Consider the following 57,179-nt stretch of genomic DNA (forward strand, 5'->3'; position numbering starts at 1 on the left):
CCACTACTCCAGGAGCGATAGCTAATGTGTTAGAGCCATCATTCCATTGTTCACGAGGAGCAGCAATCGCATCTCCGCCACCGCATGGAATCAATGTTAGTTTTGGTACATCAAGAGCTTCTCGCAAGATTTCTTGCAGATCTGAACGCTGGGTCATCTTCACTGTTCCAGGTTCTCCCCCTTTTTCTAAAATATACGTGTCTACTTCACCATTATTTTTTTGGATGCCAGGATGAATGGTAAATTTATCATAGTCAACCATTGTAAACACTGTATCCAAATGCATCATTGCACGGACATTAGGAATTTTTATTGCCAATACTTTTTCAAAATTAGAGTTGCGTTCAAACAATTCGATTGCTAGTTGTTCAATAGCTTTAGCTGAAGTTCGTTGAGAGATACCAATAGCTAGTACTTTATCATTTAAGACCAGTTCATCCCCGCCTTCAATTCGAGACGTATGATTACGATCTCGCCATACTTCGACACCTTGATCAGCAAATCTTGGGTGATAGTTCATGATCGCTTCAATAAACAGCGATTCTCTATTACGAGCTTCAAAAGCCATATGATTGATCGTTAGTCCTTTTCCAATTGCCGCAGCTGGATCTCGAGTAAAATAAAGATTTGGCATTGGATCCATAAAGAATGGGTAAACTTCTTCACTTGACACGTCTGCTAAATGATGGCTTTCAATACTGACATCTTTCTTCCGAATACCTGCCATGATAGCATCAACCATTTCTTGTGTATCAAAACTGAGCAGGTATTTCTTTAGCCCTTCTCTAACACCATCTGTTTCAATATTTGATTCATCTAAAATCCGGTCAACAAATTTTTCTTTTACTTTACCAGCATCGATTGCTTCTGCTGCTAGTTTTTCCAAATACAGCACTTCAACTCCGCGATCAATTAATGCTTGGGCAAAGGCATCGTGCTCTTTTTGAATAACCGGTAAATGAGGAATATCGTCAAATAACAAGCGCTCCATAATTTCAGGGGTCAAATTCTCTACTTCTTTTCCTGGCCTTTTCAATAATACCGTCTTCAATTTTCCAATCTCAGACATTACATGAATGGGTGTTGTCATTGTATTTAACCTTCCTTTCTTAATGCTTCTTATTGATTACACATCTATAATACCGTTTACATTTTTTATATGAAAGTTTAAAGTTCGCACTTAAAATGTCGATTTCATCACATTATTTTTTTCCTTTTTCATATATATTCTTTTTATAGAATATTCACTATATAACGAATCTTTATACTGTATAAGAGTGTTCTTTATACATTTTTTATTAACTAATTTTATTTTAGAAAGGAGAGAAAACATGAAGAAAAAAGATCGGATATTTACGATAAAAAAACTCATTCTCGATCACAGTATTGCTACACAACAAGAATTAATGGACTACCTGAAAAAAGAAAATATTCAAACTACACAAGCAACTCTTTCTAGAGATATAAAAGAATTAAACTTAATCAAAGTAACACAATTAGATCGAACAACAAAATATACTTTTTTCCACGACACTTTTATCGAAAAAAGTCTATACTACAGACTAGAAAAAGCGTTACATAACTATGCAGTAAGCATATCGTGTGTTCATTTTTTTGTTACACTTTTTGTTAAACCAACTCATCCAAGAATTATTGCTTCTTTAATGGACGAATTAAAAATACCGGCAATTGCTGGTACAATTGCTAGCTTCGATACTTGTTTGATTATCTTAAATACGGAACAGGAAGCCCAACTATTATGTGCTTGTTTATCTGATATCATTCTTGAAAAATCTAATGATGATTTAGAAAAAAAATTAGCCCCTTTATTTCAAAAAAGTTTTACATAAAAACAAAAAAACTAACCTGAACAAAAGAGGTTTTTACACCTTACTTTTTCAGATTAGTTTTTTTTGCTAAGTTCTTATTTGTATTCTACTGCTTTTACTTCAACATCGATATTATTTTGAACAGCTTTAGAATATGGACAGAATGCATGTGCTTTTTCTGCTAATTCTTGGGTTGTTTCAAGGTCTTGTCCTTCAATAGCAACAGTAAGTACGACAGATAGTTTGAAGCCTTTATCTGTTGGGTCTGAATTTAAAGAAACTTCTGCTGTAACTTCAGATTTAGCTTGAATTTTAGCTTGTTGGAGCATAATTTCTAGTGCTGAATTGAAACATGCACTGTAGCCTAGAGCAAATAATTGTTCTGGGTTACTCCCTTGACCAGGTCCGCCCATTTGTTTTGGTGTAGATACTTTTACAGAAAATGAACCATCAGGCAGATGACTTTCGCCGTTACGCCCGCCTGTATTGATTGCAGTTGTTTGGTACATTAATTTTGATTCAGTCATGATTAATTCCTCCTAAAATTTTTGTTAGTTCATTTATTTTTCCTAAAATATCAAAATATTCTTTTTCATCCAAATTTAACAGGGCCAGACAGGCAGAAACCTTCTCAAGCAACTCATCCTTTAAATCATCAGCTTTTGAAGTAGTGGCAATGATTACTTTTCTTTCATCTTCCGGATGACGATTTCGAGTAATAAATCCATTTGCCTCCATACGCTTCAGCATCGGTGTTAATGTTCCACTATCCAGTCCAAGTTTTATTCCTAATGATTGAACACTCAGATCGGATTCTTCCCATAGTACAAGCAATGTTACATATTGGGTATACGTAAGAGAATAGGGTTCTAATACCGGACGATAAAGCTTCGTAAACTGTTTTGACAAAGCATAAGTTGAAAAACATAACTGTTCTTCTAATAAAAAGTTGTTTCCTTCCATTCTTGTTCCTCCTAAATAAGTTGTGCACAATCATATTGTACACCATTTAATTTTAAACTACAATACTTTTAGCTATTCTACTAAATACTATTTAGTTATTCTATCCTTCAATGATTTTCACCATAAAATTTCGTTCTCTAGGTCCGTCAAATTCACAAAAATAAAGACTTTGCCAGGTCCCTAAAACCAAACGTCCCTTAGAAATTATTAAGGTTTCACTTGCTCCTAGAACGGACGATTTCATATGCCCATCTGAGTTTCCTTCCATATGTATATACTCTTCTTTATTGGGATACGTCTGATTTAATCCTAAACCAAATCCGTTTTGACATCTGGATCTGCATTTTCATTAATGGTTATCGCTGCTGTAGTATGTGGGCAAAACACTAACATTAGTCCATTCTTTATCCCACTTCTAGATAAAGCTTGTTGCAAATACTCATCAATGTTTATAAACGATTGTTTTTCTTCTGTTGAAAGCTCAAACGTATAAAGGTTATTGGTCATGTTATTCAGCTCCATTTCCTCTTTGCCTCCATCATACAGTATTCTAAAGTAATCCTAAACATATACGCTAGAAACTGCTATACTAAGAGAATAAAAATAAGTAGAAAGTCGGTGAACTCTTGCAGATTTATATCGATGCAGATGCCTGTCCAGTAAAAAATATCATTATTGAAGAAGCTTTAACAAAGAATATACTTGTCACACTTGTAACCAGTATCTCGCACTTCTCGACCAAAGAACAGCCTGCGGGAGTAAATACCGTTTATGTTGATACCGGAGCTGAAGCTGCAGATTATCGGATCATAAAATTAATCGAAAAAGACGATATCCTTATCACACAAGATTACGGATTAGCTTCGTTAGGATTGGGAAAAGGGTGCATTGTTCTTCACCATACAGGATATATGTACACATCAGAAAATATCGACCAATTGCTGCAATCCCGTTATTTGAGTGCTATGGTTCGAAAAAGCGGCAAACGAACAAAGGGTCCAAAACCATTTACAGATGAGAACCGCAGAGAATTTAGACAGCGATTCAAAGAACTTCTTTCTACTCTATAAAAAAACATTCCTATTTTGATGGTCTCTTCATCAGAATAAGAATGTTTTTTTATCGTTTATTTTTGCGTTTGCCTGAAGGTTCCCATTCATCCATGAAATGCCTTTTCATGGATGAGTGGAACCTAAAAGTAGCTTTACTCGTCTATTAAACGACTCTTTACGGATGAGTGACGCCTTAAATGTGCTTCACTTCGCCCTGAAACTAACTTTCATGGCGAAGTGAAGCACTAAAAAGATTTCACTCTTCCATGGAAAAGTGAGATCTTAAGTTGGTATAAAACCAAGTTTTTTCAACTTAATTTCTAACCTTTTTATAGTTTGAAATGACTAACCATTTCAGTTAGGTTTTCAGCTAGGTTGGCAAGTTGTTCTGAGCTTCCTGCAACTTCCTCCATATAATAAAAAAAGAACCTCTTTTGATTTTTAATCAAAAGAGGTTCTTTATAATTCAATTTGTAAAAAATTACGCTATCTTTTTAAGGCATTTCATTTCCAGCTGCTCGATAGATTTCATACCATTCATCATGAGTCATCCGCACTTCGGAAGCTTTGCTGTAATCTGTTAATCTATCGGGAGTCATCGTGCCTACAATGGCCTGCATGTTAGCTGGGTGACGCAAGATCCAAGCAATAGCAGTTGCTGAATTAGATAAGCCATAGCGTTCTCCAATTTCTTTCAATTTAGCATTTACTTCCGGATAATTTTTGTTGTCCACAAAAATATCTCCACCACTCTTAATCGGTGACCAAGCTTGTATAGTCATAGCTTCCAAACGGCTATAATCCAGCACTCCACCGTCTCGATTGATGCCACTATCGAACTTCGTATTGACATTTATTCCCGCATCGACCATTCCGGTATGCATCACACTAAATTGCAATTGATTTGCAACAAGTGGTTGTTGAACATAATTTTTCAATAACTCAATTTGATAAGAATTGTGATTGCTGACTCCAAAGTTGCGGACTTTGCCGCTTTTTTCTAATTCGTCAAAAACTTCTGCTACGATTTCAGGTTCTACTAATGTATCTGGACGATGTAACAACAAAACATCCAAGTAATCTGTTTGCAACCGTTTAAGAACACCGTCTACACTTTCAATCAAATGCTCTTTTGAAAAATCATAGCTGCCTTTTCGAATCCCTACTTTAGATTGTATTAACATTTTTTCTCGTATAGAGGGATCCATTTCGATTACTTTACCAAATATTTCTTCAGCTTTTCCTCCACCATAGATATCTGCTAAATCAAAAAAATCAATTTCAAGGTCTAATGCATTATTGATGACTTTACTAGCTTCGTCAGGTGATAGTTTACCCATCGACATGCATCCTAATGCAATATTTGGTACCATTAACTCACTTTTCCCTAAAAACATTCTTTTCATATCCATCAACCCTCTTTCTTCTCTATAAGAAATCGTTTTCAGTATACCACTTCTACACTTTTTTTACTAAAATAAAAATGTTCCTCGATCAAATCATAATACCGGCTTCTGAATACTCTTTCTTCCATATAAATGTCATTTAATAGCTAAGTGAGTGTAGTTTTATGATTCACTCTTCCATGAAAGACCTTTTAATGGATAAATGAAGACCATTTCTTGCTTCAGTTGTCCGTTAAATGCAGTTTCATGGACAACTGAAGCTTCTTTTCCTTGTCACTGTTCCATGAGGACTCAATTTGCAAAAAATACCTTACATAAAAAATGATTCTCGCTAATTTTTTCTTATATTAAGAGAGAACGATTAAATTTAAGGAGCGCACGAAAATCATGATACTAAAAGAACGAACAAAGTCGCTTACTCATCGTGTATTGGAATCTTTAAATTTTCGCATGAACTTACCTGTTGAAGAACAACTAAAATATGAGAATCAAGTGAAAGGTTGGGCTGGTGAAAAACAATTTGATTTCTATATGGGTCAATTTAACCAATCAGGCTATGTACTAAATGATCTTGTTCTACATTATAAAGACACCGTTTTTCAAATTGATTCTCTCTTTATTGCAAATGATTCTATTTATTTATATGAAGTAAAAAATTATACCGGTTCCTACTTTTATAAAGAAAATTTTTTTTCACAGAATCAGGCTATCAAATTCTTAACCCATTAAGGCAAATCGATAGAAGCGTGACCTATTTACAAAACGTGCTGCTTCGCCTAGGATACCGATTTCCCATACACCCAATGGTTGTTTTTATTAATCTGGAATTCACTCTCTACTCTATCCTGCCAAATAAACATTTCTTGTTTTCCTATCAATTGCCTAAACATCTTAGTACTCTATCCAATCAAATCTTATCGATAAAACAGGAACAGTTGGATTTAGCGCATAAACTTAAAGAGTTACATAATGAAGATTATCGCCCCGATAATCTACCTACCTATCAATTGGGGCAACTGAAGAAAGGGATTTTGTGCCCTACTTGCTTTTCGCTTAGTCATACAACTACTAGACAAAATTACCTTTGTACTGCATGCGGACACAAAAAAACCATTACAACCGAAATTGAGCGAAGTACAAAAGAACTCAAACTACTCTTTCCTGATAATTTAATGACAACAAACCAGATTTACGATTGGTGTGGAAAAAACTATTCCAAAGAACGTATTCGTATTATCTTAAAAAAAAATTACCAGAGTCATTTATCACGTAAAATGACTTATTATAGTAAAAAATAGCGTTCATTCAAGGAAAGAACTAGAATCCCTACAACAAAAAAACTGTTCATCACCTTATAACCTAGAGTGATGAACAGTTTCTTTTTTATTAAACTTCCTGAGGTTCCATTGTTGGTGTTTCTTTTAAAATAATATTTAATACTAGTGTAACGATTGTTCCAGCTGAAATTCCTGATGAGAACAATCCATTAAGAATTCCAGGCAGTCCAGCAACGACTTCAGGACGGAAAGCTACACCAAGTCCAACGCCTAAACCTGCAGCTACTATAACTAAATTACGGTTGTCAAAATTCACACGTGACAGTGACTTAACACCAGATGCGGCTACATTTCCGAACATCAAGACTCCTGCTCCACCTAATACCGCCATTGGCATAATAGAAACCAATGTAGCAAATTTTGGCAGGAAACTCATTGCCATTAAAAGAACACCCGCAGTAATTGCAACGGAACGAGAAGCATTACGAGTCAAAGGAATCAATCCAGCATTTTGACTAAAAGTAGCTACTGGGCCTGATCCCATTGCAGGTCCAATAAATGAACCGACACCATCAGCACGGACACCATTTGCAATGTCTTCATCGGTTAGTTTTGTTTCTGTGACTGCTCCAATTGTTTGCATCACACCTACAGTTTCGATAACGGTTACTAAGTAACCAGAAATAAATGGAATGGCAAATTTCAAATCAAAATTAACACCATACTTAAATAATTGTGGCATAGCGAACCAATTGGCTTGAGCAACTTGGTTAAAATCCACCAATCCAAGTGGGATACACATAATATAACCAGCTACAATACCAATCAGTACAGCAGCAGGGCCAATTTTGACGCTGCCATAGTGATTCAATACAACAATCAATAAAAATACAATAGTAGCAATTGCTAGATTAAGAGGCGAACCGTAGTTGGCTGCACCAACTCCACCAGCCACCCAATCAAAGGCTACAGGCATCAACGTTAATCCCATCAGTGAAATAACGGTACCTGTAACAACAGGAGGGAAAAATTTCATTAGCGGTTTAATAAAATAACTCAAGATAATTTCTAAAACGGCGCCCATCATAGTCCCACCGAAATAACCAGCAATACCTCCACCCATCGTGTTGATGACCGCATTAGCAGGACCAACAAATCCAAAATCGGTTCCCATAATTGTTGGAAGTCCAGCTCCTACACGAAACCATTTTGGTCCAAATCCTTTAGATTGAATGATTGAAACAACGCCTGAGCCCAGCAAAGCAGCACTGATCATATAAGAAGTATCGGCGATCCCAAAACCTGCCATACCAGAAATAACTAAAGGAACCGCAACAATTCCACCAAAAGCAGTTAATATATTTTGAAAACCTAAAAGTGTCATCAAGATAATTCCTGGTTTATCGTCTACTTGATAAATAAGATTCGATTCAGGTTTTGGCGTAACCTTTGCTTTACTTCCTCCTCTTTTCGGTAACACACTTGTTCCTGCTGGCTGTTTCATTCTTTCTTCCAAAATAACCCTCCTATTAAATACGAACATTTATTTTTTAAAGTTAATCATACTTCGCTTATTGATGATTCATTTGTAGTATAACCTCAAATTCATGTGATGTAAAGACTTAAAAACGAATCATTTCATGTTTTTTCACTTTCTAATGTTCGTATTTTAGAAAAAAAAGGCTTTCACTTTAAAGTGAAAAGCCTTTTTGATGATTGTTTGGAATTCTTAATCCACAATTGGAAACCAACCTGGTCTACTTTCTATATACTCCCACATTGCATCTGGCAAAGTGAGATCTTCACGGTATTCTGGTTTGATTTTTTTACGGATAGCTGTTTCATTTCCTAACTTCACTTTTTGAATCCAATCTGGTTCCACAACTAATTCTCTTCCAATCGCTACAAGTGGTATGCCTAATGCCATTGTTTCCACAGCATCATCTGGCGTTATAATTGAGCCGACTCCAATAATCGGAAAATCTTTCCCAACATGTTCTTGGATCCGTTGGACTACGGGTGTCGTTTCATATAAATCACGAACCGAACCTTGTGTCCATTTGTTTGTTGAAACATGAATGTAATCCAATCCTTGTTCTTTTAACTTAGCTACTAAATGTAAGGTATCTTCTATCGTAATCCCAGGTTCTTTTATTTCTTCAGGGGAAATACGGTAGCCAAAAATAAAAGGCTTCTCCGCATAGGTTTGAATCGCTTCTTTTGCAGCTTGAACAACAGCTAATGGGAAGTTCATTCGTTTTTCAAGCGATCCGCCCCAATGATCTTCTCTTTGATTGGAATGTGGAGAGAAAAATTGTTGAATCAAATAATTATTTGCTCCATGCAATTCGATTCCATCAAACCCCGCTTGAATGGCTCTTCTAGTCGCTTGTCCAAAAGCATCCACTAATTCACGTACTTCTTTATCTGTTAACGCTCTAGGTACTTCGGCTCCTTCAAAATCAATCGGGACAGCACTTGCACTAACCGGCTGCTCACCTCGTAACGTTCTTTTTGAGCCAAGTCTTCCTACATGGAAAATTTGTAAAATAGCTTTGGGACCTTCATTTTGAATCGTTTTTGCTAACCCCGCAAGACTGTCGATTCGGTCGTCAGATGCTGCACTTAATGATCCAGCAAAGCGTCCGTTTTCCATGACTTGAGCACACGAAGTCACCACAGCGCCTAGTCCAGCAACACGTCTTTTATAATAATCTTTTTCATCAGTCGTGACCATGCCATTCTCAAATGAAGAGTTTGTCGTCATTGGTGCCATAAACAGGCGGTTATCAATTTTAACTCCTGATGCAAATGTAAAAGGTTCAAACAGTGAATCGTATTTTGGTTTCATAAATTTTCTCCTACTTCTTCATTCATTTATTTTTTTAAGCAACTAACATTATTCTTCTAATGGTAAAAGAACGGCCATCTTTTTTCAATTGTTTTTACTTACAATTTGTAAAAAGCTACGTCTGTCTATGTAAAAAAAGAGTATCGAGAAACTTCCTCTCAACTACTCTTAATAATATTGTATTTATTGGATTTCAATTTGTTTAGGAGTTGTTTCGTCTGAATCCTTTTTAGGTAAAGTAACCGTTAAAACTCCATTTTCAAAAGATGCATTAATCTCTTCTTCTTTGACATTTTTCAAAAGAAATTGACGGCTGTAAGATTTAGTTGAACGTTCTCTACGAATGTAATTGCCTTTATCGTCTTTTTCATCTTTGCTTTCTTCTTGAGTTGCGCCAATGGACAATACATTGTCTTCATACTTTAATTGAATAGAATCTTTAGACATGCCTGGCAACTCGGCTTCTACAACATAAGCTTGTTCTTCCTCGCGAATATCTACATTAAAGTTCGATGTACTTTCTAACAAGTGATCAAAAGGGTCTTCGAAAAAGTTTCTGCCAAAATTCATGAAATCACGTCCTACTGGAAATAAATTACTCACAAATTTCTCCTTCTTTCTTTTTTTAGACTTTTGAACAAGTTTTATGCTCGCTCATATTTAGTATAGTCAAATCAACTAGCCTCGTCAAAGAAGTGCTATTATTTTTGTCTTATTATTTTCTCTTAGTTCATTTTGTTTTATTGCCATTGCATTCGTATTATTATTTCCCTTCACCTTTTTTTGTTATACTAACTAGACAAATACAGTAACGGAGGTATGTGCTATGTTTAATCTTTTAGGAAAAATTTTATTAATCGTTGGTATCATTATCATTATTTTTGGTTATTTTGGACCTGTTAAGTCTGGCGATCCAATTATTGGAACCCTATTTATTCTAGTTGGTATAGTCGTTGCAGCTTTAGCTTTTGTCTTTGGCAGAAATTTACCACCTAGAGTATAACCTTTTTCCATCAAAAGAATGACATTGAAAAAATGTCTCTATATCTATTTGAATAAGCAAGATGGATTAATCTATTGAAGATTGATCCATCTTTTTTTACAGTCAGTTTCATTTGGTATTTTAATCTATTACCAGTCAAAATTTATTGTTAGCGGTTATTTTCTATAAAATACGGTCCTAGTCCATAGTCTTGTTCATGAGTAGTAATAAAACACCATTCTCCATAATGATCCATTACATAACAATCACTTACTTCCCAGCTATCAAAATACTGCACTGTTTCATTTAATTTTGCACTGTTAAAATTTACTTCGTTTTCGACTACAAAAACAGTATTAGAAAATTGGAAAAATAATGAAATTTTCTTCTTTTTTATTTTTTCAAAACGCTCCACTGCAGTATTTCCACTTAAACAGTCAACTTTTTGATAACTGCATAAATGCCAAAGCATATAATCTAAATAAATATCCTCTTGCTCTTTTTTTGATAGTCCACCAGCAAATATTTTTTTTAATTGTGATCGAAAATACGAACCATAACCATCTACTTGTTTGATTGTCATATTTTAATCTCCTTAATCTATTGATTACCCTCTTTAAAAACACCTTTATCTTACTATAATACTTGGTAACCTTCAAAATAAATAAAGCCACCAACTAACTTGCTTTACAAACTAGCATATATTTGGTATAACTAACTTGTAAAACATACTAGAGGAGGAATTCCGTGGACAGCAAAGTAAACTCCCAGATGCTGAAAGGTATTTTATCAGGCAGCATTCTACTCTTACTTTCTCAAGAAGAACTATATGGTTACAAATTGAGTGAAAAACTCACAGACTTTGGCTTTAGCGATATACCTAAAGGGACGATTTACCCTCTTCTGCTCTCGCTTGAGAAAAAGAAGCTGATTAAAGGAACAATGAAGCCGTCTGATACAGGTCCTCAACGAAAATATTATTCTCTTACTCGTACAGGATTAGCAGAAAAAAATGAATTTATTACACAATGGCATAATCTTAAGAACAGTGTTGATAATTTGATTGAAGGACGTGAATGAAATGAAAACAAGTGATCTAATAAAAGAAAACGCTACTTTACAAGAAACCTTAACAAAAGAAAACAATGAATACTACGGAAACTTAGTTATTTACGTTAGAGTGATGTCATTATTTAGGGATGAAAAAAAAAGTGAAGAGTTGTTATTAGAAGTCTTACACGATATTTTAGATGCACAAAATCAAGGTATTTCTGCAGAACAATATTTTGGTAAAAATCCTAAAAATTTTGCTGATGAAATTATTAAACAATTGCCTATTAACTTACTTGATACCTTAAAAATCTTTCTAAGTTCACTAGGTGTTTACAGTATCATTTGTATTTTGCTAGCGCTTATTCTTCCAGAAGAAGGATTAGATATAGGTCGATTTATAATGATTGGAATCTACTGGATGCTTTTTTCTTTCTTTGGATTATGGATTTTAGGACTTAACTTATATTGTTATAAAAACAAATTATTCAAATCATTTTTTCTGTTATTACTTGGTCTAGGCGTCATACTTGGTTTTACACTGGGTTCTTATGTTTCTACGACATTAAAATTAAATCTTAATGGCAATCTAGGAATTTTCATAATCATTTTTATCTCTGTCATTTTACTCTATCTATTTTATAAAGAAACGGATAAAAAATTATGGTCATTTTTCATCCCAGTTTTATCAACTTCTGCTATCTTAGGAATTCTAATCAGGCTAGATACTTTTTCAGATTTATTAAATACAACAGAAGGAAAAACAGGAACAATGACTGTTCTCGTCATCATACTTTTTCTTCAATACTTATTAATTTTCTTAAATAATAAAAAATTAAGGTAATCAACAAATTAGGGGCTGGGACAAAAATCCCAGCCTCTTCTCTATTTACGACTATTCACTCTAAAACGTGCTCCAAAAAGTAAACCCGACGTCCACTTCACGAATAATGCTCGATGGTCGATGACCATACTGCGCTTATTCGTTCCAGTGATTCGGGTCTAAACACTTTTTGTCCCACTCTCTTTCATTAATTTATCAACTTCTATCTAGGCATAACAAAAGTTATAATGTACGCTTACAACATAATAAAGAATACAAATAAAAATTTTAACGGAAGAAAGGATTTTGACAATGCATTCTATTTATAACTTATATTGGTCTTCATTTCAAAATATTTTTGTGTTTTTAAGCATTACCTTAACCGTGTTGTTGGTGGTCTCCTTCTTGATGAACAAAAGAAAGAAAACTTCAATAAAGAATTTACTATTGTTATGGATTCCTTCATTAACTACCTTTACAACAGTCATTTTCGCTTCTTTTTTCTCTGGTATTTTGTATGATGAGTTAAATATCCCCACAGATAATTTCATTCTTTTTTTAATGGGGTATTCGACAATCGTCTTTTTCTTTCATACAGGAACCGTTATCTTAAACATCTTTCGTTCTAAAAAAATAGTAAACGTATCAAGCCATTAATTTAGTTAAGAGATCAGCTTTCTATAAGCTGTCTCTTTTTTTATTTGCCCGTTTCGTTCTAATTACTTTACCTGTCGTAGTAAAAGGAGTATACTTACATTACTACGATAGATGAAGTAAAAAACGGGGTGATGATGTGATATCAAGTGATGTCATGCGAGGATTTAATAGTTTAATTCTATTGTCTATTTTGATGAAAGAAGACTCTTATGGCTATCAAATTTCAAATACAATTAAAGAAATAACAGACGGAAAATATATTATGAAAGAAACCACTCTCTATTCTGCATTTAATCGATTAGAAAAAAGTGCTCTCATTCAATCTTATTCTAGTACCGAAACCAATGGCAAGCCTCGAACCTATTACCGAATTACGGAGTTAGGTAAGAAAACGTATGGCGATAAAGTAAGAGAATGGCTGGATACAAAAAATGTGATGGATAGATTTATTGAGGAGGAATCATAAAAATGGATACAATTAAAAGTTATGTCGAGTCAGTTTTTGTTCAATTGCCACGCACTCCCGAGATGTACCAACTTAAAGAAGATATGCTTACCAATATGGAAGATAAGTACCTTCAGTTAAAATCAGAAGGTCAAAGTGAGAATGAAGCGATTGGAACTGTCCTCTCCGAATTTGGCAATATCGATGAAATTATTGAAGAGTACAATTTAGAGAAGGAATCGGAAGAAGTTGACAAGGACTCTGTCTTTTTATCAGAGGCAGAAGTTGAGGACTTTATGCAGCATCGGACAAAATTTGGACTAGGAATTGCAACAGGAGTTGTTCTTTGTATTCTCGCTCCAGCTGTGATGCTCTCATTCAATGAACTTGCAAATTTGTTTTCATTTAATTCTCCAGCAAATATGGAAGGCATAAATCTCTTATCGATTATTCCGCTTTTTATTTTAATCGCTATTGCTGTTGGGATTTTTATTATCTTTGGTTTAAAAGAAGAGCAATACAACCTTGATAAAAAAGTAGTTATTCTTGATCCTACTACACGTGTCCACTTGGATCGCGAAATGCAAGAATTCAAGCCTAGTTTTGCAAAAGCAATTGCAGCTGGAGTTATTCTATGTATCTTAGCCCCTATTTCTTTATTGCTCGCAATTGTTCTCCTGGGAGACGATAACGCGTGGTCTGTTATTTTTCTGCTTGGTTTTGTATCCGTTGGTGTTTTCTTGTTTGTCTTCTATGGCATTTTGTACTCCACTTATGAAAAACTCCTTTCGCTAGGAGACTATCAACCTGAAAAAATTATTGCCAGTAAACTGACGGATACCATTGCAGGGGTCATATTCCCATTAGCTACGGCTGTTTACCTGCTTTTAGGTTTTATCTATAATGCTTGGGGAACAGCTTGGATCATTTTTCCAATAACCGGTATTCTATTTGCCGCATTTTCTTCACTATACCAAAGTCTTATTAAGACAAAACGAAGAAAATAAGGCTCTATACTTTTTAGTGTAGCTAATTGATTACACGATATTTCTGGAGGAATAGGTTTGCTTGTAGTCATGCATTGGATTCAATGCGAAGGACAAAACGTTAGCGCTTCAGACGTTCCCATGGATCTCCACAAGCAAACCCGTCTATTCCAGAAGAAATTTTATTTTGTTTTCTCAACACCATTTGACAAAGAGCTGAAACTGATCTTCTAAGACCTCTACTCTAATCCGGGTAGCGGTCTTTTTTTCTAGCTATATTGATTCTAACTGCTTCATGACTATTCTTACAAAAATAAGTCTTCTTCTAAGAAACTATTGTGAAGCAGATTCTCAAATTGTATACTTAAGTTTATCGATAGTTCATAAAAAGACTGGAGTTCAAACTTATGTATAACACTAAAAAAAATACCACCAAATGGCCAATGGTTTTAATTTCTATTTCTTTCATCTTAACAATCGTCTCTATTTTTATTCAAAATCAATTTTCATTGTTTAGTTTTCCAATTTTTCTTGGTGTGCTGATTGTCGCAGTTTTATTAAACACACTATCATTGGTATTAGCAACAAAATCTAGAAACCAAGCTTACACCATTCTGTTATTTATCCTTAATGTGTTGATCATTGTTTTTATAGCTTTTACAATTTACACGCTTTTAATGGCTTAAATCAATTGAAGCAATAGTCCTAAAATCTTCACATTTTCTTTCATTCGTCATCATAAAATGAGGCGAAAAAAGCATTATTTTTTCACATCCACTAGTTATACTAAAGACATACCAAACCTTAAACCTTTTCTTTTCTTTTCTATTTATTTACCCCCATAAATAAATAGTTATATCCCTTTTCAAGCCTTTGCCTTAAGAGCAAAGGCTTTTTTTTGGTCTGGTTTGTCTTTGAATGGACCAGTGCGCTTTTTTTTGGTGTCACTCTTTCATGAAGCGCTGTTCCATATAAGAGTGACACCTGTTTTCTGCTCAACTCTTTTGTGAACGGTCATTCCTCGAAAGAGTGGCACGAAACTGCAAGCAAATAAAAAATTCATTCTAAATCCTGATGAAAAATCATCAAAATCAAGAATGAATTTTAGGCTAAATATTTTGCCACTAGCTATCTTTAAATGGTTATTTCTTTACTTAAGGTAATAATCGTATTCACGGATTCATCTAAATACTGAATCGTATCTGATAAAGGTTTATCAGTAGTGATGTCTACACCTGCCATTTTAGCAGCTGGCGCTGGACGATACTGATCTCCAAGAGCTAAAAATTCTAACCATTCTTTTACAGCTGGCTGTCCTTCTTCTTTAATCCGTAAGAAGGCTTGAGTTGCAATCGTTAACCCTGCAGAATACGTGTATGAATACAATCCCATATAGTAATGACTTTGGCGCATCCAAGTTAATTCTGCCCCCGGATTGATCTCAACGGCATCTCCCCAGAATTGGTTCAATACAGAGCGTTTAATGTCGCTTAATTTGGCAGCATCAAAACTTTTGCCTTCATCGATCAATTGGTAAACTTCACGTTGATAAGCAGCTTCCAATAAATGAGTGATAAAGTTATGGAAGTACGTGTTCGAGATCATGTTTGATAAAGCATAGCGTTTTTCACGTGGATCTTCGCTTTTGCGTTGCAACGATTCAGTCAACAACAATTCATTAAATGTTGATGGTGCTTCTATTAAATAAAGAGACGGTTCTGCTCCCAAGATGCTGTTGTTTTCAGCAGAAAGGATTCCTTGTCCAGCGTGTCCTATTTCATGAATGAATGTGTACACATCAGATAGTTGATTATTCCATGACATCAAGATATAAGGGTGTTTGCCGTATGGTGAAGTACAGAATCCACCGGTTGATTTCCCTTTATTTTGGACAAAGTCTACCCATCGTTCTGGATAAGCTTTCATAACAAGGTCAACATACTCTTGTCCTAAAACACTCAGTGCATCTGCTACAACTTCTTTTGAATCTTCTACTGTAATCGTTGACGAATAATCAGCATCTAAGTCAATTTTCAAGTCGGCGTAAGTCATCTTGTCCAGCCCATTGACCTCTTTAACGTGGGTAATGTATTTTTGCATAACCGGAGCTAAATCATTCATAATGCGATCGATCTGGCGATTGTATAAATCACGGTCGACTTCTTGATCATATAAAAGATAATCAATAACAGAATCGAACCCACGCATTGTCGCAATCGTTTTTTCTTTTTGTACTTGCGTGTAATAAGCAGCTGCCACAACATTTTGATAATCGCTCAGAACTGCCGAAAATTTGTCAAATGCCGCACGTCGAATAGCTGTATCCGCATGGTACATGTAGTGATCTTCGTATAACACAAAACTTAATGGGTATTCTTTTCCTGCTACACTAAACGTTCCAAAATCCATGTCGGCCAAACGAGCTTGTTCATAAATGGCTTCAGGCGCTCCAAGAACAGGCGAAAGTTGAGCTAGTGCTTTTTCGACTTTAGGGTCCAGCTGAATCGATTTATCTTCTTTAATGTGACGAATAAAAGAAGCAAATTGCGGCTCTTCTGTTTCGACTTGGTCTAAAACAGCTGTATCTGCTGCTTTTAATTCTGAATCAAAAAACGATAACTGTGCGCCTACTTCTGCTAAAACATTGTCCATTGAACGAGACAATTCAGTATTTGCCGGATTTGTTAAATCAGTCGTGGCTGGCAAAAAGGCATAATGATTTGTCCAGTCAGCCGTCTGCATGATCGCTTCGTATTCTTTTAAAGCTGCACGAATGGTTTGGGCATTTGTTAATTTGCCTTCATAAGTTGTACTGAACTGTGCAACAGCCTTTTTCAGCTCTGCAACTGCTGTTTCGTATGCTTCTTTCGTTGGGTATAAACCTGTAAGATCCCAAGTCAATGCTTCAGAGACATCTGCTCTATTTTTCAATTCTTCTTGTGCCATTTTATCGCGCTCCTTCATCCAGTACTTTATTTACTTCGTTTAATAGAATTACCCATCTAGTATAACACTACTCATTTATCGGTTGCCAAATTTATTTACTTTAAACAAAAAAAGACCCAGTACTACCGAGTCTTATTTTGTGTAATCTCTACTTTTCTGCATTCATCCGAGCGATCTCAATAACAACTTGAGCGGCTTGCTCCATGCCTTCTAACGAAACAAATTCATACTTGCCGTGCAAATTCTCAGCACCGGTAAAGATATTTGGAGTAGGCAATCCTTTATAGGTAATGATACTGCCATCTGTCCCGCCTCTAAAAGCTTTTACATCTGGTTCAATACCCAATGATTTATAGGCATCTAAGGCTAACTCTACTATAGATAAGTCATTTTCAATGATATCACGCATATTGTAATACTGATCGTATAACTTCAAGCCAATACGTGGCTGATCAAAGGTTTTATTGAACTGATCAACCAATGCCGCGAAGTACTGTTTCCGGTTTTCAAAAGTTTCTTTATCATGATCCCGAATAATGTAGGTTGCTTTGACTTCATCAATCGTTCCCACTTGACTAGAAAGCATGTAAAATCCTTGATAGCCTTCTGTTTTTTCGGGAACTTCTTCTTGCGGCAATGCTGTGGCAAATTGAGCAGCAACTAACAACGCATTGACCATACTGTCTTTAGCTGTTCCAGGATGCACACTAGTTCCTTTAATTGTCAGTTCTGCTTGAGCTGCATTAAATGTTTCGTATTCGAATTTCCCAACTACTCCGCTGTCTAATGTGTACGCAAAATCAGCTTGAAAATGGTCGACATCAAATAGCAATGCACCTCGGCCAATTTCTTCATCTGGTCCAAAAGCAACCCGTATTTTTCCATGCGGAAGTTCTGGATGCTGGATAAATTCTTCCATCGCCGTAACGATAGAAGCCATTCCTGCTTTATCATCTGCTCCCAATAAAGTTGTCCCATCGGTTGTGATCACCGTTTTCCCCACATAATTCGCTAGTTGTGGGAATTCCGTTGTTGATATGACGATTCCTAATTTTTCATTCAGTAAAATATCTTTGCCATCATAATTTGTGTGGACTTGTGGTTGAATATTTTCTGCATTAAAATCGGCCGTATCGATATGAGCAATAAATCCAATAGTCGGAACTTTATGCTGCAAATTGCTCGGCAATGTGGCTGTTACAAATCCATTCGATTCGTTGTATTCAACTTCTTCTAACCCTATTTCTTTCAATTCTTCAGCTAGTTTTAAAGCAAATTCAACTTGTGAATAAGTGGTTGGAACGGTCTGACTATTCATATCAGACCGTGTATTGACTTTAGCATACTTGACGAATCGTTCGAGTAAGCGTTCATTCATTTTTTATTCTCCTATTCTTCAACATAAGCATTGCGGTAATCGTAACGAGAACTTACGGAATGAACTTCAACACCCTTTAATTTTGGATTGCGTAAATGCACTTCTGCTGTATGGTACAAAGGAATGAACCCTTTTTCATCTAACATAATACCTTGAGCATCCAACATATTTTGCCAACGGGTTTCTACATCATTCGCATTGACTGTTTCTGCATCATTTAACAATTGATCGACTTCTTCATTTTTATATGGTCCATTGTTGAAAGTCGTTTCGCTGTTCATGATATCCAACAAGTTGATAGCATCAGGTAATATTGCACCCCAACCGCCTAAAATCATATCAAAATCACCAGATTGACCTTTTTCAATTCGGTTATTCTTCGGTACATTTGTCAAATTAATGGTTAACCCTTCAAAGTTGTTTTGTAATTCTCCCTGAACGTATTGTCCTACAAGCTTGCTTGTTTCATCATCATCTGCAACCAACGCTATCTCAATCGTATCTGTTCCTAACTCTTCTTTTGCTTCTTCATAAAGTTGTATGGCTTTTTCTTTATCATAAGTCAACAAATCTCCTGCATCGTCTGCAAAATCATTTCCAGTAACAGGGTTTGTGACAAAATCATGTGGAACAAGTGCCTTTGCTGGAAGCGAACCATTTCCTAAGATCGTATTTGCTAATTCTTCACGGTTTAATACCAAAGAGAAAGCTTCTCTCAATTTTGCATTAGAAAGCATTGGTACATCAGTATAATTAAATTGCAGAAAATTTGTACGAGCTTCTGGTTCAACTACATAAGCTTCATGATCTACAAATTGTTTAGCAATTTCACCTGAAAGAATGGCGTCATCTATCCCACCTGACTCAAATAGATTCAGCGCTGTTGAAACCTCTTTAATCACTTGAACATTAATGCTCTCTAAAGTGACTTTTTCCGCATCCCAATAGTCTTCATTTTTTTCATAACTCCAGGCTTGGTTTGTTCCATCCCAACCGGTTAAAATAAATGGTCCATTTGAAAGTGTTGTATCGCTGCTTGTCCCATAATCTGAACCCATTTCTTCTACAAATGTTTGATTTTGAGGGAAGAAAGGCATAAAGGCCATTTCGCCTAAGAAGTAAGAGACTGGCACGTTTAATTGAACCTTAAATTCATAGTCTCCGACTGCCTCTACACCTAGTTCATCTGGTGGCATTTCGCCATTAATAATTTCTTCTGCATTTACCACTGAAGTAAACATATAGGAATATGGGGCAGCCTTTTCAGGATTGACAACTTGTCTCCAAGCATACACAAAATCATGTGCCGTGACTGGATCTCCATTTGACCACATGGCATCTTCTTTAAGTTTAAAGGTATAGGTCAAACCATCTTCCGATACGATTGTTTCTTCGGCAAGAGCTGGAATCGGCTGATTATTTTCATCCAATCGATAGAGACCTTCTAAGTATTGATTCATTGCCGTATTCGTTCCAATATCCGATACCAGCAAGGTGTCCCCCGTTGATAATTCATTTAATACTCCAACAGAAATACTTTAATCTGCTGCAAGATTTTCCCCATTGCTTGATTCACCTGAACTTGTTGACTTTGTATCGCCGTTAGCTCCTCCACAAGCTGCAGTTAGTGCAGCGGTTAGTGTAAGTGCTATAGACAACACGCCTATTTTGTTTCTTTGCATAAATATACCCCCAAAAATTTAAAGTATGTTTACCTTAACACATTACACATTTAATTTTAACCTTTTTATCATTTTTTATTCATAAATAATGATTAGTGAGCTAATTAAAATTCCAATTAAAGTAATCCCTATAGAGCTATATAGTCCTGCACCAATAAAGTTTTTATTTATTAGATACTCAATTAAAATATCAAAAAAACTAGTAAATACCTTTAACAATATGACATAGGCATATTGTGGTTTTCTGTAAAAAATTTATATTTATTAAACATCATCTCGCCTCTAACATAAATAGTTACTTTGGTTTGTGTTTAGTTACAACCGTTGTTACTTTGAATCCATTGTTATGCACTGCTGTTTTTGGCTAATTTACTGATGTAGTCCGTTCTCATGCTGTCAATAAGGCTCATACTGCATTTTCCAATAATCTAATTAATAGCTAAGTCGTAATTTTTTTCTATGTAGCTAGAAAAAAAGAACCATTTGCATAGGGAATAAATGCAAAGAGTAGAATCACTTCTGTTTTTACTTTTAAGAGAATTAAGATTACAATGATAGAAATAAAGATGTCTATCATTCCGCTTAAGGTTGCTAAACGTTTAAATTTAGTCTGTTTTCCTTTAGTTAGTTCGTTGATTTGATAGGAGATAATAATCTAGAATAATTAAAAAATAGAATGGATTGAAGGATAAAGGAATGACAATGAAAATGAAAAAAACTAAATTAATTCGATTAAAAGAAGGTTTTTTATATGCTTTACTTTTTATAGGATTCAATGCAATAAAAAATCTTATTTATGATTATGGAGAAATGAGTCAGCTTTTTCGTGAATTAAGTCATGCACCAAGGAATGTAATTGGAGTATTGACCCTTACTATCTTAGGATTATGGCTGTTTATTGGCTTGCTGATTGGAGGAGTATTAATTATTTCAGATGTCTCTAGAAGATAATGTTTTTCATTTACGAAGTAAGCAAAAAATCAAACTACTAACAGCGATTTCAGTATTACTATATGACCGAAAAAACTTTAGAAGTTTTCACTAAAAAATAGTTGTACTCATTTTTCAAGCAGTATAACAATAAAAATGGATTATTTCATGTATAGAAGGAGAGACGTAATGAAAATAAACAAAAAAATATTTTGGATTGTAGCAATTTCATATGCAACTGTAACGTTTCTTTTGAATAATGTACTTCATACAATTATAGGTAGATTTTTAATGCAATTAAGCTACTTAGCTTTAGCCTTCGGATTAATTTTATTTATATATAAAATACTTACAATCTCAATCAAACAATTCGTTTACAATCGAAAAAAATAGCACAGTATTATTTTTTTTAACCTTAGTCATGTACAAGAAACCTTTATAAATTAGAAACCTAATCTGAAGTTAAGTAAGGTTTCTCTGATTTCATCTTCATTGATATCGATATAACGTTTTCTTATTTTTTCGCCGCTGTGACTGAAGATTTCCATCATAATAGCCACGTCTTTAGTTTTCTTGTAATAGTGATAGCCTAATGTCTTACGTAATGTGTGCGAGCCAATATCGTTTCTTCCTAAAAGCTTAGCGACCTTCTAAAACATTGGATAGACTGTATTCACTTCTACATGTTCACCCTTGGTACTAGAAAACAAATAATTCTCTGGTTCTAGGTTTTTTGTATAGTTTTGAATCAAGTCCTGCAGACTATTCAAATATAAAATACGGGTTTTGCCTGTTTTTCATCAACGATTCGGGGATTTTTTGAGGAAATCAGACATGCATAAACTGCTATTAATGCCGATCAAAAAGAGAAAAACATCTCGATCCGCATTTTTATTGCGCCTTAAACAGAATAAAAAGTCGTTTATCTTTTGCTGAGTCCGTAATGGTAGGACATTTCATGTATCTCATATTATGTTACCCAACGTATGCTGAGAGTGTAAAATATTTTGTGTAAATGAATAAAAACCATACAAAAAAGGAAGTCCCTTCTGTAGAATAAAGTTAACGACAACCAATTCACAGAAAAGAGGACTTCCCTATGAATGATTTTACTACAGAAATTGTACAAACACTAGTCACTAAAGGCGATTTAAATGGATTATTCCGTTCCCACTTAGAAAGAGCGATAAACACCCTCCTACGGACAGAATTAACAGCTTTCTTGGATTATGAAAAATATGACCGCACTGGTTTTAATTCAGGTAATTCGAGGAACGGATCTTATTTCCGATCAATCAAAACCGAATATGGTGAATTAACATTGGAGATACCTAGAGATCGAAATGGCGAGTTTAAACAACAAACTTTACCAGCATACAAAAGAACAAATGACACATTGGAAACTACCATTATCCATTTGTTCATAAAAGGCGTTACGATGTCTGAAATCGCTGATTTAATTGAAAAAATGTATGGACATCACTATACTCCACAAACCATGTCAAACATGACTAAAGTGCTGACTGAAGAAGTAAATGCATTTAAAGCAAGAGCCTTAAATGATAAGTATGTCTCTATTTTTATGGACGCTACTTATATTCCATTAAAACGTCAAACCGTGTCCAAAGAAGCCATTTACATTGCCATTGGAATACGAGAAGATGGCACTAAAGAAGTACTAAGTTATGCAATTGCTCCGACTGAGTCAACACACGTTTGGAATGAGCTACTACAAGATATTAACTCCAGAGGGGTTCAAGATGTCTTGCTCTTTATTACAGATGGCTTAAAAGGTATGAAAGACACCATTCATAAAATTTATCCAAAAGCAAAATACCAACATTGTTGTATCCATGTGTCTCGTAATATTGCTCATAAAGTACGTGTCAAAGACCGAAAAGAAATCTGTGATGACTTTAAGACTGTTTATCAAGCCAATTCAAAGGAAGAAGCGAATACTTTCTTGTCCTGTATGGTTGAGAAGTGGCAGAAAACTTATCCTAAAGTGACGCAGTCACTCATAGAAAACCAAGATTTATTGACTTTCTATGAGTTTCCGCCTAGTATTCGCAGAACCATTTACTCAACCAATCTGATCGAGTCTTTCAATAAGCAAATCAAGAAATACAGCCGCAGAAAAGAACAGTTTCAAAATGAAGAATCATTAGAACGTTTCTTAGTATCCATCTTTGATACATACAATCAAAAATTTCTAAACAGAAGCCATAAAGGTTTCCAACAAGTAACCGATACATTAGCTTCAATGTTTACTAAGTAACAGATTATTTTGCAGAAGGGCGATTTATTTACACAAAATTATTGACGCTCTCAAACGTAAATTTTATATCTAAAAAAGAATATTTAATTTACTAAGTAAATTAATCATGCAAATACAAAGTTACCGTTACTATCTCTCCACCGCCTTTCCCTATAGCGTCTCTAATTTCCTTATTAATTGAAATGATTTTATCTTCATCTTTCCTTGGAGCCAAATAAATGTTTTTGACTTTAAAATCGTCAATTGTACCAGATACTTTTAAATGTCCCCATTTTCCTTTAATGTCAGCTGTTCCTGGAAGTCTAAGGTGATAGGTCCATGATCCAAATCCCTCTTTGTAATGTAATTCGAGTTTCTGATTGTCAATTATTTTTATCATTTAAATAGCCCCATTTCTCATTAACTTTATCTATAATTATGATACATGAAACTATAACACATACTAGAATGGAGATTGTTATGAAAAAAAAGAATATAGCTTTATGGACTATTTTTTCAGGTATAGTTATTTCACTAATTCTTATTTTTGGTTCATTTAAAAAAGATGTATGGGATATAAATGCTAATAAATTAGAAGATTTAACTAATGATTTGAGCAATCCTATGGTTATTAATGACTTTTCAAAATGGACTCCTTTTGAATGGGACACGCTTTATAGCTTTACACCATATACTACAAAAGAAACTATCTATGAAGTTGTTGGATATAAATGGGATAATATAAGTGAAACTGCCAATGACAATATGAATCAAATTGTATTTGTTAAAGACAAAAAAGTTATCTGTTATCTTTATGGATATCCTGAAAACACTAATTCTAGCTATCATTTTGGCGAATATGAAGGTGAATACGTAACATTCAGTTCACAACAAAAATTATCCTTTGATACTGAAATTGGTGCAGATGGTATTAGATATTTTAATTCTATTAATCATTAATTAAATCCGATTCTCGACACAACGTTTCAAGCAAATTCATGTATTCATACCATTTTTTGACGTGCTTAAATAGGGAAGTTACATAGTAAGAAACTAAAAGGAGGAATAAATTGTGTCAATCGTAAACCCTAGCCAAGCTAGAGAAGCCTTTTACCAACTACTGAAAGACGTCAACAAAACCACTGAACCCGTCTATATCTCCGGTAAAAATGAAGCGGTTATGATCAGTAAAAAAGACTGGTATGCGATTCAAGAAACCTTATACATTCAGTCTTATGGCGTAGCGGGTGTGATCCATCAGCGTGAACAAGCAAATGAATTTGTTGCAGTGGAGGATATCGATTGGGATACTCTATAAAGTTAGCAAAATCAATGATGAAAGACCTTGAAAATTTAAAATCGGCTCCTTTAGAGCAAAAGTTTAAAGGCATAATAGAAGTTTTAAAAGAGAATCCATTTCAAAATCCACCGCCTTATGTGAAGTTAGTCCGAAATTTAAAAGATAAATATTCACGACGATTAAATATCCAACACCGAGTGGTTTGCTCGGTTGATAATGACGCAAAAGAAGTCATTATTTGGTCGGCTTGGACGCACTACGAAAGATAGAAAATCACTTTTTCCAAAGTGATTTTCTATCTTTTTTTACTTAATAAGCTTATTTCTTCCGGATAAACTATCGAAAAAGACAACGTGCAGTTAGCTAATAAACTCTTATTTATTTTAAAAAAACTAAAGAGAACTTTTTTAAATCAAGGTTCTCTTTCATTGATTCTATTTAATTTTATGTATCTTTTATACGTTTTCATTTTTTATCCTTACTTAATTTATTAAATAGTCTCCAATAGAGATACCAATTAAAACAAATAGAAAAAAATAATAAAACACCTGGGACCCATAATAAGCTACCATCACGTTTGACGTATGCAACATATACAAATCCAAGTAAAATTAAACTCCCAATTGCAATCAAATGAACGATTATTTTCATTATTTTCATATCAATTTTCTCCTATCCTTATTTAAAATAATTTTAAAAGGTACTTAATCAAGAAGGCAAAGGTAGCTCCATAAATGAGCCATTTTCTATTAATCCAATTTTTTTAATTCTTTCTAACAGTTTAGTTAACATTGAATTGTCCCCTAACGAGTTGTTATCAAATATTATAGCATTTCTCATTATATTTTATATCAACATATCAGTTTAATTTACATAAAATGAAAATACAAAGAGTCCATTTTTCAAATGTTCTATATGCACTATTTTAAGCAATTTCATGTATTGAAGTAGACATACTTGCGAGTGTATTTTTGATTTTAATTTGAAGATTCAATATTCTATAGTGACTTTTTGGTATTGCAGCCAAATAAGTTATATGAGTATAACAGGTGACCATAACAGTTTCTTTTGTGCACGTGGCTTTGTATTTTATGTAAGTCACACAAATTCGATTGAATCAATATGAATCGATAGGTAAACTAAGTTAAGGAATAAGAAGAGGAGGCCTAACGTGAAATTAATTTTACAAGAAGACAAGAGTTTAAAAGAGACGATTATTGATATTACGTATAGCGTATTAGATTGGCGTGTTCAAAAAGTTATTGAAATAGCGGAAATGGGTACGGTTCAATTGGAAGGAGCAAAAGAGGAGCATATTTATCTATTAGATAGTTCCGAAATTTTCTATATTGAAAGTGTCGATAACACTTCATTTTTATATACAGAATCAGAAGTGTTTGAAAACAAAGAAAAACTTTATGCTTTAGAGAACATCTTAAAGAATAGTACTTTCATACGAATTAATAAAAGTACTATTTTAAATATGAACTATTTGCAGAGTGTACACCCTTTACCTAATTATCGTTTGGAAGCAAATTTGAAAAATGGCGAAAAGTTAATTATTAGTCGACATTATATGAAAGATATAAAGCAGTATACAAAATTATAAAAAAGGTGGTTCCAAAATGAAACATTACTTTTCAGAAAATTTAAATAGCATGACCTTTGTTTTTTCATTTATCATAATTTTAAACGCATTACTCGGTTATTTAGGAGATGCAAATAGGTTTGTATTGGGATTAACAATGTTAATTATAGTCCTTTTCTCTTTTGCACACGCCGTTACTTATATCAATTTCCGCTCGAACAAGGCCTATCATTTATTTAATTTTATCGGTCAGTTCATTATTTTAGTTGTAATAGCCAGTCTAATGGGCTTAGTCACTGTAACACTGAATGGATTAGTTACAAATGGAATTATTTTTGCCACCCTTTATTTCTTAACCACTAGAATGAGAAAACACCGAATCAATCAATTGGCGAATGCTATCAATGAACAATTATCAAAGAGGGATAAATTCTAAATCTTCTACATTTTTTACAGGCAACTACTCAGTTTCATGTTTACAGCTGATTTAGAAAACCGATAATACGCCATACATTAAGAAAAATCCAATAAGAGCTCCCACTATCGCCAAGCCAGCTTTTTCTAAGTTCATTCTCTTCCTATTTTGTATTTTCGGATCATTTCTTGCTTTTCTATTATCCATATAATCTAAGATTTGTTTATAAGTTTTTAGATTTTCTTTATCTTGGATCTTTTGAAGTTTAATAGCAGCATAGAACATGATCACTATAAAAGTAAATGGCAAAATATTTTTGCAAGGCTTTTTACCTACGCGATTGCTACATGAAACTATTTAAATTTATATATCCGATTCTTTTACTTGAACCTTACGTTACGTAACGATGTATGATAATTGTAGGGAGTGAAGATATGAAAAATTTAATTGGAAAAAAATTTTTGACAGCTAATAAAGCAGTTCGTATTTATAAAGTAGAAATCCCTTATGCCTCTATCCCTTCTCATGTCACTAATTATTCTAATGGCGAATTTAAACTATTCTGTACAAAGTTGCTCATTAATGGGTGTTCAATGAAAGGGTTGCTCAATGACTATCAACGTATTAGCATCCGAATGAAATTTCCTGGAACTTCAAATACGATTTCTATTAGTATTGAGGGCAGTGGTTTTGTAAACATGTTAGCTTCAGAACGTTTAGCGAGTTTAGAAACATCTGTAAATACATTAATGAAGAAAAAAGAAGCTATATTAACCGCAACACAAGGAAGCAGTAACTTTGGGCAATCTACTAGCACAATTCCATTTAGTGAAACTGATCCTGATAAGATAATTCAGCATTTTTTTCAACAAAGCGAACAGATTGATACTGCGTTTTACACTCATTATTTTAAAGGACATTGGATAGGATATATGGTTCAAGCGTTACCTGGTGCTGACGTTGGAGAAGTTGAAAAAATTATAAGTAATCTAAGATCCTCTCACTCAGAAAATCTATGGCAACAGTTTGAAGCAGAATGGCTATTTCTTACAAATTTCCTTTTCACTACAGAGTGTTATTGTACAAAAGAAATGTATGGACAACTTTTATTGTCTTGGTCACACACTGACTTAATAGAGTCAATTGAAAATAGTCATTCAGAAGAAATGGTTTGTACAAGTTGTGGAAAAAAATATCACTATACTCCAAAGGAATTATCGTTATTACTAGGAAGGGAAGTATAGCTCATGAAAGAAACCTTTAGAATTGGTGAATTATCAAAAATGACTGGAGCTTCAATACGCACACTTCATTATTACGATGAAATAGGACTTTTAAAACCATACAATGTGACAGAATCCAATCATCGTATTTATGATATCACTAACTTAGAGCAACTCTATATTATTTTAGGTTTAAAAGAATTAGGTTATTCATTAGATGAAATTAAAACAATTATTTTGAAAGATACAATTTATCTTTCAGAGTACGTATATGTCCAACGAGCTTTATTAGAAAAGGAAATTTCTTCGCAACAAAAGAAACTAGATAAACTGTTAAAATTTGAAAAGACATTAGCAGACTATACCGCTATTGATTCTACTCTACTTGCAGAATTACTTACCTTTTATCGTACCGACGCACAGTCTCATTTTACGATTCAAGAATTTAATTCAATGCGAGCTTTAGTAACAGAAAAAGAGAATTGGAAAGATCATTATTCTGAATGGGCTAAATTTATAACTACTTTAGAAGAAGCCTATCAAGAACAATTTCCTTCTACCCATCCTAAAGTAATCTATTGTAAAACATATTGGAAAAAATTAATATCAATGACTGATAAAGAACTACCAAGTGTATACGAAAAGACAGGTTACTTTCATGCTGAAGAATCGTCTAAAGATCTTTCATTCGGTTTAACAAAAGAGTTATACGTATATTTAATAAAACAAATGAACGATGATAGTTGAATGAACATCAAAAAACTTCAATACTAACGATATTGAAGTTTTTTTGACACAAATTTTAAATAGTCTCATGTATCTAAGCAATTAGAATTAGTAAATTTCAGTTAGTTAAGAATTATATCCAACTATAAATGTCCAAAAAAGTATATAAAGTGAAACTATTGTAATTATTGTCCCTATAACTATACTAATTAAAGCTGAGATTTTGCTTTGTTTTCGTATTTTAATTCCAGTAGTTATTAGCAAAATTCCACCAATTAAAAAAATTGCTTCAAAAAGTAATATAGGCCATTTAAATGCTATCATTCTTTTAAAGATTCCCATAAGTCACCTCCCTTTCACAAGTATAACTAAAAACTAATTGTATTAGCTATACTGTTAAAAAAGAACTTTAGTAAAATAAGATTTTAATTATATTGTTTCAAGCAATTTCATATTGAAGTAGACACACTTGTAAGTGTACTTGTAATTGTAAGTGTACTTGTAAGTGTACTTGTAATTGTAAGTGTACTTGTAATTGTAAGTGTACTTGTAATTGTAAGTGTAGGTAATACTGTTCAGCTCCTATTCATTATTACTTACAGCAAAACTGGAGCTGAATATCATGCCATCAGCAAACCTTTATGTGCCTAATAATGGCTCCATTTTAGTACTTGTTGAAAAAATGAAAGAGTGCCTAAAATCGTAACTCCTAGTTCAAGCCACTCAACAAGATAGCATTGAAAATGCAATTCTATTCTTAAGTACTTAATCTAAATAGCATATAAAAAGAATCGACTACTTAAAAAGCAACCGATTTTTTATATTAATCCGCTAAACTTAATTTTAGTCGTTCACTTATAACTATCTTTCCTATGCCCAATCTCTAACATTAAAATAGGGACTCTCTCGTCACTGATATCAGCAATTAAGCGATAATCTCCAATTCTATAACGCCATTCTCCTGAACGATTGGCGGTCAGTCCTTTTCCTTGTTTCCTAGGATCTGTACAATTCACTAGATTCTTTTGAATCCATCCCATAATTAAAAGAGACTGGTGCTTATCCATCTTTTTTAAAGCCTTTTGTGCTCCTTTTTCAAACGCTACTTGATAACCTGAATTGATTTAATCCGCTAACTCCTTTAGCATATCTTCAAAAGAAATACTTCGCGGATTTTCTTTGTGTTCAGACATAGCTTGGTTATATAAACCCAAATCAATTTCATCTTCAATTTTTTCTAAAACAGCATTTCTAAATAAAGTAGAAACCGAGATATTATTAGCTTTAGCATATTCTTTAATCAATTTATCTTCGTGGTCATCAATTCTTAGGGATACTACAGTCATTAGAATCAACTCCTTTTTTTTGTATACACATTGCAGCACAAGAAACAGAAAAGTTTAAATTTAGTTTTTCTATAAAATGAATTAACGCACTCAAAAATTAACCAAATTAGCGGAAAAATCCCATAACCTATCAAGGTATAGATACACTATTCTATCTAATTTCATGTAATCAAAGATACAAAATAAAAGACTATCTATAATCAGTTATATAGTAATTCCGTTAGCAAAAAAAGCTATAAGAACGTCCATTGAAATAACAATCAATACCAGAACTAATAATCTGTCTATAATTAGTTGGTGAGTATTTCTTTTAACTGAATTATTTTTAGATAGAGTAATTTCGTCATATAGCCCCAATATCGTAAAAATCAGGATAAAAATTGAACTAAAAGTTACTTCAGATCCTGGTGTTTTTAAAAAATAGTAAACCGTTATGGGAATTAGTATCATTAACAATAGTCCTTTAAGTACATATTTTTTATTCAAACTGAATCCCTCTTTTCTATAATGTAAGTAAATGTATGTATTTTGAAAAAAACTAAAAAATAAATTCCATTTCCACAAACGTATATGTAGTTCCATTTGTGGGTTGCTGGTATTCTCTAGTTTTAGTAAAACCCACTTTTTCATAAACTATTTGAGCTCTTATATTAAACTTTGCTACCCCTAAACGTACAGTCGTTACGGAATAGTTTTCCTTAATGTAATTCAAAATCAATGAAATAAATTGCACACCTAATCTATTTCCAGTCAATTCTGGTTTAATACCTACTCCCATATCGACTGTATCAACAGTTTGTTCTAAGACAAAAAAGCCAAAAAATTCCTCGTTTTTTATAACTTGAAAATAGTTATTCTCTCTTAATAAAGGCGAAATTATTTCTTCGTAATCCTCTGGGTCTTCTGTCATATCATAAAAAGAATATTCACCATCATATTTCCAATCGTCAGCAATTTTCATAGCATTTTGTTGACTTAACTTATCAATTTTAAAGTTCATTTTTCCCTCCCATATCTATTCTTTTAAAAAAAAGCCTTCTATACTTATTCTAAAAAAGGATTACATCTTTATTTATAGCACAAGAAACTATAAAATTTTATCTATCAATTAAATAGGACCTGCAATTCTTAAATTTATAAAAACATCAAAGAACTACATGCACTATGAAAATAGATGTAACGGGTACGTCGGATTTTGGACTATATTGTCACATTTCTCAATAACTCTTTTGCCTTTATCATAGACCGCCTTCTCTCCATTCTTTCTTTTTAAGTTTACTTTTTTATGCAGATTAAGGACCGAAACCGTAAAAAGTTAAGATGAAAAGGGCATATCCTAGAACAAATATTCCTGTCAATATAACGATAGCTCCAATAATTATCACATATTTCAAAAAAATTAAATAGATATCTGCGTTCATTATTAATTTCTTAAACAGCAGTATCAAAACTACTCCTAAAGGGATAAATAATAAAAAATACAGTGTAGCTAAACCATTATAGTAAATATTTATTCCTTGAGTAGGCAAAGATGTTTTGAAAAATATAGAAAAACCTAATAGGAATACAATAAAGATTAAATTGACTGCAACAGAGTAAATATGAAACTGCTTTTTGTATTTACTAGGTAATCTAAGGGCGAAACAGACTAAAACGTGTATTGCAGAGATTACGACTGCAACAAAAATATTTAATGGAAACTGCATATGAATTCTCCTTGTCATATCTAAAGATAAGTTATCCTTCTAAACATGAATTTTTTTAAGTTACGTATCAATAATAATTTCTTTAAAATTTAATGTCCAACCTCCTTTAATATTGAATTAATTATATAATAAAAAATACTCTATACATAGCACCCAACAGTTTACATAACGCAACCATTGGTTTACATTCAACAAAAAAGTAACCGTATAAATTAACGGTTACTTTTTTTGTTTTTAAGAATGCTTTAATCTATCTATTTTCATGTATTTAGAACAAAAACTAAAAAATAAATTCCATTTCCACATAAGTTTTTTTAATTAGTATACTTCAAGGAGCGAATCCATAATATAAAATTTCAAAGATAGGTTGTCCTAGTATTAAAATTCCAATTAATGCACCTACATAAAAAAATTGAAAGATTATTTTCAATAAGGCGAACTGATCTTGTGAGCCTATTTTTTTTAGTCCATACCATGCAAAAATAACTAACTGGGGTATAAACAACACAAAATATGAAATATTAACAAATGTAGAAAAATTTGCATACACCTGAAATCCTACATCTCGGCTAGTCATTAAAAAAATAGATTCTCTGAACCAGAGAAACAGAAATGATGACTGAAGAATACATGCCAACATAGTAAGACTATAATTAATATACTTTTTTTCTTTTCTGATTAATAAATAAATACTTCCAATATAAATAATTCCCACTACGATAGCGTAGAATGGTTGCATTGCAAACAAGAATACCGCCTCTTTTCTTTAGCTAAATACTATTACTTTTAGTCAGTTATGTTTAACACTCATGTTCTGAAAAATAGTTCTATTTATGTAAAGTAGTGTAGTCCTAAAAAAATATTGATCTCACTTTTTTTGTTTATTTTTTGTGACAGCTATAATAATCATAAGAAAACAAAAGATTGATAAACCTACCCCCATTTAAAAAACCACCTTCTACTTTATTATTTACTGATCTTATTTTTTTTAGATAGTAATGAGAAAACACCTAATATACTACTTACGAATACAATAATGTATAATTCTTTATACGTAATACTAATGATTGAATTGTTTCTTACAAAGAAATAATTGTATAAAATTAAAAGAAGAAAAAAATTTGCCATAAAGTTCGATGTTTTTTCAAAAAAAATTTGTATCATATTAGCGTAACTTTTCTTCATATGTAACCATCCTCTCCTCTATAAAAAAATCTTACTTTGTCTCTATATATTATCTCTTACTTTAATTGAAAAGTAACGCACTCATTTAGTTAGATTGAGTACTCAATCTAACACTACAGATAAAAAAATTTGGCCAATTAAAAAGTAGTCGATTTTTTTTGATTAACAAACTGTATTTAGTGCGTGTTTTAAAACTATTTCGTTAATAGAAAAATAGCCGCGATGTAGACAAAGTTCTTTCGTGTTTTTCTTAGGTGGAATGGTGTAGGTCCCTTTATGAGTGTTCACATAAGTCCATATGGCCACCACTGCTTTTGCCGATGTGTTGCAAAGTGCCAGAATTTTACCCCTTTTTCACCGGCACTTTGTTGGTGCGCCGTTACAACGGTTAAGTCAATACTCAAATTTTCGTAATCCGCCTCACAATTTAAGGTTATAAAAAGAGATTCCAATAAACCGGTATCCTGCCATGCAACACCGATTCTAGCGATCCATAAAACAGCATTGAACATCAGTCAGTTCATAACGTTCGCTACTCATCATGATCACTCCTGTTTTCTTTTATTATAACGGAAACCAGATTGGTCTTATTAATAATCAGTTTTCAAGCATATCCTAATATAAAAACTGACCTCCAAAAGTTTAGATTTTACTCTAACTTTTGGGGGTCAGTGCCTTTTTTTCCAGTTTCTCGAAAAATTCTATTTGATTATTTTAACTCAGGATCATTTTCGATAATTTTTCTTCCCTCTTCGATTATTTGATCAACATCTGTATTTCTCAATTCTTCAGGTCTTGGGTTACTAACAGGTTTTTCAGCCATGGCTTTTCCTTCTTCATACTTGAACGGTTGTCCATCTCTGGCTATTTTGCCTTCAACAATTTCTCTAGACTCATCACCTTCAGAGAAATTATAAAGTGTATGACTGAATTCCGAATGTTGTAAATCAGCTGTACCATGAGGAACTACTACCCCATATTTCTCTTCCAATTCTTTCGCTGCTTGCATAAATTGCAATTGGTGTTGAGTCTCACGCGCCATTAAGAAGCTCAACATATCGCGAACTCCTTTATCCTCTGTCAAATGGTATTGACGAGTAACTTGCAGTCGTCCCATAGATTCACGAGTAATATTGAAACGCATGTCAGCCAGCAAGTTTCCACTTGATTCCATATATGCAGCTGTCCAAGGGTTACCATTAGCATCTTGAAGGCTAGCACCTAAACCATTTACAATAGCATGTTGTGGATTCATACCGCCCATTACTGCGGCAATGGCAGGATCTCCACCATTATAAACGCTCTCTTGAATATTTAAAGGGGCATCGTCCAAAAGATGAGCAATCATCGTTGCGAGCATTTCAATGTGTCCAATTTCCTCTGTCCCCGTGTCTAATAATAAGTCTTTGTATTTTTCGTTTCCAGGAGTACTTGTATTCCACCCTTGAAATAAATATGCAGCCATTCCGGTCATTTCACCCCAGTGGCCACCAAGATTTTCTTGCAACCGACGTGCCATTAAAGCATCTGGTTTATCGGGTAGAGCATTATACTGTAAAATTTTCGTGTGCTTAAACATAAAATTCCCTCTTTCTATATTTTTTTTAGCAATGTACTTTTAAACTCACGATTAATGTATCACATTTATATAGCGTTTACAAAAACCTGCTCAAGCCTTACTTCTTTTTTTAAAAGAGTGATAGTTCTATTTTAATGTTGGGTGATGGCATAAAAGATTATCTAGAGACTCTATCAATTAGAGTACACTCTAAGCAAAACGTTCTCTTTCAAAATTTTCTAAATAAAATTTATTTTAACGCACCATAAATGAATGTATCTTTTAAATAGTGTATAGTCTTTTGTATAATTTTTACTCTTTAGAATAGAATCAAAACCACTTATAGCAATCAAGCTTATTGGGTGGTATACTGCTAGTTGCGTTAAAAATGAGTTGAATAAATTTTTCTTTATTTTTTCAGTTTTCGAAAGGAGTTTTTTTCATTGAAAGATAGCCAATCTATGGAACAACAACGCGTCCATACCGTTGTTGAAAAGATTCAACTTGAATTGGATCAATTAAAAAAAACAGTTAAACACGACAGTGCTGAACAAAAAAGACGTTTAAAAGAATCCGGTGAAATTAAAATCAATCAAGGTTCAAGCGAAAGCATGTGGGAATCAGCCGGAGAGTTACGGGCAGTTGAACAAGATTTAATGATCCGTAGTAAAACATTATTAAAAAACCAAAATCGAGTTGTGGCTTTAGAAAAAATGGTAGAGGATCCCTACTTTGGACGAATTGATTATGAAGATGAATTTGGACAAGAAACTATCTATATCGGTATCAGTTCTGTCTTTGATGAATACGACCATTTAGTTGTCGATTGGCGTTCACCTATTGCTTCGCTATACTATGAAGGCAATGTTGGTGACACAATTCCTTTGAATATTGGAGAACAAAAATTAGAGCTTTTGATTGAGTTGAAACGTCAATTTTTAATTCGTAAGGCAAAAATCATTCAAATGTTGGATACAGATAATGTAATGGGTGATCCATACTTACTTGAGGCCCTAGAAGATAAATCCGCTTATCAAATGAGTGCCGTTATTTCGACACTTCAAAAGGAACAAAATCAAATCGTTCGAGATATTTCGGCTAAAATCACTTTAATAGAAGGTGTTGCTGGATCTGGGAAGACCGTTGTGTTGATGCAAAAGATTGCTTATCTACTTTATACTTTTAGGGATCAATTAAGAGCATCTGAAATCATTTTGTTCTCACCCAATAAAATTTTTCAAACGTATATTTCACAAGTATTACCTGAATTGGGTGAAATGAACGTTACCAGTCATACTTTCCCTGAGTTCATGAATCAAAAAGTTCCCAAATTCACCCTTATTTCTAACCAAGATGAAGAATTATCTAAAGTGACTTTACTAAAAGGAAGTCTTCAATTTTCAGTCGCTTTAAAACATTATACAAATCAATTGAAAATGAACTACATGCGTTTTGCTTCTCTATCTTTTCAAGGTGAGATTCTTATTTCAAAAGAGGAAATCAAAGAGCTCTTTTACCGCATTGAAAGCAAAGGTACTTTAGCCAGCAAATTAGGACTTCTTCAAACACAATTACTGCAAAAAATAGAGCAGCTCAAAAGAACACAACGAACGTCTAAATGGGTCGAAGATGCGATGCTTTCTATGTCTGACAGTGAGTTGCGCCAACACGAAAGTGAATCAAAAAATGAACAAAAAGCTGAAGAAACATTGATCGATTCAATTATGGATGCAGCTTATTCACCAGTAATTAAAAGAATCAAAAAATTAGCTTTTATTCGCTACCAACATCAATACATTCATTTCTTAAAAGCAGTACCTAAATTGCTTTCTCTAAAAGAATTCTCAATTGATGAAGAGATGTGGTCAGAACACATCCAACAAGTTGTAACGAACATGGCTCATAAAAAAATGGTATTAGAAGACCTGGATGCTTTTTATAGCTTATTCCAATTGATGCACGGTCCCATCAGTAGTACTAAATTCAAATACATTTGCCTAGATGAAGTACAAGATTTCTCTCCTTTCCAATTGCAAATGCTGAAAGATTTTTATCCAACGGCTAATTTTGTTATGAGTGGTGACTTAAATCAAAATATTTTGATGAAAAGAATCTCTTTTAACGATTTAGATACCATCTTTACTGGAAATTCTTTTCAACGCTATCAGTTGTTAACAAGTTACCGTTCTACAAATGAAATCACTCAATTCGCAAATCGCTTTTTAGAAGAAAAAGCTGCTGCTGAGTCGCCTTTTCGTGAAGGTAAAAAACCAGAATTGATTTTAACAGCTAACAACGAGCATTATTGGGATTATCTAAAACAAATAGTTTCTGATAGCCAAATAAATGGCTTGCGTACAGCTTTCATCAGCAAAAATTACGCTGAAGCTGTACGTTTCCATGAAGAGTTAACAACCGCTGGGATCGACAGTAGTTTAGTACTAAAAGATACGGATAGCACTCATCATCCAGTTATTGTTATTCCTGTACAATTAGCTAAAGGACTAGAATTTGATGTTGCTTTCGCACTTTTTCATTACTCGGATCATTCTTCCGCTACTAATCTATCTACTGCTTATACCATTTGCAGTCGTGCTATGCATGAGTTGTATGTCATGGCTCCTGATCTTCAAGATCCATTAGTCAATCGACTTGAATCAGCTGATTATCACTTAGCCGAACTGAACTAAAAAAATGAGACCGCTAAGCACAATGCTTAGCGGTCTCATTTTTTTAATTTTTAATTTAAATCGACTGAAATAATTTCAGAATCTTTTGTTCCTCTCAGAGTAACTGTATCTGGTTGAATTTTTAAAACTGTAATATTTGGATCATCTTTCCCGTCAAAAATTGCATTCATATACGGGCTCCATAGGTGTTCAATTAAAGATTGGTCTTCAGTAATGGAAACCTGACCTGCTATTTCAACATATTTATTGTTCAATAAACCTGTATCGTATCCGAGTAAAATAAACGTATAAGGATTTTCTTCTAAATCTTCTACTTTATCTGTCCGTTTGTCGGTCAAAGTGTAAAGAATGAATCCTTCATTAAAAAAGGTCATGTAACGAGATACTGGTTTATTCTCTGAGACAGTAGACATTGTTCCAATCTTATTCTTTTCAATAATTTTTAAAGCTTTATCACGCTCATCAGCCATAAGTGCATCCCTCCATTTATGGTTTAATTATGCCATATCAGATGTTCTTCTTCAAAGAATACGATTTCATTTACATCTGATCCTATTCTTTTACTCTCTTTACTAAATATGACATACTGGAATCAGAAAGACAGTAACCTAGTAAAGCACTTACTACAATAGGAGGAACTTAGGATGGATAGTTCAAAATACCGCATCACCCCAAAACAAACACCAATCAAATTAGCTGACTATCCTACAACCGACAATAAACAACTCAGTGAAGATGAATTACAAGACAAGTGGATCCCAGAAAGTATAAACAAGTTACAAGACTTACATTTAAAACTTCATGCAGAAGAAGAAAAAGGCATTATGGTTGTTCTGCAAGCAATTGATGCTGGCGGTAAAGATGAAGCAATCAGTTTTATTTTTTCTAATTTAACAGCTCAAGGATTGAAGACTACTTCAGTAAAAAAACCATCTGAAACTGAAGTCAAGCATGATTACCTTTGGAGAATTCATGAAGGAAAACCTTCAAGGGGAGAAATCAGTATTCTAAATCGCTCTTATTATGAAGAAGTTATAGCACCGCGGATTCACGATGTATTGGATAATGACCCTCTTCCTGATCACTTAATCGATGAAGACATTTGGAAAGTCCGCTTCCGTCAATTAAACGACTTTGAACGGTATATGACAGAAAATGGGTTTCCAGTCATTAAATTCTTCTTCAATGTTTCAAAAGATGTGCAAAAGGATCGCCTACTAGAAAGAATGAAAAATCCTAAAAAAAACTGGGAATTTTCATTTAGTGACATCGAAGAAAGAAAACATTGGGATACTTATCAAGAAGTATTCGAAGATATGTTGAATAACACTTCCACAGATTATGCACCATGGTATATCCTACCAGCTGATGACGATTGGTACGCACGCTACATTATTAGTGAAGTCATGATAAATGTACTCGAAAAACTTAACCCACAATTCCCAGAATTCTCTGGAGAAGACCGTCAAAAACTTGATGAAAGTATTGAGTTACTCGAAAATGACTAGCCGATAACGACCTTAACACATAAAAGGAATCTTTTGAGCTTGACCGCCCATTAGGTTCCTTTTATTTGCCTATTATTGACTCTTCATCAAATAGATTTGATAGAAGAAAATAAAATTTCTTCTGGAATAAACAGGTTTGCTTGTGGAGAGCCCTATTATTCAGATTCAGATACGACCGTAAAGCGTTCATTAATGTGTGTTGCTTGTTCGATTTCATCTACGATAGCAATAGCAAAATCAGCATAACTAATATAACTTTGATTTTTTGAATTAACGATTACTTGATCTGTGCCCGTTTGATAAGTACCCGTTCGTTTTCCTGCCGCATCAAAATCTAGCGCCGGGCTAACAAAAGTCCAATTTATATCATCCGTTTGTTCAAGGTCCTCCAAGTTTTTTGCTTGATTAATCGCTGTAGGCTGAAAAAACGTCGGCAAATCTGGCGTATCCATTACCCGTAGTGTCTTATCTTCATTTAGATACAAACTGCCGGCTCCACCAACAACAATCAATCTGGTATCAGGTGCATCTTTTAAAGCTTCAATTAAAATTTTACCAAATTGTACATGTTTAACAGCTTCTTCTTGTTCCATTCCTGTACCGAAAGCATTTACAACCACATCATATTTTTTTATATCTTCTGAGGTTAGTGTAAAAAAGGCTTTTTCTACTGCCTTTATCTCTTTATCGGCCATTTTCCCCGCATTTCTTACGATAGCCGTTACTCTATGGCCTCTATCTTTTGCTTCTTTAGCAATTAAGCTGCCTGCTCTTCCTGTTGCTCCAATAACAGCGACTTTCATTTCAATGACCCCCTTTAGTTGGTTGTACTCTTTCTATCAGATTAACATACGATACTTTTTAATCAAAATTTCTCGCCTTAAAACCTTTCTTTACAAAATCATTACAGCCTTTTACAAAAATTACGTCACTTTGTCACAAAGTTGTGAACTTTATGTGACAAATAATGTTGCATTTTGTACACATCCATAGTAATATACTAGTTGTAAACGAATTTCAGTTTCATCAAGCACTTACAAATTAGTTTAATTATAAATAGGAGAGTGAAAAAATGATTACGTTATATACAACACCTAGTTCAGCTTCATGTCGTAAAGCAAAATCATGGTTAGAAGAAAATAACTTGCCTTTTATTGAAAAAAATATTTTCAACGAGAGTTTAACTATTTCAGAACTGAAAGCAATTCTACGTCTGACAGAAAATGGAACAGAAGATATTATCTCATACCGTTCGCAAGCCTTCCAAAATCTAAATGTGCCGATAGATGAATTTTCTTTATCTGAAGTTTTGGAATTAATTCAAGAAGAGCCAAGTCTGATTCGCCGACCTATTTTGATTGATGAAAAAAGATTGCAAATTGGTTTCAACGATGATGATATCCGCCGTTTTTTACCAAGAGAAGTTCGTCGCATCGATTTATTAGAAATGCAAAAACAACTTTCTCATATATCTTAAAATAAATTTATACTTAGCAAGAAAAGAATTCATACTTATTCTTGTACATGATTATCTTAAACATATACTAAAAAAAGTAATGCATTGATATTGTATCTTACTCGTCAGTATGCTAATTTTTCCGAAAAAAACAGACTCTTCAACAGGGCTTTTAAACATCCTGTTGGAAGAATCTGTTTTTTTGTTTGTGCCACTTACTTATCTAAATCGATGGTGTTGTGCAAGCTAGATGGTGCTGGTTTAAGAACTGTTTATTCTCTACTCTCAGGACCTAATGTTTAAATCATCATTCTTTTTTCCAATTCTTTCAAAACCTCTACTCGATAAAAAATAATCGTTATGACCAGCATTACTGTACTAAAACTAATAGACAGCCATGAAGGCAAAGGAGTGGTTACCCAGTCAAAGAAAAGAAATACGGCTGGTATAAAGCCTATTAAGGCAGCACATAGCAGATATATAATATAATCTCCAACTTCTATTTTCACTAATCGAACTGCAATATACATAGCAACGAGAGAAAATATACAAATCATAGGAACTGCATGAGTTGTTGACCAAGCTGACCAACCCCCTACATAGTCCCAGTAGATGCTTAATAAGGATAATGAAATAATCAAATAAAGAATGCTTTTAGCAATATTTCGTCGCTTCCGAATAATGATCAATAGAACTAACCACATGCTCACAATACCAAAAGAAATGATATTAAGACCTTTGGGTGAATGGAGCCAGAACAATTCAATAACCAATGAAATACTGATAGTCACAAGAGAAATAATCATCAATATTCGAATAACTTGTTCCTTATTAAAACGTAAAGGAATATCTGGATACGGATTCGGTATTGGTGTGCCAGAACTTTTTTCTAACGATTGATGACAAAGTGGACAAGTTGACCAATCGCCGGTAACTGTTACCTGACAGTGTTGGCAATAACTCATATTTTTCACTCCTCACTATTAATCTCACTTATCTTGTTGGCTGATATGGTAACGGGTATTCCAAGAGCCGTTAGATCTCTAACAAATTGTTTGGATATGGTGGTTTCAATAAATGGCGAATTTAAGCAGATCGATAAATGATTGTGGTGACTAATGACACAAAACTGCGGTCTGACTGCAGATGTCTGGAAATAAAATTGATGAACCTTTTCATCAATACCTGGAGGCAAATGCACCTTACCTAAGTTAGACATAGCAAATGTCAATCCTCGATTGTTAAAATAATTGATTGCTTTTAAAACGACATCCTTGATAGGACGAATGATGACTCTCGTAAAGGGGTTAAATTCATAGGCTATTAAGTTGTTCAATCGTTTTTCTAAACTGTCTGGACTAAGTTGTTGTTGAAGTTGTTCTTTGAGTGTTTTACAAATGTTAGCTAACGTTGTTTCCTCTGCAGAATCATAGGTGTATTCCAAGCGTGTAGTACTGAAAAAGTTTCGGGCTGAATTGGAATAATAAAATTGCCTTAAATTAACTGGAACGGATACGGCTATCGTCATTCCATTTTGTACAGTTGAATCTGTTTTTCGAATGGCTTCCATAAATAATGCCGTTAGATAAATCGTAAGAGAAGCTTGTTGTTCATGTGCTAAGGCCACAACAGGTTGAACTGGCATTTCCAGTTCAATTACATGCGTTCGGTTATCAATAGTACGCTTACCTTTCACATGATAAACTTTTTTTTTCTTCGCATCTTTTTGTTCAGGTGCTGTTTCATATTGGATAGCTTTTTTTCCATAACGCAATGCAAATTTTCCAACTGTCTTGCTAGCTCCTGTTAATTTCCGAATAGCAGATTGAGTCGCTTCTGTATAACTACGTTGCCCTTTCTGACGAAAATAATGAATAAAGCTATCTGTATTCATCTGTTCAATAAGATGTCTGGAACGAGAATTTTCTTCCTTTAATTCAGTAGATGGATGAGCATACCGAAGGAGAACATATTCGCTTAGTAAATCTTCAAAAAACCACAATGCTCCTGTTCCATCTGATAAAGCATGGAAAACTTCCAAATGTATTCGATTTTGATAATAGATTACTCGAAATAACAATTCTTTGCGATCATAATGATACAATTGAGAACAAGGTGGTTGTTCATCCAACATGACTCGTGGTTTAAGATCACTTTCTTCTAAGTAATACCAAAATACTCCTCTGCGCAGCACACTATGGTACAGTAGATAAGACTCAAATGTTTTATCTAGAGCTTGCTGCAAAAATTCTGGGTCTATTGAGTCTTCCATAGCTGCACTTAAACGAAAAACTTTTGTATCAAAATCAGTCATTGCTGCAAGAAAAATATTGGACGCATTATCTAAGCGGACCCATGTTTTTCTTTTGGATCTTTTCATTGTTCTCCTCCTTTCACTTGGATAAAGCTTCCCTTGAATCAATTCAAAAATTCATTTATTGCTTGATAAGTAGCTGTCACTGGAGCTGCAATTTTAGGATAGGTAATAAATCCATGCACAGCTCCTCCAATACGTTGAATGACCACGTCATTTCCAGCTTCCTTTAAAGCTATACCATACATTTCTCCTTCGTCACGCAAAGGATCGAATTCAGCCGTTATAATCAATGTTTTAGGTTGATGGGTTAAGTCCGTTGCCATTAAAGGTGAAATATAAGGATTTTTACGATTAACGCTATTAGGCTCATACATTTCCATATATTCTTGAATTTTTTTTGCGGTTAATCCGTATTCATAACCATTCGTACGAATCGACTTAAATGGCGAACTTTTGGTATGGTTCCAATAAGTTACAGGATACAGTAATATCTGTTTATTGGGAATTTGTTTTCCTCTATCTCTTAATAATAAAGAAACTGCTGCAACTAAATTTCCGCCGGCTGAATCTCCAATCAACGTGATTTGTGACGCATCTAATAAACCGCTTAATTCTAGTTGTGACATTAAGGTTTCTGCAACTTGGTAACAATCTTCCAAACCTGATGGGTACGGAAATTCGGGCGCTAGACGATAATCAACTGAATACACGACTCTTCCTGTTAGATCAGCCATATTGATACAAGCACTCGTGTAGGTATCAATATCGCCTATTACCCAACCTCCTCCATGAAAAAAAATTAAGACATCTTCATTTAATGGTTCTTTAGGGTAAAATATTCGAACCGGAATATCATGTGATTGATCTTCTGAATAAATTTTCCTATCCATTATCCGATAGCTTTTTTTAGGCTTTCTTGAAAAGAGTTGTTGTGCTTTTCTTACCCAGACATAGTCTTCTTGCATATTTATTTTTGGTGAAGATACTACCTTTAATATCAATCGAACGAATAAATTCATTGTTTTCCCTTTCACACTACACATTCTTTTTATTTTTAGCATGGGTTATTCAAATAAGATTGTCAAGTCAAACTATCCTTCTACTTTGTATGTCTTCCTAATAAAAAAGGTTTAGGATATCTTTCATCCTAAACCTTCCAATATAATCATTGAACTTATTTCATTTTTCTTTCATCTGGTACAATATCTTGTTTTAATAACCATTTATGGAAGAACCATTCTGCTCCGCCAATTAAAATAGCAGGAATCAGTACTTTCATCCATAAGTCTGTTGTGTAGTCCATAGAAGCCAGATAAATCCATAAAATGACTGCTGCTGCTCCAGAGTCTGCAATTGTAGCTGCAACGTTCCCAATTTTTCTTAAAATCATCAAGTCTCCTAGCACATAAATAAGCACGACAATAATGACCCCAACAATAGTAGAATCCATAAAGCTAACGTCATATATCCCTGTCAATACTGTTTGTGTCAAGTTTTTCTCGGTCGTCCTATCACTAAGCTATTTTGGCGTTCTACTGTTGTACACCCATCTGCTACCGCACGGCTTTGCCGCTTGCTGACCCATCTGTTTGGAGAACGTTCCGAAAAACATGGAACCTTCCCCAAACAGACGGGAATTAACGAAAACTTTTTATTAACTGCCCCATTGCTGAAGAATGAGAGGTATACAACGGAATCGTTCCTCTCTTTGCACCAACGGACTGACGTGTTTTCTGATGCAGTAAAGAGGAGACACGAACGGTTTGTTTCACCTTACGTTGTTGTCTCGTGCTTCTAGTTTGCTGGTGAAGGTAAGCCTCACGTAACGTTTGATTTAGGATCCCTTGTTTCACTTTTACCATGGCTTCACAACCGGATTCGCTCCAATGCATCCCACGTTTTTTCATGCGATACGAAATATGGCGTTGATTCGACTCAATCGCGCCTAAACCTCTAGCATCCTCTGGTACGTGTTCTATTTTTTTACGCCAATCAAAAATCCGATCCCAATTTCTTAAGATATACGTCCGGAAATTAATCAGCTTTTCTACTGCTTGGGTGTCTTCTAAGGTACTTTCATAAGTGTCCAACCAAATCGTTAAAGTCTCTAAATTATGTGTTTTAAGAGCTTGATGGATCTTCTGTTTAAAGAGAGTACTTTGTACACCAAAAGCACGATTCAAGCCTTGAGAGATGTGATATGCGTCTAATTGATTCAACACGGGATAGTTCGATTGCGAAAAAGCTTCTTGAAATTTGTCTGCGGTATAGCCTGGTCCACCATCTCTATTGGTCATAATTTGAGCGTGTTGTAACGCGTAACGAGTCGCTGTAAAAGCTTGGACTTCTGCCCAAAAACCAGCTGTCTTTTTAGTCGTCATAATGGCTTTAGGCTCCTTCAAGGAGACTCTCTTTCCATTTTTATGCCAGCCTTCATAAACAATCGCATGACGAACCTCTAAACTTTTTTTCCTTGTTGTCCCACGAACAAATACGCCATCTGCTTCGGCATAGAAATAATCGACTTTTTTTCCTTCTGGTAACGCTGCTGACTCTTCTAACTCGATCACCATGTCTTCGTCTTCACGCGCTTGTGCTTCTCCCACTCGTTTAAGGAGGCTGCCTACTGTTTGATGGCTTACCGTTACTGCTGTCCATTCTTTCAGTATTTCAGCGGTGTCCCGGTAGGTACACTTACTAGCTAACTCGGCTATTTTAACTTCTACGAGTGGACTGTGACGTTGGTGTTTTCGAATCCCCAACCACTCATCTCGTGGATAATGATTTTGACTCTCTTGATCTGCCATTAAGGTACGACGGTAACGGACAGGTCCAAAAATAAACTGGACTGTTTTCCAATCTTCTCGCTTTACTTTCCATCCTTCCTGTTGCTTTTGTTCTTTAATCGTTTGGTTTAGATGTGTGAACATCTCTCCGACTAATTCCGTGAATACTTCGTACATGTAAAGCTGAATGGATTCTTCTGTAGCGATTAAATCGCTTGATTCCTTTATTATTTCGTATACTTTTGATATAATTCTATCCATAAGAAGGCCTCTTCCATTTATGTATTTGCCGTGCAAGCATACATTTATGATAGAACGCCTTCTTATTTTTTGCTAGTAAAAAAACAATATCTTCTCGAGAACTATTTTACACATACTTTCTTAAAAGGGGTATCAGTTGTACAGAATACTCTTTTAACTTATAGGATGTTGATTTTCAAACTTTCCAAAACGTCTAAGGCTTCGTTATGCAATTTCTCAGTGGAACCTGCACATAAGTCTTTAAGCACTGTTATAGTTGCAAGCGGAAAAGAATTGTGCAGCATAATTGCATTTGATAAGACACACACATTCGTTTCTACCCCAACAAATTTAATGACTCTATCCGGATCATCTTCATATTGGTTTCTTAATTCTGCTGCATCCTCAGGAGAAATAGAATGGAATTTTTTCTTAATGGCTTTATGGTTTTTCAAGGCCTCTTTTAATGAATTAACTAATTTCAATCCCCATTGCTTTTCTTCATCTGATCGATCATCGTCCTCTAATTCATGCTGATTTAACGTATAATAGACGGGTTCCCCCTTTTTTTCTTGTTCTTGTATTTCTTTAATTATTTTTGGTACTAATTCTTTAGCATTTGTAACTGAAAGGATTCCTTTATCTTCATCTACAAAATCATTTTGCATATCAATCACAAAAATCATTTGATTTCCTCCCTTTTATAAAGTGCCAAAAGAGCTATACGATTTGTGTAACTCCATTAGGTATTAAAGAATTGACTATCTAGTGATGACTACTGATTATCCTGGTGGTAGAGTGGAATCATTAAAATTATCCTTCTCTGGGTCCTCTTTTGTTGTTCTAGGGTTCACCCCGACACCCGGAATGATAGGAATTGATCCGTATCCTGAATTCGTATTGCTTCCAGCCGGTGCAATAGGAATAACCTGCTGTTTTCTATCCTCATCCTCGTGATCTGTATCATCATCAATAATCACTACATATTCCCCATCTTTTATGGCCTTTGTGTATTCTTCTGTTTGTTTTTTACTAAAGTGATACTTTTTAAGTGGACTATCTTCTTCATTTGAAAAACCGTGTTTTACTTTTTCCCATACAGAAGATGATTCCTCTGTAGTATCAACCGTTTCAACCTCTGCTATGGTTAGACTTTTAATCGCTTCGATTTTTTCTTTTTTTGCCACTACAGTAATATTATCTGACCTGTAACCTTCTTGTAGCAATTGTTCAACTTTTGCTGTTGTTTCTTCAATTGTAGAATAAGCTGCTTGAATTTTTTTCATCTACTTTCACACCTTCCATTTTTGCTTTCTATTTCTTATATCATATCAAATAAAACAAACGCTTCCAAAGATAATGCTTTTTGATTTTTTAATCTGGTTTACCGATTGGTTCGTTAGTTAGTTGCAATCGTTACTCAAAAAAAGACTTTACATGATATAATAAAAGAAAAAATCAAATTGGTATAGAAAAAAATTCTATGCTTTTAAAGAAAAGAGTGTGACATATGAAAAGAACAGTTAAACAATTTAGTTTCTTAACACTTGCTTCCCTGGCAGTGTTAAGTGCATGTGGAAATACAGGACAAGAAAATACTGAAAATACTGGTGAAGAACAGCAAATATTAAATTTAGCTGCCGAATCAGAAATGGATACGATGGATACCACGATATCCACTACCAATTTCACACCTATGAACAATGTCTTTGAAGGATTGATTACTTACGATCTAGAGGGAAATTTAGTACCTGGAAATGCAGCAGCTATGCCTGAAGTATCTGAAGATGGCTTAACCTACACTTTCACTCTTCGCGAAGATGCTAATTGGTCAAATGGAACTCCTGTAACAGCTGATGACTTTGTTTTTGCATGGAAAAGAATGGTAAATCCTGAAAATGGTTCTGGATATGCTTACTTATTTTCGGGAATCATTAACAATGCTGAAGCAATCCTAAACGGTGAAACACCTGTCGATGAACTAGGAGTAGAGGCTGTTGATGATAAAACGTTAAAAGTAACATTAGAAAAACCTGTTCCTTACTTTCTAGATGTCTTGACCATCCCCTCTTATTTTCCACAAAATGAAGCTTTTGTAATGGAGCAAGGCGAGAACTATGGTCTGACTGCAGAAAATGCTATTTATAATGGTCCTTTCACACTAGTGAATTGGGATGCTGCTTCTGGAGATTCTTGGAAGTATGTAAAAAACGATGACTATTGGGACAAAGATACTGTTATATTAGATGAAATCAATACTCAAGTCGTTAAAGAAGTTGGTACAGGACTTAACTTATTTGAATCTGGCGAATTAGATTCTATTAATTTATCTGGCGATTTCGTCGCTCAGTATACAGAAAATCCTGATTTTAAAACGAATGGCAAAGCATGGATTAACTATATTGAAGTGAATCATGCCGTTCCAGAATTAGCGAATGAAAATATCCGTAAGGCGCTAACTTATGCCATCAATCGTCAAGGTTTTACTGATAATGTTCTCTTAGATGGTTCTCAGCCAACATTTGGACATGTTCCGAATGGCTTAGCAAAAAATCCTGAAACAGGCGTTGATTTTCGAGAAGATGCTGGAGATGTCGTGGAATACAATGTAGAAACGGCTCAAGAAGCATGGCAAGCTGGTTTAGATGAATTGGGTACAGAGAGTATTTCATTAGAATTAACGACTTCTGATTCTGAAGACAGTAAAAAATTAGCTGAATTCCTTCAAAGCGAGTTACAAAACAATTTACCTGGTTTAACGATTGATATCCGTCAAATGCCAGATAACTCTAGATTAGACAATATTAAGTCTGGCAATTACGAAATAGCAACCTCTTACTGGTTAGCTGATTTTGCAGACCCTATTAATTTTGTTGAACGTTTTGATACAGATATTAATCGCGGAAACTATTCATTTGAAAACATTGATGCGCTCATCGATCAAAGCAATCAACAATACGATGATGCCTTAGAAAGATGGAACACTCTAATCGAAATTGAAAAAGTTGCTTTAGGCGAACATTATGTTCATGTTCCGGTTTATCAAACAGCTGAAGCTTATCTTGAGAAGCCTTATGTAAAAGATATTTATCGTCCAGTATTTGGTAGTCGAAGTTTTAAATATGCATCTATTGATTCTACAAAATAAGTCTAACTAAATGAAATCCAGCGAAAACAACTCTTGTTCTAGAAAGAACAGGGTTGTTTTTGCTTATTTAATTTTGCATAAAATTACTGTATAACGAGAATTTATACTTTTTTTAAGTATTTTCCTATATACTAAAGCAATAACTTATTTAAGGAGCTTATTAATGAAATTAAAAATTGTAACCGATTCAACCGTTGAATTAACCGACGAAGAAACTGCTCGTTACGGTATCACGATCGTACCTTTATCTTCTACAATTGATGGAGTAGTTTATCATGATGATATCGAAATAACAAATGAAGAATTTTTACAAAAAATGCAACAGTCGCCTACATTGCCAAAATCTTCTCAGCCTCCCGTTGGGAAATTTTTAGAGACCTACAACACATTAACAGCTGACGGAAGTGAAGTTTTATCTATTCACGTAACTGAAACCTTAAGTGGAACAGTTCAATCAGCGCATCAAGCTGCAAAGTTAGCTGATGGCGATGTAACTGTTATCGATTCTAAATTTTGCGCACGCGGTATGGCTTTTCAAGTCCTAGCTGCAGCTGAATTTGCTGAAAAAGCTTCATCAATAGAGGAGGTCCTTGATCATTTAGAAGATATAAAATCTAGAACCATCCTTTATATCAGCATTGCAAACCTTGAGAACATGATAAAAGGCGGCCGCATTGGTAAAACGATGGGAAAATTTACTTCTTTATTGAATATCAAAGCAACTCTAGAAATGACGGATGGAAAACTGCATTCAGATTCTAAGGGACGGGGAACGAAGTCAATTGTGAAGCGTTACAAGGAAATCTGTCACACGCTTCATGATGCACCTAAAAAAGTTGTTGCTATCGGTTTTACTCATGTTGGTATGAGCGAATACTCAACGACTATCTTAGAGCTATTAAAAACAACCTTTCCTCATGTTGAACCAATGGTCTCTTATGGTAGTCCTAGTGTGATGACACATGCAGGTCCAGAAGCTATTTCCGTTCAATTTTTATTAGAAAAATAAAAATTGTAGGTAAACTACATTTAAAAAGCCACTTCATCTAATGTTTATAGATGGTGTGGCTTTTTAAATGTTCTTTTTATAAGTACTACGCTTACCAATAGACGCCACTCTTCCATGAAATGCCCCTTAACGGAAGAGTGGCGTTGAAAAAGTGCCGCACTTATCCATGAAACGGCCTCTCATGGATAAGTGACACCAAAAATGATCCTCACTTTTCCATTAAAGTTAGTTTCATGGCGAAGTGAATCTAGAATACTGCCTCACTCTTCCATGAAAAAATAAGTTGGATTTAAAAACCCTCTATTATTATACATTTATTAGATAAAACTTTTATTCAGACAGTTCACATTATATTTTCAACTGTTTTCGTTCCGTATAAAATTCCTTATACGCCATATAACTTGCACTAACGGATGCGATACTTGTAGTAGATAATAGCATGAAAGTCACCATAATTTGATATTTGATCGCGTGTGTTGGATCAACTCCAGCAAACATCAAGCCTGACATCATGCCGGGCAGACTGACAATCCCAATCGTTTTTGCTGAATCAATTGTTGGTGACATACCTGCACGAATGCTATCACGCACAATTGAACGAGATGCTTGCTTTAAATCTGCACCTAAAGCTAATTTTTCTAAAACTTGTTGTCGTTGATCAGTAAATTTTGCATTCAAATTTCGGTAACAGATGCCAATAGCAATCATAGAATTACTAGCAATCATTCCTGAAATTGGAATCACTTGTGAAGGAATAAATAACACCGAACCTGACATGACTAAAACGAGTAACGTTAAACTTGTTGCAGTAAAAATAGCAATAAACGAAATTTTAAATGCATGTGATAAGCCTTTGCTCCTCTTTCCTGCATTAAAAGAAGCATTAAAAATAATGACTAACACGAGTGCTAATGTTACTACTGTATTGTTTAACTTGAAAACGTAGCCTAATAAATAACCAACTGCAAATAATTGGATAACGGCTCGAAAAACGCTCAGAAGGATATCTTTTCCCAATCCTAACTTTTCTTTGTATACAATCATAAGTGCTATTCCAACTAACGCTGTGGCAAATAATAATGACGTGTTATTAATAGCTAGATTCATTTAGAGACCTCCATTTCACCATTAACAAGTTGAATAATCCGACTGGATAATTGAATTTCCACTGGATTATGTGTCACCCATAATACGGTCACCCCTTGTTCATGGTTGAGTGTATGAATCAATTTGCGAACAATTTCTTGGTTTTCTGAATCCAAGGCGCTGGTTACTTCATCTAATAAAATTACTTTAGGTAAAAATAATAGATTGCGGATCAATGCCACTCTTTGTTTTTCTCCACCTGACAAAGTATTCACTGATTTAGCTAAATACTCTTCTCCCAAACCGACTTCGTTTAAAGCGGATAACGCTTTTTGCTTATCAAAGGTTTGATTTCTAATTTCATAAGGAAAAACTAAATTATCTTCTACTGTTTTGTCAAACAGTGTGGCTGTTTGAAAACAATAGGACACTTCCTTTCTATAACTAGTCGGCTCATAATCTTCAACTCGTTTATTTTGATAAAGGATTTCTCCGGAAGTTTGAGATAACATGGAAGCAATAATCTTTAAAAGTGTACTTTTCCCACTTCCAGATGGGCCAGTAATCGTCACAAATTCTCCTTCTTCAACAGAAAAATCAAGGCCTTTTAAAATAACTTTCCCTTCTGCTTCATAGCCTAATTGATTAATAGTCAAAAGTGGTGCATTCATTTATCTTCCTCCTGAATAACGTTTATGTATAACCAATTTATTAAAAAATAGGTTCATTAAATCTAGGATAACAAAAAAACTGCCAAACCCAAAAGAAAAGGTTGGCAGTTTATCTAGTTTAGTCGTTATCTGTAGATAAGAATTCACCAGTTTCAGCATTTAAAAGTACATCTACTTCATTGTTTCCTTCTTCAAACTCCCCTGTAAAGACAGGTGTTTTTATATCATCATCAACTTCTAGGTTCCAAGAAACCATAGTAGCATTAGGAGCTTCTTCTTCAGAACTAGCAATCAATTCATCTATAGGCATTACATCATCTGTCATCAATTCTTGATCGTCAAAGTCTGAGTCTTTCTTTTCTGTATTGTTTTTTGTTTCTTCGCCAGTTTCAGCGTTAACTTCCCATTCAATTTCCTGAGTATCATCAAAACCATTGATTTCAAAAGTATACTCGCCAAAATCTTTGTCGAAATCCACTGAAGAAATAGCTGCATCAGGATAAGCTTCTTGGAAATCAGCAACTGCTTGTTCATAGGTTACTGAAAAGCTCTTCCCTTCAAAATTTGTTGATGACGTAGAACTAGAATCTGCTGAATTTGACGTGGCAGAACTTTCCATCGAACTAGATGCTTCTGACTCTGGTGTCGAAGTAGGTGCTTCTTCGTTAGGAGTTTCCGTTCCACAAGCTGCTAATAATGCAAGAGCACTTCCACTAATCAAACCTAATTTTACTTTAGCTAACATATAATCATCTCCTTACTGATATAATAACAATTTAATCGAAAAATTCCTATCAATCTGCTTCTTTGGAATTGAAAATAAGGCCATAGCTGTAGACTTAAGTAAGTCTTAGGTCTCTAGTTCATTCTAAGTTTTAGGTTATTATTCTACTTTTTCCAATTCTGATTTTAAGAAGTTTGCTAATGCTAACATAGCAAACTTCTCTGCTACCTTTTCAGCATCAGCATTGTAATTGGTGTTTGTATTTACATCGTATGCATGTGCTACTCCATCAGCGTCAAAAATAAATTCAATAGCTGCTACATCAATCTTTTGTTCTTTAAGAAAGTGTTCATATTGTTTAATTTGTTCACTTGGCAATGAATCAATAATTGTAAATTTATTAACTACGGGCACATCACCAATTTGGCAACTATCTGCTGGGCATAATTCAAAGCCGTCACTTGAATCGACTTTTACAGCATAAAAGAATTTCCCACCAATAAACTCTGAACGGACGATCGTTCCGTCGGCTGGCTTGATGTATTCTTGAATTAAGCTGATACCATCAATTGAATCTTCAAATTCCGAACCAGACACATAAGTTTTTAGTTCTTCAATTGATTGCAGTAAACGAACGCCCAAACCTTTTCCTGCACGATTGTGCTTGATGATAAATGGAAATTTATTCAATTTTTCAGCTGCTTTAAGGATGTGTTCTTTTCCAACTGCCCCGTATGTCTCAGGTGTTTGAATCCCATATTTTTGCAAAGCTAAGTGTTGCTTTAATTTACTGACTTCTAATTCAATGGCTTTTGTTCCATTGAACACAACAGCATTACGACTTTCCAGCCAAGTCAATAGATTATCCGTTAATTCTGGCGCGTATCGATGTCCACGTGTATGAGAAGAAGCACTCATTCGATTATAGAAAATCCCTTCAGGTGGTTCTTCTTGAATATCGATCAATCCATCAGATAAGTCCCATAATTCATAAGGGGTATTGATTTCATCTAAGCGTGCGGTCAAATGTCTTGTCCAATCGTTATTTTCATGGATAATATATATTTTTTTCATTTTAATCTCTCCTCATTCATTTTTATGTTTTACTTGTTATTTCTCAGCTTCCAAAGCTTCTTTAGTGAAATTTCTATTTTTCTCATACTCAAATGCAGTTTCTGATTGAGCAATTAGAACTGGTGCTAATGCATTTCCAACAACGTTAACTGCTGACCGGCCCATGTTGATAAAGAAGTCTACTGAAACCATCAGTGCAACTCCTTCAGCAGGTAAGCCAAGTTGTGTTGCTGCTGCTAACAATACCACTACTGCTCCCGAAGGAACGGCTGCAATGCCTTTAGTAATGATGGTTAAAAATAAAACAAGCGCGACAATCTCGCCAAATCCTAGTGTTACATCATACATGTTAACAATAAACATTGTTGCTAAGCTAATATAAACACATGCTCCATCTAAATTAAATGAATAACCAAGCGGGGTTACAAAAGAAGAAACCGCCGGCGATACGCCAAATTTCTTTAAGCGATCAATAAGAGATGGCAATACCACGCTTGAGCTGCCTGTCGTGAAAACAAGAACGATCAAATCGCTAATTTCTTTAAGTAATGCGAAGTAGGGTACATGGAAAAACCAAGCAATTATTGGAAAAACGAGTAAGACTACGACCATGAACGCAAGGTACGTAAACAAGACGAATTGCCCTAAAGAAAGTAAATTTCCAATACCGTAAGCAGCTATATCATATGCCAGAAATCCAAATACACCAATTGGAGCAAAAGAAATTGCATAGTCTACCATTTTAAACATCGCCTGCGACCATGATTCAAAAAACACAATCACGGGTCTGCCTTTTTCGCCTATAGATACTAAAGACAGCCCTAGAAAAATACCGAAAAAGATAATCGGCAACAGATTGCCATCTGCAAAAGCTTGAAATAAATTACTTGGTACTATGCTTAGGAAAAAACTTTGAAAATCGATCCCACTTGCTATCCCATTAAGTGACTCAGTCGAAACGTTTCCTGTTTGGAAGTTACTGCCAATTCCAGTCCATTTCCCTACTAAAACACTCAAAACAATCAATCCTGTTGTTACAGAAAAGAAATAGACAAAAGACTTACCTGCCACTTTTCCAAAACTTTTAGAATCACTAATATTAACGATAGCCAAAATGATGACTGGAAAAATTAGTGGTACTATAATCATTTGAATCAAGTTCATAAATATCGTCCCAAGTACTTCTAACTGAAGCCCTACGTTTTTACTGAAATATCCTACAATTATACCTGCCGCAGCCCCAATAATAACTTGCAGCATTAAGCTTGGCTTTTTCATAATTCTACTGTTTCTTGACATGATCTATTTTCCTCCAATCGGTTAATAAAGAGTACAAAAAAAGTGCATGAGCGATATACACTCATGCACAGTTGGATCACTTTTACAATTAGCGAAAAAACGCCCTAAGTATGCCAAAAAACAGCCTTAGTTGTGTCTTGTCCTTATTGATAGAGCTAACCCTTGTTAGTTAAATAGGAAAGAAGCTCTAGTAAAAGATGATTGCTGATAACATGAGTGGTGCATACAACATGGACAACACAACACGTTTAGACAGATCATCTTTTTCATATTCGCTTCCTCCTTCTTAGTTTATTATTTTAGTTTTCTTTAATGGTGAGCGCTCACCTGATTAAAGTAGACTCATTGTAACAACCTCGAATTTTCTTGTCAACTGTTTATTCTAGTTGAGTAAACTTAAAATTACGCTATGGATTAGTCTATTTTTTCTACAACTACTTTTTTTTGTAAGTTCTCAGCATCTTTGACACTAAAGGATGAACTATCATTATATTGCACTTTACTGGCTGAACAAGCTGTAGCAAACGTCAGAGCGTCAACAAAAGTTTTTTGTTGTGTTAGAGAAGCTAAAAACGAACCGACAAAACAATCACCAGCACCTGTATCATTTTTAACGACTACAGCAGGAGGTTTGATTTGATAAAATTCATTTTCGTGCCCGCATAAACTACCTGCTCCGCCTTGAGACACAATAACGTAATCAATTGTTTTTGTTAATTCTTTCACCGTTTCTAGGAGCGTTTGACCTTGTTTAGATAGTTCTTCTATTTCAAATCGATTTGGTTTAATAAAATCGACACCAAATTTCACAGCTGTTTTTAAAGCTTCACCTGAAAGATCACAAGCAATAAAACAGCCTATTTTGTTTAATAGCATCATTAGTTTTTCTAAGTCTTTGATTTCAAAACCTGGTGGCATAGAACCCGCTATCAAAACGGTGTCTTCCGCTCCCACCTTTTCTTCAATTTTATCAAATAATAAAGATTTAGCATAACTAGAAACGTCATATCCTTTTTCAGTAATCAGAATACTGCCGCTGATTCCTTTTTCTAAGATGACATAACTTTCTCTTGTTGGTTTGCCATAGATTTCTACAAAGTCGTGGTTGATATTTTTTTGTTCCAATATTTTATCTAATTGTCCTTTATTGGTCGTGCCACAAAAACCTAATGCTTGATTTTCCACGCCTAATTTACTCATAGCAAAGGAACCATGATGCCCTTTACCTCCTATATCATAAGCAATACTCTCCAAGCGATTGTTCTTTTCTTTGGTCAGCTCTCCATCAAGATGCAACAAACGATCAATAGTTGGGTTTAAAGTGATGGTATAAATCATTGAATATCCTCCTTTTTTTGAAGCAGATGAGTTCATTTATGACTTATTATACCATTTAACTAAAACGATCCATAAAAAAACCACTGTTTAAAGTGGTTTTACTCAACTATTTTTCAGGATAAGGTAATTCTTATAAACGCAAAACATACGAATAGCGATATCACTGCTAAAACACCAATAATTATTGTTAATAATAGCGGCAAATTTGGTACTGCAACTTCTTTGTTTTCCTTTAAAACTATCCCTTGCTTTATAGACATATAGCCTAGAATAATGGCTACAATATTTCCTGTCATTAGATTACTTGCCATAAAAGCAATCATCGTCCGCTTCCAAATTTTTTCACTTGGTTGATTTTGTGCCATAGACAATACCGCAGACCAGAAAAATGACAGCAAAGCAATTAACAACATAACTGGATTGATTGGCTGACTTGTTAAATACATAGCAAAGCTTTCGCCTCGTAATCCAGCGTTTACAGCAAAATAAACAAAGAACAGAATCGGAGCTAAAATTAAGTACACTCGTAAAAAGAGCGCTGGCTGAACTTTATTTTGCAATAGAGATAACTGAGGTTTCATTTACTCAACCTGCCTTTCTGATTCATTATTTTGATAAAAATCAAGATACGATCTGAACAGAGAGTCCGTAACCTGAAAAAGTGAGAAGAAAGAAAAGATATCTTCACCATTTAAAACAATTGGTGTAGCTTGAAAATAAAGATTATGTGTTGCCATAGAAGCCAAATTGTTATTTCTTAGGCTAGTAATAGATAAAATAGGAATTTCTTTTAGTTTAAGCAGAGTCATTTCATCTTTTACTTCCTGAATATCTCCGCTTAAAGATAAAACAATTAATAAATCTCCTTCCGTAAACGTTGATGCTGCTGCCATTTGCAGCTCTTTTTGAGCGGATAGAAGAATCAAAAACTTTTCTAACGGCACCATATTTCGCCTAAAATCGGAAAGAACATCTCTTTGTCCCCAACCTGTTCCATAACAAAAAATCCGTTTGGCAGAATGAATTTCCTTTAACATAGGAACAACGTCTGTTTGATTAAATAACTTTGCAGTTGCCTTACTATCTTCACTTTGCAGTGAACTAAAATTCACTTGAGCCTCATTCCTTTGTGTATAATCGGAATCCTTTTTCAAACTATATTTAAATTCACTAAACCCTGAGAAGCCTAATTTCTTTGCTAACCTCACAATGGACGATTTTGAAGTAAGTGTTTTCTGTGCCAATTCAACAATCGGCATCGTTTGGCATTTA

67 protein-coding genes and 1 pseudogene (2 of these 68 running past the window's edge) are annotated in these 57,179 nt (G+C 34.3%); 25 read left to right on the forward strand and 43 right to left on the reverse strand.

Annotated elements, in window-relative coordinates; genetic code table 11:
- A protein-coding gene (gene arcA / locus BLT48_RS06610) for an arginine deiminase (RefSeq protein WP_089976440.1) crosses the window boundary here: on the reverse strand, positions 1-1,090 show its 5' portion. Its footprint begins 149 nt before the window's first position; 1,090 of the gene's 1,239 nt are visible here — the first part of the coding sequence; its start codon is at positions 1,088-1,090; the stop codon falls past the left edge of the window.
- A 241-nt stretch (positions 1,091-1,331) separates the two neighbouring features.
- Here arcA and BLT48_RS06615 point away from each other — a divergent pair, with 241 nt between their 5' ends.
- Entirely contained in the window at positions 1,332-1,850 is a 519-nt protein-coding gene (locus BLT48_RS06615; protein WP_035020244.1) for an arginine repressor, read from the forward strand.
- Between the two features lie 74 nt (positions 1,851-1,924).
- Here BLT48_RS06615 and BLT48_RS06620 read toward each other — a convergent pair whose 3' ends face one another.
- From BLT48_RS06620 to BLT48_RS14320, 4 genes are all read right to left on the reverse strand, one after another.
- The gene (locus tag BLT48_RS06620) at positions 1,925-2,356 is read right to left on the reverse strand and encodes an organic hydroperoxide resistance protein (RefSeq protein WP_089976443.1); all 432 of its coding nucleotides are present in this window, start codon (positions 2,354-2,356) and stop codon (positions 1,925-1,927) included.
- Positions 2,349-2,792 carry a MarR family winged helix-turn-helix transcriptional regulator gene (locus BLT48_RS06625; RefSeq protein ID WP_089976447.1) on the reverse strand — a complete coding sequence of 148 codons (444 nt, stop codon included), beginning with the start codon at positions 2,790-2,792 and terminating at the stop codon, positions 2,349-2,351. Before BLT48_RS06625 ends, BLT48_RS06620 begins: the two co-directional genes overlap by 8 nt.
- 100 nt (positions 2,793-2,892) lie before the next feature.
- Complete coding sequence (locus BLT48_RS14315) at positions 2,893-3,060, reverse strand: secondary thiamine-phosphate synthase enzyme YjbQ (protein WP_267462117.1); 168 nt, start codon at positions 3,058-3,060, stop codon at positions 2,893-2,895.
- Between the two features lie 41 nt (positions 3,061-3,101).
- Positions 3,102-3,314 carry a YjbQ family protein gene (locus BLT48_RS14320; RefSeq protein ID WP_267462116.1) on the reverse strand — a complete coding sequence of 71 codons (213 nt, stop codon included), beginning with the start codon at positions 3,312-3,314 and terminating at the stop codon, positions 3,102-3,104.
- A 104-nt stretch (positions 3,315-3,418) separates the two neighbouring features.
- Between BLT48_RS14320 and BLT48_RS06635 the strand changes: the two genes are divergently transcribed.
- Positions 3,419-3,862: a YaiI/YqxD family protein gene (locus BLT48_RS06635; RefSeq protein WP_089976451.1), complete on the forward strand. Its 444-nt coding sequence runs from the start codon at positions 3,419-3,421 to the stop codon at positions 3,860-3,862.
- 476 nt (positions 3,863-4,338) lie between these two features.
- Here BLT48_RS06635 and BLT48_RS06640 read toward each other — a convergent pair whose 3' ends face one another.
- Positions 4,339-5,250, reverse strand: coding sequence for an aldo/keto reductase (locus BLT48_RS06640; RefSeq protein WP_035023945.1), 912 nt, complete (start codon positions 5,248-5,250; stop codon positions 4,339-4,341).
- 387 nt (positions 5,251-5,637) lie between these two features.
- Here BLT48_RS06640 and BLT48_RS14180 point away from each other — a divergent pair, with 387 nt between their 5' ends.
- Positions 5,638-5,979 carry a nuclease-related domain-containing protein gene (locus tag BLT48_RS14180; RefSeq protein WP_226776577.1) on the forward strand — a complete coding sequence of 114 codons (342 nt, stop codon included), beginning with the start codon at positions 5,638-5,640 and terminating at the stop codon, positions 5,977-5,979.
- A gap of 74 nt (positions 5,980-6,053) precedes the next feature.
- Positions 6,054-6,548, forward strand: coding sequence for a hypothetical protein (locus BLT48_RS14185; protein WP_244885809.1), 495 nt, complete (start codon positions 6,054-6,056; stop codon positions 6,546-6,548).
- An 88-nt stretch (positions 6,549-6,636) separates the two neighbouring features.
- Here the strand turns inward: BLT48_RS14185 and BLT48_RS06650 are convergent, their stop codons facing one another.
- The 3 genes from BLT48_RS06650 to BLT48_RS06660 form a co-directional block, all read right to left on the reverse strand.
- Positions 6,637-8,043: a uracil-xanthine permease family protein gene (locus BLT48_RS06650; protein WP_176944087.1), complete on the reverse strand. Its 1,407-nt coding sequence runs from the start codon at positions 8,041-8,043 to the stop codon at positions 6,637-6,639.
- A gap of 213 nt (positions 8,044-8,256) precedes the next feature.
- A complete protein-coding gene (locus tag BLT48_RS06655) occupies positions 8,257-9,378 on the reverse strand; it encodes an NADH-dependent flavin oxidoreductase (protein WP_035020304.1) in 1,122 nt (373 codons plus the stop codon).
- A gap of 183 nt (positions 9,379-9,561) precedes the next feature.
- Entirely contained in the window at positions 9,562-9,981 is a 420-nt protein-coding gene (locus BLT48_RS06660) for an Hsp20/alpha crystallin family protein (protein ID WP_051923321.1), read from the reverse strand.
- Between the two features lie 223 nt (positions 9,982-10,204).
- Here BLT48_RS06660 and BLT48_RS13850 point away from each other — a divergent pair, with 223 nt between their 5' ends.
- Positions 10,205-10,381, forward strand: a complete 177-nt coding sequence (locus BLT48_RS13850; RefSeq protein ID WP_176944088.1) for a hypothetical protein — start codon at positions 10,205-10,207, stop codon at positions 10,379-10,381.
- 148 nt (positions 10,382-10,529) lie between these two features.
- Here BLT48_RS13850 and BLT48_RS06665 read toward each other — a convergent pair whose 3' ends face one another.
- Positions 10,530-10,943, reverse strand: coding sequence for a DUF4275 family protein (locus BLT48_RS06665; RefSeq protein ID WP_089976458.1), 414 nt, complete (start codon positions 10,941-10,943; stop codon positions 10,530-10,532).
- 164 nt (positions 10,944-11,107) lie between these two features.
- On the opposite strand from BLT48_RS06665, the gene BLT48_RS06670 reads away from it, so the two are divergent.
- The 6 genes from BLT48_RS06670 (at position 11,108) to BLT48_RS06695 (ending at position 15,007) form a co-directional block, all read left to right on the forward strand.
- The gene (locus BLT48_RS06670) at positions 11,108-11,440 is read left to right on the forward strand and encodes a PadR family transcriptional regulator (RefSeq protein ID WP_176944089.1); all 333 of its coding nucleotides are present in this window, start codon (positions 11,108-11,110) and stop codon (positions 11,438-11,440) included.
- A gap of 1 nt (position 11,441) precedes the next feature.
- Positions 11,442-12,254: a DUF1129 domain-containing protein gene (locus tag BLT48_RS06675; protein ID WP_089976461.1), complete on the forward strand. Its 813-nt coding sequence runs from the start codon at positions 11,442-11,444 to the stop codon at positions 12,252-12,254.
- 384 nt (positions 12,255-12,638) lie between these two features.
- Positions 12,639-12,890: a hypothetical protein gene (locus BLT48_RS13655; protein WP_143019106.1), complete on the forward strand. Its 252-nt coding sequence runs from the start codon at positions 12,639-12,641 to the stop codon at positions 12,888-12,890.
- Between the two features lie 136 nt (positions 12,891-13,026).
- Entirely contained in the window at positions 13,027-13,356 is a 330-nt protein-coding gene (locus tag BLT48_RS06685; protein WP_035020315.1) for a PadR family transcriptional regulator, read from the forward strand.
- A gap of 2 nt (positions 13,357-13,358) precedes the next feature.
- Entirely contained in the window at positions 13,359-14,342 is a 984-nt protein-coding gene (locus BLT48_RS06690) for a permease prefix domain 1-containing protein (protein ID WP_089976465.1), read from the forward strand.
- A gap of 386 nt (positions 14,343-14,728) precedes the next feature.
- The gene (locus tag BLT48_RS06695) at positions 14,729-15,007 is read left to right on the forward strand and encodes a hypothetical protein (RefSeq protein WP_089976469.1); all 279 of its coding nucleotides are present in this window, start codon (positions 14,729-14,731) and stop codon (positions 15,005-15,007) included.
- Between the two features lie 448 nt (positions 15,008-15,455).
- Here the strand turns inward: BLT48_RS06695 and pepF are convergent, their stop codons facing one another.
- The 4 genes from pepF to BLT48_RS14190 form a co-directional block, all read right to left on the reverse strand.
- Entirely contained in the window at positions 15,456-17,267 is a 1,812-nt protein-coding gene (pepF, locus tag BLT48_RS06700) for an oligoendopeptidase F (protein ID WP_089976472.1), read from the reverse strand.
- Positions 17,268-17,415: 148 nt separating this feature from the next.
- Positions 17,416-18,645, reverse strand: a complete 1,230-nt coding sequence (pepT, locus tag BLT48_RS06705; RefSeq protein WP_089976475.1) for a peptidase T — start codon at positions 18,643-18,645, stop codon at positions 17,416-17,418.
- An 11-nt stretch (positions 18,646-18,656) separates the two neighbouring features.
- Positions 18,657-20,138, reverse strand: a complete 1,482-nt coding sequence (locus tag BLT48_RS06710) for a peptide ABC transporter substrate-binding protein (protein ID WP_226776573.1) — start codon at positions 20,136-20,138, stop codon at positions 18,657-18,659.
- A gap of 45 nt (positions 20,139-20,183) precedes the next feature.
- Positions 20,184-20,327: a hypothetical protein gene (locus BLT48_RS14190; RefSeq protein ID WP_226776572.1), complete on the reverse strand. Its 144-nt coding sequence runs from the start codon at positions 20,325-20,327 to the stop codon at positions 20,184-20,186.
- 696 nt (positions 20,328-21,023) lie between these two features.
- Here BLT48_RS14190 and BLT48_RS06720 point away from each other — a divergent pair.
- Entirely contained in the window at positions 21,024-21,278 is a 255-nt protein-coding gene (locus BLT48_RS06720) for a hypothetical protein (RefSeq protein WP_035020320.1), read from the forward strand.
- A 422-nt stretch (positions 21,279-21,700) separates the two neighbouring features.
- Here the strand turns inward: BLT48_RS06720 and BLT48_RS06730 are convergent.
- Positions 21,701-22,183 (reverse strand): annotated as a pseudogene (locus tag BLT48_RS06730) (tyrosine-type recombinase/integrase).
- 173 nt (positions 22,184-22,356) lie between these two features.
- Here BLT48_RS06730 and BLT48_RS06735 point away from each other — a divergent pair.
- Positions 22,357-23,535 (forward strand): IS256 family transposase, encoded by a 1,179-nt coding sequence (locus BLT48_RS06735; protein ID WP_035020322.1) that lies wholly within the window; start codon positions 22,357-22,359, stop codon positions 23,533-23,535.
- A gap of 100 nt (positions 23,536-23,635) precedes the next feature.
- Here the strand turns inward: BLT48_RS06735 and BLT48_RS06740 are convergent, their stop codons facing one another.
- Positions 23,636-23,914 carry a DUF1905 domain-containing protein gene (locus BLT48_RS06740; protein WP_035020323.1) on the reverse strand — a complete coding sequence of 93 codons (279 nt, stop codon included), beginning with the start codon at positions 23,912-23,914 and terminating at the stop codon, positions 23,636-23,638.
- An 80-nt stretch (positions 23,915-23,994) separates the two neighbouring features.
- Here BLT48_RS06740 and BLT48_RS06745 point away from each other — a divergent pair, with 80 nt between their 5' ends.
- The 3 genes from BLT48_RS06745 to BLT48_RS06755 all read left to right on the forward strand — a co-directional run bounded on the left by BLT48_RS06745 (position 23,995) and on the right by BLT48_RS06755 (position 25,083).
- A complete protein-coding gene (locus BLT48_RS06745; RefSeq protein WP_089976478.1) occupies positions 23,995-24,474 on the forward strand; it encodes a hypothetical protein in 480 nt (159 codons plus the stop codon).
- Positions 24,475-24,586: 112 nt separating this feature from the next.
- Entirely contained in the window at positions 24,587-24,832 is a 246-nt protein-coding gene (locus BLT48_RS06750) for a type II toxin-antitoxin system Phd/YefM family antitoxin (protein ID WP_035020325.1), read from the forward strand.
- A complete protein-coding gene (locus BLT48_RS06755; protein ID WP_035020327.1) occupies positions 24,817-25,083 on the forward strand; it encodes a Txe/YoeB family addiction module toxin in 267 nt (88 codons plus the stop codon). Before BLT48_RS06750 ends, BLT48_RS06755 begins: the two co-directional genes overlap by 16 nt.
- 196 nt (positions 25,084-25,279) lie before the next feature.
- Here BLT48_RS06755 and BLT48_RS06760 read toward each other — a convergent pair whose 3' ends face one another.
- Positions 25,280-25,474: a hypothetical protein gene (locus BLT48_RS06760; protein WP_035020329.1), complete on the reverse strand. Its 195-nt coding sequence runs from the start codon at positions 25,472-25,474 to the stop codon at positions 25,280-25,282.
- Between the two features lie 511 nt (positions 25,475-25,985).
- Between BLT48_RS06760 and BLT48_RS06765 the strand changes: the two genes are divergently transcribed.
- Together BLT48_RS06765 and BLT48_RS06770 are read left to right on the forward strand one after the other, a co-directional pair.
- The gene (locus BLT48_RS06765; protein WP_035020331.1) at positions 25,986-26,423 is read left to right on the forward strand and encodes a LytTR family DNA-binding domain-containing protein; all 438 of its coding nucleotides are present in this window, start codon (positions 25,986-25,988) and stop codon (positions 26,421-26,423) included.
- 16 nt (positions 26,424-26,439) lie between these two features.
- Complete coding sequence (locus BLT48_RS06770; RefSeq protein ID WP_035020332.1) at positions 26,440-26,838, forward strand: hypothetical protein; 399 nt, start codon at positions 26,440-26,442, stop codon at positions 26,836-26,838.
- A gap of 51 nt (positions 26,839-26,889) precedes the next feature.
- On the opposite strand, the gene BLT48_RS06775 is transcribed toward BLT48_RS06770, so the two are convergent.
- The gene (locus tag BLT48_RS06775; protein WP_244885810.1) at positions 26,890-27,108 is read right to left on the reverse strand and encodes a hypothetical protein; all 219 of its coding nucleotides are present in this window, start codon (positions 27,106-27,108) and stop codon (positions 26,890-26,892) included.
- 143 nt (positions 27,109-27,251) lie between these two features.
- Here BLT48_RS06775 and BLT48_RS06780 point away from each other — a divergent pair, with 143 nt between their 5' ends.
- Both BLT48_RS06780 and BLT48_RS06785 read left to right on the forward strand, forming a co-directional pair.
- Positions 27,252-28,061 (forward strand): Hsp33 family molecular chaperone HslO, encoded by an 810-nt coding sequence (locus BLT48_RS06780; RefSeq protein ID WP_035020334.1) that lies wholly within the window; start codon positions 27,252-27,254, stop codon positions 28,059-28,061.
- A 3-nt stretch (positions 28,062-28,064) separates the two neighbouring features.
- Positions 28,065-28,787 (forward strand): MerR family transcriptional regulator, encoded by a 723-nt coding sequence (locus tag BLT48_RS06785; RefSeq protein ID WP_089976481.1) that lies wholly within the window; start codon positions 28,065-28,067, stop codon positions 28,785-28,787.
- A 105-nt stretch (positions 28,788-28,892) separates the two neighbouring features.
- Here the strand turns inward: BLT48_RS06785 and BLT48_RS06790 are convergent, their stop codons facing one another.
- From BLT48_RS06790 to BLT48_RS06835, 8 genes are all read right to left on the reverse strand, one after another.
- Positions 28,893-29,108 carry a hypothetical protein gene (locus BLT48_RS06790; protein WP_035020336.1) on the reverse strand — a complete coding sequence of 72 codons (216 nt, stop codon included), beginning with the start codon at positions 29,106-29,108 and terminating at the stop codon, positions 28,893-28,895.
- A gap of 509 nt (positions 29,109-29,617) precedes the next feature.
- Positions 29,618-29,890, reverse strand: coding sequence for a type II toxin-antitoxin system RelE family toxin (locus tag BLT48_RS06795; RefSeq protein ID WP_089976485.1), 273 nt, complete (start codon positions 29,888-29,890; stop codon positions 29,618-29,620).
- Positions 29,891-30,112 (reverse strand): type II toxin-antitoxin system RelB family antitoxin, encoded by a 222-nt coding sequence (gene relB / locus BLT48_RS06800; protein WP_035020339.1) that lies wholly within the window; start codon positions 30,110-30,112, stop codon positions 29,891-29,893.
- Positions 30,113-30,316: 204 nt separating this feature from the next.
- Positions 30,317-30,598 carry a hypothetical protein gene (locus tag BLT48_RS14045; RefSeq protein ID WP_035020341.1) on the reverse strand — a complete coding sequence of 94 codons (282 nt, stop codon included), beginning with the start codon at positions 30,596-30,598 and terminating at the stop codon, positions 30,317-30,319.
- A gap of 52 nt (positions 30,599-30,650) precedes the next feature.
- A complete protein-coding gene (locus BLT48_RS06810) occupies positions 30,651-31,112 on the reverse strand; it encodes a GNAT family N-acetyltransferase (protein WP_089976487.1) in 462 nt (153 codons plus the stop codon).
- A 292-nt stretch (positions 31,113-31,404) separates the two neighbouring features.
- On the reverse strand, positions 31,405-31,818 hold the full coding sequence (locus BLT48_RS06815; protein WP_089976489.1) for a hypothetical protein: 414 nt from the start codon (positions 31,816-31,818) through the stop codon (positions 31,405-31,407).
- 328 nt (positions 31,819-32,146) lie between these two features.
- Positions 32,147-32,566, reverse strand: a complete 420-nt coding sequence (locus BLT48_RS14050) for a hypothetical protein (protein ID WP_089976492.1) — start codon at positions 32,564-32,566, stop codon at positions 32,147-32,149.
- 1,146 nt (positions 32,567-33,712) lie between these two features.
- A complete protein-coding gene (locus BLT48_RS06835) occupies positions 33,713-34,582 on the reverse strand; it encodes a manganese catalase (protein ID WP_089976499.1) in 870 nt (289 codons plus the stop codon).
- Between the two features lie 422 nt (positions 34,583-35,004).
- On the opposite strand from BLT48_RS06835, the gene helD reads away from it, so the two are divergent.
- On the forward strand, positions 35,005-37,251 hold the full coding sequence (helD, locus tag BLT48_RS06840) for an RNA polymerase recycling motor HelD (protein ID WP_226776570.1): 2,247 nt from the start codon (positions 35,005-35,007) through the stop codon (positions 37,249-37,251).
- 50 nt (positions 37,252-37,301) lie between these two features.
- On the opposite strand, the gene BLT48_RS06845 is transcribed toward helD, so the two are convergent.
- Complete coding sequence (locus BLT48_RS06845) at positions 37,302-37,721, reverse strand: pyridoxamine 5'-phosphate oxidase family protein (RefSeq protein WP_089976502.1); 420 nt, start codon at positions 37,719-37,721, stop codon at positions 37,302-37,304.
- Between the two features lie 174 nt (positions 37,722-37,895).
- Between BLT48_RS06845 and BLT48_RS06850 the strand changes: the two genes are divergently transcribed.
- Entirely contained in the window at positions 37,896-38,759 is an 864-nt protein-coding gene (locus BLT48_RS06850; RefSeq protein WP_089976504.1) for a PPK2 family polyphosphate kinase, read from the forward strand.
- A 155-nt stretch (positions 38,760-38,914) separates the two neighbouring features.
- On the opposite strand, the gene BLT48_RS06855 is transcribed toward BLT48_RS06850, so the two are convergent.
- Positions 38,915-39,562 carry an NAD(P)-dependent oxidoreductase gene (locus BLT48_RS06855; protein ID WP_089976508.1) on the reverse strand — a complete coding sequence of 216 codons (648 nt, stop codon included), beginning with the start codon at positions 39,560-39,562 and terminating at the stop codon, positions 38,915-38,917.
- Positions 39,563-39,831: 269 nt separating this feature from the next.
- On the opposite strand from BLT48_RS06855, the gene spxA reads away from it, so the two are divergent.
- Positions 39,832-40,236, forward strand: coding sequence for a transcriptional regulator SpxA (spxA, locus tag BLT48_RS06860; protein WP_013711643.1), 405 nt, complete (start codon positions 39,832-39,834; stop codon positions 40,234-40,236).
- 278 nt (positions 40,237-40,514) lie between these two features.
- Here the strand turns inward: spxA and BLT48_RS06865 are convergent, their stop codons facing one another.
- From BLT48_RS06865 to BLT48_RS06895, 7 genes are all read right to left on the reverse strand, one after another.
- Positions 40,515-41,180, reverse strand: a complete 666-nt coding sequence (locus BLT48_RS06865; RefSeq protein ID WP_089976512.1) for a DUF6320 domain-containing protein — start codon at positions 41,178-41,180, stop codon at positions 40,515-40,517.
- Positions 41,181-41,185: 5 nt separating this feature from the next.
- A complete protein-coding gene (locus BLT48_RS06870; RefSeq protein WP_035020362.1) occupies positions 41,186-42,595 on the reverse strand; it encodes an alcohol acetyltransferase in 1,410 nt (469 codons plus the stop codon).
- Positions 42,596-42,633: 38 nt separating this feature from the next.
- On the reverse strand, positions 42,634-43,593 hold the full coding sequence (locus BLT48_RS06875) for an alpha/beta hydrolase (protein ID WP_244885811.1): 960 nt from the start codon (positions 43,591-43,593) through the stop codon (positions 42,634-42,636).
- A 113-nt stretch (positions 43,594-43,706) separates the two neighbouring features.
- Complete coding sequence (locus tag BLT48_RS06880) at positions 43,707-44,024, reverse strand: DUF2512 family protein (RefSeq protein ID WP_226776569.1); 318 nt, start codon at positions 44,022-44,024, stop codon at positions 43,707-43,709.
- A 145-nt stretch (positions 44,025-44,169) separates the two neighbouring features.
- Positions 44,170-45,579 (reverse strand): ISLre2 family transposase, encoded by a 1,410-nt coding sequence (locus BLT48_RS06885; protein ID WP_089976515.1) that lies wholly within the window; start codon positions 45,577-45,579, stop codon positions 44,170-44,172.
- A gap of 158 nt (positions 45,580-45,737) precedes the next feature.
- Positions 45,738-46,244, reverse strand: a complete 507-nt coding sequence (locus tag BLT48_RS06890; protein WP_089976519.1) for a cysteine hydrolase family protein — start codon at positions 46,242-46,244, stop codon at positions 45,738-45,740.
- A 96-nt stretch (positions 46,245-46,340) separates the two neighbouring features.
- Positions 46,341-46,844, reverse strand: a complete 504-nt coding sequence (locus BLT48_RS06895) for a YflT domain-containing protein (RefSeq protein ID WP_035020367.1) — start codon at positions 46,842-46,844, stop codon at positions 46,341-46,343.
- Positions 46,845-47,068: 224 nt separating this feature from the next.
- Between BLT48_RS06895 and BLT48_RS06900 the strand changes: the two genes are divergently transcribed.
- Positions 47,069-48,706, forward strand: a complete 1,638-nt coding sequence (locus tag BLT48_RS06900; protein ID WP_035020369.1) for a peptide ABC transporter substrate-binding protein — start codon at positions 47,069-47,071, stop codon at positions 48,704-48,706.
- Positions 48,707-48,869: 163 nt separating this feature from the next.
- Positions 48,870-49,715: a DegV family protein gene (locus BLT48_RS06905; RefSeq protein WP_089976523.1), complete on the forward strand. Its 846-nt coding sequence runs from the start codon at positions 48,870-48,872 to the stop codon at positions 49,713-49,715.
- 348 nt (positions 49,716-50,063) lie between these two features.
- Here BLT48_RS06905 and BLT48_RS06910 read toward each other — a convergent pair whose 3' ends face one another.
- The 8 genes from BLT48_RS06910 to BLT48_RS06945 form a co-directional block, all read right to left on the reverse strand.
- Positions 50,064-50,822 (reverse strand): ABC transporter permease, encoded by a 759-nt coding sequence (locus BLT48_RS06910; protein ID WP_035020374.1) that lies wholly within the window; start codon positions 50,820-50,822, stop codon positions 50,064-50,066.
- Positions 50,819-51,472 (reverse strand): ABC transporter ATP-binding protein, encoded by a 654-nt coding sequence (locus BLT48_RS06915; protein WP_035020375.1) that lies wholly within the window; start codon positions 51,470-51,472, stop codon positions 50,819-50,821. Before BLT48_RS06915 ends, BLT48_RS06910 begins: the two co-directional genes overlap by 4 nt.
- Positions 51,473-51,590: 118 nt before the next feature.
- Complete coding sequence (locus tag BLT48_RS06920; RefSeq protein ID WP_089976526.1) at positions 51,591-52,217, reverse strand: PepSY domain-containing protein; 627 nt, start codon at positions 52,215-52,217, stop codon at positions 51,591-51,593.
- 138 nt (positions 52,218-52,355) lie between these two features.
- The gene (locus BLT48_RS06925) at positions 52,356-53,276 is read right to left on the reverse strand and encodes an ATP-grasp domain-containing protein (RefSeq protein ID WP_218123378.1); all 921 of its coding nucleotides are present in this window, start codon (positions 53,274-53,276) and stop codon (positions 52,356-52,358) included.
- 30 nt (positions 53,277-53,306) lie between these two features.
- Positions 53,307-54,569 carry a dicarboxylate/amino acid:cation symporter gene (locus BLT48_RS06930; RefSeq protein ID WP_089976534.1) on the reverse strand — a complete coding sequence of 421 codons (1,263 nt, stop codon included), beginning with the start codon at positions 54,567-54,569 and terminating at the stop codon, positions 53,307-53,309.
- Between the two features lie 414 nt (positions 54,570-54,983).
- Positions 54,984-55,907, reverse strand: coding sequence for a 1-phosphofructokinase family hexose kinase (locus BLT48_RS06935; RefSeq protein ID WP_035020379.1), 924 nt, complete (start codon positions 55,905-55,907; stop codon positions 54,984-54,986).
- A 113-nt stretch (positions 55,908-56,020) separates the two neighbouring features.
- The gene (locus BLT48_RS06940; RefSeq protein WP_089976538.1) at positions 56,021-56,488 is read right to left on the reverse strand and encodes a hypothetical protein; all 468 of its coding nucleotides are present in this window, start codon (positions 56,486-56,488) and stop codon (positions 56,021-56,023) included.
- On the reverse strand, positions 56,489-57,179 hold the 3' portion of the coding sequence (locus BLT48_RS06945) for a MurR/RpiR family transcriptional regulator (protein ID WP_035020381.1). It continues 89 nt past the right edge of the window; the window shows 691 of its 780 coding nt (coding positions 90-780); its start codon lies off the right edge, out of view — the gene reads right to left on this strand; the stop codon is at positions 56,489-56,491.

It is taken from the genome of Carnobacterium viridans (assembly GCF_900102725.1).
Lineage (GTDB): Bacteria > Bacillota > Bacilli > Lactobacillales > Carnobacteriaceae > Carnobacterium_B > Carnobacterium_B viridans.

What these genes read in the sequence shown, in the direction of transcription:
- BLT48_RS06615 (WP_035020244.1), top strand. Translation starts at nt 1,332, where the DNA reads ATGAAGAAAAAAGATCGGATATTTACGATAAAAAAACTCATTCTCGAT.
- BLT48_RS06620 (WP_089976443.1), bottom strand. Translation starts at nt 2,356, where the DNA reads ATGACTGAATCAAAATTAATGTACCAAACAACTGCAATCAATACAGGC.
- BLT48_RS06625 (WP_089976447.1), bottom strand. Translation starts at nt 2,792, where the DNA reads ATGGAAGGAAACAACTTTTTATTAGAAGAACAGTTATGTTTTTCAACT.
- BLT48_RS14315 (WP_267462117.1), bottom strand. Translation starts at nt 3,060, where the DNA reads ATGGAAGGAAACTCAGATGGGCATATGAAATCGTCCGTTCTAGGAGCA.
- BLT48_RS14320 (WP_267462116.1), bottom strand. Translation starts at nt 3,314, where the DNA reads ATGGAGCTGAATAACATGACCAATAACCTTTATACGTTTGAGCTTTCA.
- BLT48_RS06640 (WP_035023945.1), bottom strand. Translation starts at nt 5,250, where the DNA reads ATGAAAAGAATGTTTTTAGGGAAAAGTGAGTTAATGGTACCAAATATT.
- BLT48_RS14180 (WP_226776577.1), top strand. Translation starts at nt 5,638, where the DNA reads ATGATACTAAAAGAACGAACAAAGTCGCTTACTCATCGTGTATTGGAA.
- BLT48_RS14185 (WP_244885809.1), top strand. Translation starts at nt 6,054, where the DNA reads ATGGTTGTTTTTATTAATCTGGAATTCACTCTCTACTCTATCCTGCCA.
- BLT48_RS06655 (WP_035020304.1), bottom strand. Translation starts at nt 9,378, where the DNA reads ATGAAACCAAAATACGATTCACTGTTTGAACCTTTTACATTTGCATCA.
- BLT48_RS13850 (WP_176944088.1), top strand. Translation starts at nt 10,205, where the DNA reads ATGTTTAATCTTTTAGGAAAAATTTTATTAATCGTTGGTATCATTATC.
- BLT48_RS06665 (WP_089976458.1), bottom strand. Translation starts at nt 10,943, where the DNA reads ATGACAATCAAACAAGTAGATGGTTATGGTTCGTATTTTCGATCACAA.
- BLT48_RS06675 (WP_089976461.1), top strand. Translation starts at nt 11,442, where the DNA reads ATGAAAACAAGTGATCTAATAAAAGAAAACGCTACTTTACAAGAAACC.
- BLT48_RS06690 (WP_089976465.1), top strand. Translation starts at nt 13,359, where the DNA reads ATGGATACAATTAAAAGTTATGTCGAGTCAGTTTTTGTTCAATTGCCA.
- BLT48_RS06695 (WP_089976469.1), top strand. Translation starts at nt 14,729, where the DNA reads ATGTATAACACTAAAAAAAATACCACCAAATGGCCAATGGTTTTAATT.
- pepF (WP_089976472.1), bottom strand. Translation starts at nt 17,267, where the DNA reads ATGGCACAAGAAGAATTGAAAAATAGAGCAGATGTCTCTGAAGCATTG.
- pepT (WP_089976475.1), bottom strand. Translation starts at nt 18,645, where the DNA reads ATGAATGAACGCTTACTCGAACGATTCGTCAAGTATGCTAAAGTCAAT.
- BLT48_RS14190 (WP_226776572.1), bottom strand. Translation starts at nt 20,327, where the DNA reads ATGCAAAGAAACAAAATAGGCGTGTTGTCTATAGCACTTACACTAACC.
- BLT48_RS06720 (WP_035020320.1), top strand. Translation starts at nt 21,024, where the DNA reads ATGACAATGAAAATGAAAAAAACTAAATTAATTCGATTAAAAGAAGGT.
- BLT48_RS06735 (WP_035020322.1), top strand. Translation starts at nt 22,357, where the DNA reads ATGAATGATTTTACTACAGAAATTGTACAAACACTAGTCACTAAAGGC.
- BLT48_RS06740 (WP_035020323.1), bottom strand. Translation starts at nt 23,914, where the DNA reads ATGATAAAAATAATTGACAATCAGAAACTCGAATTACATTACAAAGAG.
- BLT48_RS06745 (WP_089976478.1), top strand. Translation starts at nt 23,995, where the DNA reads ATGAAAAAAAAGAATATAGCTTTATGGACTATTTTTTCAGGTATAGTT.
- BLT48_RS06760 (WP_035020329.1), bottom strand. Translation starts at nt 25,474, where the DNA reads ATGAAAATAATGAAAATAATCGTTCATTTGATTGCAATTGGGAGTTTA.
- BLT48_RS06770 (WP_035020332.1), top strand. Translation starts at nt 26,440, where the DNA reads ATGAAACATTACTTTTCAGAAAATTTAAATAGCATGACCTTTGTTTTT.
- BLT48_RS06780 (WP_035020334.1), top strand. Translation starts at nt 27,252, where the DNA reads ATGAAAAATTTAATTGGAAAAAAATTTTTGACAGCTAATAAAGCAGTT.
- BLT48_RS06785 (WP_089976481.1), top strand. Translation starts at nt 28,065, where the DNA reads ATGAAAGAAACCTTTAGAATTGGTGAATTATCAAAAATGACTGGAGCT.
- BLT48_RS06790 (WP_035020336.1), bottom strand. Translation starts at nt 29,108, where the DNA reads ATGGGAATCTTTAAAAGAATGATAGCATTTAAATGGCCTATATTACTT.
- relB (WP_035020339.1), bottom strand. Translation starts at nt 30,112, where the DNA reads ATGACTGTAGTATCCCTAAGAATTGATGACCACGAAGATAAATTGATT.
- BLT48_RS06810 (WP_089976487.1), bottom strand. Translation starts at nt 31,112, where the DNA reads ATGAACTTTAAAATTGATAAGTTAAGTCAACAAAATGCTATGAAAATT.
- BLT48_RS06815 (WP_089976489.1), bottom strand. Translation starts at nt 31,818, where the DNA reads ATGCAGTTTCCATTAAATATTTTTGTTGCAGTCGTAATCTCTGCAATA.
- BLT48_RS06835 (WP_089976499.1), bottom strand. Translation starts at nt 34,582, where the DNA reads ATGTTTAAGCACACGAAAATTTTACAGTATAATGCTCTACCCGATAAA.
- BLT48_RS06845 (WP_089976502.1), bottom strand. Translation starts at nt 37,721, where the DNA reads ATGGCTGATGAGCGTGATAAAGCTTTAAAAATTATTGAAAAGAATAAG.
- BLT48_RS06850 (WP_089976504.1), top strand. Translation starts at nt 37,896, where the DNA reads ATGGATAGTTCAAAATACCGCATCACCCCAAAACAAACACCAATCAAA.
- BLT48_RS06855 (WP_089976508.1), bottom strand. Translation starts at nt 39,562, where the DNA reads ATGAAAGTCGCTGTTATTGGAGCAACAGGAAGAGCAGGCAGCTTAATT.
- spxA (WP_013711643.1), top strand. Translation starts at nt 39,832, where the DNA reads ATGATTACGTTATATACAACACCTAGTTCAGCTTCATGTCGTAAAGCA.
- BLT48_RS06865 (WP_089976512.1), bottom strand. Translation starts at nt 41,180, where the DNA reads ATGAGTTATTGCCAACACTGTCAGGTAACAGTTACCGGCGATTGGTCA.
- BLT48_RS06870 (WP_035020362.1), bottom strand. Translation starts at nt 42,595, where the DNA reads ATGAAAAGATCCAAAAGAAAAACATGGGTCCGCTTAGATAATGCGTCC.
- BLT48_RS06875 (WP_244885811.1), bottom strand. Translation starts at nt 43,593, where the DNA reads ATGCTAAAAATAAAAAGAATGTGTAGTGTGAAAGGGAAAACAATGAAT.
- BLT48_RS06885 (WP_089976515.1), bottom strand. Translation starts at nt 45,579, where the DNA reads ATGGATAGAATTATATCAAAAGTATACGAAATAATAAAGGAATCAAGC.
- BLT48_RS06890 (WP_089976519.1), bottom strand. Translation starts at nt 46,244, where the DNA reads ATGATTTTTGTGATTGATATGCAAAATGATTTTGTAGATGAAGATAAA.
- BLT48_RS06895 (WP_035020367.1), bottom strand. Translation starts at nt 46,844, where the DNA reads ATGAAAAAAATTCAAGCAGCTTATTCTACAATTGAAGAAACAACAGCA.
- BLT48_RS06900 (WP_035020369.1), top strand. Translation starts at nt 47,069, where the DNA reads ATGAAAAGAACAGTTAAACAATTTAGTTTCTTAACACTTGCTTCCCTG.
- BLT48_RS06905 (WP_089976523.1), top strand. Translation starts at nt 48,870, where the DNA reads ATGAAATTAAAAATTGTAACCGATTCAACCGTTGAATTAACCGACGAA.
- BLT48_RS06910 (WP_035020374.1), bottom strand. Translation starts at nt 50,822, where the DNA reads ATGAATCTAGCTATTAATAACACGTCATTATTATTTGCCACAGCGTTA.
- BLT48_RS06915 (WP_035020375.1), bottom strand. Translation starts at nt 51,472, where the DNA reads ATGAATGCACCACTTTTGACTATTAATCAATTAGGCTATGAAGCAGAA.
- BLT48_RS06920 (WP_089976526.1), bottom strand. Translation starts at nt 52,217, where the DNA reads ATGTTAGCTAAAGTAAAATTAGGTTTGATTAGTGGAAGTGCTCTTGCA.
- BLT48_RS06930 (WP_089976534.1), bottom strand. Translation starts at nt 54,569, where the DNA reads ATGTCAAGAAACAGTAGAATTATGAAAAAGCCAAGCTTAATGCTGCAA.
- BLT48_RS06935 (WP_035020379.1), bottom strand. Translation starts at nt 55,907, where the DNA reads ATGATTTATACCATCACTTTAAACCCAACTATTGATCGTTTGTTGCAT.
- BLT48_RS06940 (WP_089976538.1), bottom strand. Translation starts at nt 56,488, where the DNA reads ATGAAACCTCAGTTATCTCTATTGCAAAATAAAGTTCAGCCAGCGCTC.